47 protein-coding genes and 1 tRNA gene (1 of these 48 running past the window's edge) are annotated in these 57,671 nt (G+C 61.4%); 24 read left to right on the top strand and 24 right to left on the bottom strand.

Annotation, left to right across the window (positions count from 1 at the left end; all coding sequences use genetic code 11):
• Nucleotides 1–11, bottom strand: the 5' portion of a protein-coding gene (ubiG, locus tag WDN02_RS04270) for a bifunctional 2-polyprenyl-6-hydroxyphenol methylase/3-demethylubiquinol 3-O-methyltransferase UbiG (RefSeq protein ID WP_337292321.1). It extends 757 nt beyond the left edge of the window; the window shows 11 of its 768 coding nt (coding positions 1–11); the start codon lies at nucleotides 9–11; its stop codon lies off the left edge, out of view.
• A 144-nt stretch (nucleotides 12–155) separates the two neighbouring features.
• Between ubiG and WDN02_RS04265 the strand changes: the two genes are divergently transcribed.
• The 3 genes from WDN02_RS04265 to prfA all read left to right on the top strand — a co-directional run bounded on the left by WDN02_RS04265 (nucleotide 156) and on the right by prfA (nucleotide 5,058).
• The gene (locus WDN02_RS04265; protein ID WP_337292320.1) at nucleotides 156–1,391 is read left to right on the top strand and encodes an aspartate kinase; all 1,236 of its coding nucleotides are present in this window, start codon (nucleotides 156–158) and stop codon (nucleotides 1,389–1,391) included.
• 223 nt (nucleotides 1,392–1,614) lie between these two features.
• Nucleotides 1,615–3,918 carry a phosphoenolpyruvate--protein phosphotransferase gene (ptsP, locus tag WDN02_RS04260; protein ID WP_337292319.1) on the top strand — a complete coding sequence of 768 codons (2,304 nt, stop codon included), beginning with the start codon at nucleotides 1,615–1,617 and terminating at the stop codon, nucleotides 3,916–3,918.
• Nucleotides 3,919–3,987: 69 nt separating this feature from the next.
• A complete protein-coding gene (prfA, locus tag WDN02_RS04255) occupies nucleotides 3,988–5,058 on the top strand; it encodes a peptide chain release factor 1 (RefSeq protein ID WP_337292318.1) in 1,071 nt (356 codons plus the stop codon).
• 26 nt (nucleotides 5,059–5,084) lie between these two features.
• Here prfA and WDN02_RS04250 read toward each other — a convergent pair whose 3' ends face one another.
• Nucleotides 5,085–6,797 carry a hypothetical protein gene (locus WDN02_RS04250; RefSeq protein WP_337292317.1) on the bottom strand — a complete coding sequence of 571 codons (1,713 nt, stop codon included), beginning with the start codon at nucleotides 6,795–6,797 and terminating at the stop codon, nucleotides 5,085–5,087.
• 144 nt (nucleotides 6,798–6,941) lie between these two features.
• On the opposite strand from WDN02_RS04250, the gene WDN02_RS04245 reads away from it, so the two are divergent.
• Nucleotides 6,942–7,286, top strand: a complete 345-nt coding sequence (locus WDN02_RS04245; RefSeq protein WP_337292316.1) for a DUF6460 domain-containing protein — start codon at nucleotides 6,942–6,944, stop codon at nucleotides 7,284–7,286.
• Nucleotides 7,287–7,300: 14 nt separating this feature from the next.
• On the opposite strand, the gene WDN02_RS04240 is transcribed toward WDN02_RS04245, so the two are convergent.
• From WDN02_RS04240 to panB, 3 genes are read right to left on the bottom strand one after another with little or no spacing between them, the layout of a single operon-like run.
• The gene (locus WDN02_RS04240; RefSeq protein ID WP_337292315.1) at nucleotides 7,301–8,413 is read right to left on the bottom strand and encodes a quinone-dependent dihydroorotate dehydrogenase; all 1,113 of its coding nucleotides are present in this window, start codon (nucleotides 8,411–8,413) and stop codon (nucleotides 7,301–7,303) included.
• Nucleotides 8,410–8,754, bottom strand: a complete 345-nt coding sequence (locus WDN02_RS04235; protein ID WP_337292314.1) for a DUF952 domain-containing protein — start codon at nucleotides 8,752–8,754, stop codon at nucleotides 8,410–8,412. The genes WDN02_RS04240 and WDN02_RS04235 overlap by 4 nt, the downstream gene beginning before the upstream one ends.
• Nucleotides 8,755–8,813: 59 nt before the next feature.
• Nucleotides 8,814–9,626, bottom strand: coding sequence for a 3-methyl-2-oxobutanoate hydroxymethyltransferase (panB, locus tag WDN02_RS04230; protein WP_337292313.1), 813 nt, complete (start codon nucleotides 9,624–9,626; stop codon nucleotides 8,814–8,816).
• A gap of 100 nt (nucleotides 9,627–9,726) precedes the next feature.
• Here panB and dnaG point away from each other — a divergent pair, with 100 nt between their 5' ends.
• The 6 genes from dnaG (at nucleotide 9,727) to WDN02_RS04200 (ending at nucleotide 20,377) form a co-directional block, all read left to right on the top strand.
• Nucleotides 9,727–11,679 (top strand): DNA primase, encoded by a 1,953-nt coding sequence (gene dnaG / locus WDN02_RS04225; protein ID WP_337292312.1) that lies wholly within the window; start codon nucleotides 9,727–9,729, stop codon nucleotides 11,677–11,679.
• Nucleotides 11,680–12,013: 334 nt separating this feature from the next.
• Entirely contained in the window at nucleotides 12,014–14,062 is a 2,049-nt protein-coding gene (gene rpoD / locus WDN02_RS04220; protein WP_337292311.1) for an RNA polymerase sigma factor RpoD, read from the top strand.
• 168 nt (nucleotides 14,063–14,230) lie between these two features.
• The gene (locus tag WDN02_RS04215) at nucleotides 14,231–15,721 is read left to right on the top strand and encodes an NAD(P)/FAD-dependent oxidoreductase (RefSeq protein ID WP_337292310.1); all 1,491 of its coding nucleotides are present in this window, start codon (nucleotides 14,231–14,233) and stop codon (nucleotides 15,719–15,721) included.
• 2 nt (nucleotides 15,722–15,723) lie between these two features.
• On the top strand, nucleotides 15,724–16,188 hold the full coding sequence (locus WDN02_RS04210; RefSeq protein ID WP_337292309.1) for a GtrA family protein: 465 nt from the start codon (nucleotides 15,724–15,726) through the stop codon (nucleotides 16,186–16,188).
• Entirely contained in the window at nucleotides 16,185–18,173 is a 1,989-nt protein-coding gene (locus WDN02_RS04205; RefSeq protein ID WP_337292308.1) for a hypothetical protein, read from the top strand. Before WDN02_RS04210 ends, WDN02_RS04205 begins: the two co-directional genes overlap by 4 nt.
• Before the next feature lie 110 nt (nucleotides 18,174–18,283).
• A complete protein-coding gene (locus WDN02_RS04200; protein ID WP_337292307.1) occupies nucleotides 18,284–20,377 on the top strand; it encodes a hypothetical protein in 2,094 nt (697 codons plus the stop codon).
• Here the strand turns inward: WDN02_RS04200 and WDN02_RS04195 are convergent.
• A complete protein-coding gene (locus tag WDN02_RS04195; protein WP_337292306.1) occupies nucleotides 20,374–21,345 on the bottom strand; it encodes an inorganic phosphate transporter in 972 nt (323 codons plus the stop codon). The two genes, WDN02_RS04200 and WDN02_RS04195, sit on opposite strands and share 4 nt — an antisense overlap.
• 120 nt (nucleotides 21,346–21,465) lie before the next feature.
• Between WDN02_RS04195 and WDN02_RS04190 the strand changes: the two genes are divergently transcribed.
• Nucleotides 21,466–22,914, top strand: coding sequence for a hypothetical protein (locus WDN02_RS04190; RefSeq protein WP_337292305.1), 1,449 nt, complete (start codon nucleotides 21,466–21,468; stop codon nucleotides 22,912–22,914).
• Nucleotide 22,915: 1 nt separating this feature from the next.
• Here WDN02_RS04190 and cbbX read toward each other — a convergent pair whose 3' ends face one another.
• The 6 genes from cbbX to WDN02_RS04160 form a co-directional block, all read right to left on the bottom strand.
• A complete protein-coding gene (gene cbbX / locus WDN02_RS04185) occupies nucleotides 22,916–23,824 on the bottom strand; it encodes a CbbX protein (protein WP_337292304.1) in 909 nt (302 codons plus the stop codon).
• Nucleotides 23,825–23,833: 9 nt separating this feature from the next.
• Nucleotides 23,834–24,238 (bottom strand): ribulose bisphosphate carboxylase small subunit, encoded by a 405-nt coding sequence (locus tag WDN02_RS04180; RefSeq protein ID WP_337292303.1) that lies wholly within the window; start codon nucleotides 24,236–24,238, stop codon nucleotides 23,834–23,836.
• Between the two features lie 66 nt (nucleotides 24,239–24,304).
• The gene (locus WDN02_RS04175) at nucleotides 24,305–25,765 is read right to left on the bottom strand and encodes a form I ribulose bisphosphate carboxylase large subunit (RefSeq protein ID WP_337292302.1); all 1,461 of its coding nucleotides are present in this window, start codon (nucleotides 25,763–25,765) and stop codon (nucleotides 24,305–24,307) included.
• 47 nt (nucleotides 25,766–25,812) lie between these two features.
• Nucleotides 25,813–27,819 (bottom strand): transketolase, encoded by a 2,007-nt coding sequence (gene tkt, locus WDN02_RS04170; RefSeq protein WP_337292301.1) that lies wholly within the window; start codon nucleotides 27,817–27,819, stop codon nucleotides 25,813–25,815.
• An 11-nt stretch (nucleotides 27,820–27,830) separates the two neighbouring features.
• Nucleotides 27,831–28,706 carry a phosphoribulokinase gene (locus WDN02_RS04165; protein WP_337292300.1) on the bottom strand — a complete coding sequence of 292 codons (876 nt, stop codon included), beginning with the start codon at nucleotides 28,704–28,706 and terminating at the stop codon, nucleotides 27,831–27,833.
• Between the two features lie 10 nt (nucleotides 28,707–28,716).
• Complete coding sequence (locus tag WDN02_RS04160) at nucleotides 28,717–29,772, bottom strand: class 1 fructose-bisphosphatase (protein WP_337292299.1); 1,056 nt, start codon at nucleotides 29,770–29,772, stop codon at nucleotides 28,717–28,719.
• A gap of 112 nt (nucleotides 29,773–29,884) precedes the next feature.
• Between WDN02_RS04160 and WDN02_RS04155 the strand changes: the two genes are divergently transcribed.
• The gene (locus WDN02_RS04155; RefSeq protein ID WP_337292298.1) at nucleotides 29,885–30,805 is read left to right on the top strand and encodes a LysR family transcriptional regulator; all 921 of its coding nucleotides are present in this window, start codon (nucleotides 29,885–29,887) and stop codon (nucleotides 30,803–30,805) included.
• A 14-nt stretch (nucleotides 30,806–30,819) separates the two neighbouring features.
• On the opposite strand, the gene WDN02_RS04150 is transcribed toward WDN02_RS04155, so the two are convergent.
• On the bottom strand, nucleotides 30,820–31,581 hold the full coding sequence (locus tag WDN02_RS04150; protein WP_337292297.1) for a hypothetical protein: 762 nt from the start codon (nucleotides 31,579–31,581) through the stop codon (nucleotides 30,820–30,822).
• Between the two features lie 130 nt (nucleotides 31,582–31,711).
• Nucleotides 31,712–32,962: a cyclopropane-fatty-acyl-phospholipid synthase family protein gene (locus WDN02_RS04145; RefSeq protein ID WP_337292296.1), complete on the bottom strand. Its 1,251-nt coding sequence runs from the start codon at nucleotides 32,960–32,962 to the stop codon at nucleotides 31,712–31,714.
• A 215-nt stretch (nucleotides 32,963–33,177) separates the two neighbouring features.
• Between WDN02_RS04145 and WDN02_RS04140 the strand changes: the two genes are divergently transcribed.
• On the top strand, nucleotides 33,178–33,747 hold the full coding sequence (locus WDN02_RS04140; protein ID WP_337292295.1) for a hypothetical protein: 570 nt from the start codon (nucleotides 33,178–33,180) through the stop codon (nucleotides 33,745–33,747).
• A 35-nt stretch (nucleotides 33,748–33,782) separates the two neighbouring features.
• Here WDN02_RS04140 and WDN02_RS04135 read toward each other — a convergent pair whose 3' ends face one another.
• Complete coding sequence (locus tag WDN02_RS04135) at nucleotides 33,783–34,790, bottom strand: NAD-dependent epimerase/dehydratase family protein (protein WP_337292294.1); 1,008 nt, start codon at nucleotides 34,788–34,790, stop codon at nucleotides 33,783–33,785.
• Between the two features lie 156 nt (nucleotides 34,791–34,946).
• On the opposite strand from WDN02_RS04135, the gene WDN02_RS04130 reads away from it, so the two are divergent.
• The gene (locus WDN02_RS04130) at nucleotides 34,947–35,405 is read left to right on the top strand and encodes a hypothetical protein (protein WP_337292293.1); all 459 of its coding nucleotides are present in this window, start codon (nucleotides 34,947–34,949) and stop codon (nucleotides 35,403–35,405) included.
• 251 nt (nucleotides 35,406–35,656) lie between these two features.
• Entirely contained in the window at nucleotides 35,657–36,961 is a 1,305-nt protein-coding gene (hemA, locus tag WDN02_RS04125; protein WP_337292292.1) for a 5-aminolevulinate synthase, read from the top strand.
• A 7-nt stretch (nucleotides 36,962–36,968) separates the two neighbouring features.
• Here the strand turns inward: hemA and WDN02_RS04120 are convergent, their stop codons facing one another.
• Complete coding sequence (locus WDN02_RS04120) at nucleotides 36,969–37,880, bottom strand: LysR substrate-binding domain-containing protein (protein ID WP_337292291.1); 912 nt, start codon at nucleotides 37,878–37,880, stop codon at nucleotides 36,969–36,971.
• A 255-nt stretch (nucleotides 37,881–38,135) separates the two neighbouring features.
• Here WDN02_RS04120 and WDN02_RS04115 point away from each other — a divergent pair, with 255 nt between their 5' ends.
• Together WDN02_RS04115 and WDN02_RS04110 are read left to right on the top strand one after the other, a co-directional pair.
• The gene (locus tag WDN02_RS04115; protein WP_337292290.1) at nucleotides 38,136–38,690 is read left to right on the top strand and encodes a peroxiredoxin; all 555 of its coding nucleotides are present in this window, start codon (nucleotides 38,136–38,138) and stop codon (nucleotides 38,688–38,690) included.
• Nucleotides 38,691–38,837: 147 nt separating this feature from the next.
• On the top strand, nucleotides 38,838–39,356 hold the full coding sequence (locus tag WDN02_RS04110) for a carboxymuconolactone decarboxylase family protein (protein WP_337292289.1): 519 nt from the start codon (nucleotides 38,838–38,840) through the stop codon (nucleotides 39,354–39,356).
• 67 nt (nucleotides 39,357–39,423) lie between these two features.
• Here the strand turns inward: WDN02_RS04110 and pnp are convergent, their stop codons facing one another.
• The 4 genes from pnp to WDN02_RS04090 all read right to left on the bottom strand — a co-directional run bounded on the left by pnp (nucleotide 39,424) and on the right by WDN02_RS04090 (nucleotide 45,070).
• Complete coding sequence (gene pnp / locus WDN02_RS04105; RefSeq protein ID WP_337292288.1) at nucleotides 39,424–41,565, bottom strand: polyribonucleotide nucleotidyltransferase; 2,142 nt, start codon at nucleotides 41,563–41,565, stop codon at nucleotides 39,424–39,426.
• 332 nt (nucleotides 41,566–41,897) lie between these two features.
• Nucleotides 41,898–42,167, bottom strand: coding sequence for a 30S ribosomal protein S15 (rpsO, locus tag WDN02_RS04100; protein WP_337292287.1), 270 nt, complete (start codon nucleotides 42,165–42,167; stop codon nucleotides 41,898–41,900).
• 139 nt (nucleotides 42,168–42,306) lie between these two features.
• Nucleotides 42,307–43,230, bottom strand: a complete 924-nt coding sequence (locus tag WDN02_RS04095) for a bestrophin family ion channel (RefSeq protein ID WP_337292286.1) — start codon at nucleotides 43,228–43,230, stop codon at nucleotides 42,307–42,309.
• Nucleotide 43,231: 1 nt separating this feature from the next.
• Nucleotides 43,232–45,070: a glucan ABC transporter ATP-binding protein/ permease gene (locus tag WDN02_RS04090; RefSeq protein ID WP_337292285.1), complete on the bottom strand. Its 1,839-nt coding sequence runs from the start codon at nucleotides 45,068–45,070 to the stop codon at nucleotides 43,232–43,234.
• A gap of 97 nt (nucleotides 45,071–45,167) precedes the next feature.
• On the opposite strand from WDN02_RS04090, the gene WDN02_RS04085 reads away from it, so the two are divergent.
• The 4 genes from WDN02_RS04085 to WDN02_RS04070 all read left to right on the top strand — a co-directional run bounded on the left by WDN02_RS04085 (nucleotide 45,168) and on the right by WDN02_RS04070 (nucleotide 48,474).
• Nucleotides 45,168–46,208, top strand: a complete 1,041-nt coding sequence (locus WDN02_RS04085; protein WP_337294860.1) for an RluA family pseudouridine synthase — start codon at nucleotides 45,168–45,170, stop codon at nucleotides 46,206–46,208.
• A gap of 180 nt (nucleotides 46,209–46,388) precedes the next feature.
• Nucleotides 46,389–47,309, top strand: a complete 921-nt coding sequence (rpoH, locus tag WDN02_RS04080; protein WP_337292284.1) for an RNA polymerase sigma factor RpoH — start codon at nucleotides 46,389–46,391, stop codon at nucleotides 47,307–47,309.
• Nucleotides 47,310–47,407: 98 nt separating this feature from the next.
• A tRNA-Pro gene (locus WDN02_RS04075) sits at nucleotides 47,408–47,484 on the top strand.
• Nucleotides 47,485–47,538: 54 nt separating this feature from the next.
• The gene (locus WDN02_RS04070; RefSeq protein WP_337292283.1) at nucleotides 47,539–48,474 is read left to right on the top strand and encodes a glycosyltransferase; all 936 of its coding nucleotides are present in this window, start codon (nucleotides 47,539–47,541) and stop codon (nucleotides 48,472–48,474) included.
• Here WDN02_RS04070 and WDN02_RS04065 read toward each other — a convergent pair.
• Complete coding sequence (locus tag WDN02_RS04065; RefSeq protein ID WP_337292282.1) at nucleotides 48,410–49,459, bottom strand: AraC family transcriptional regulator; 1,050 nt, start codon at nucleotides 49,457–49,459, stop codon at nucleotides 48,410–48,412. The two genes, WDN02_RS04070 and WDN02_RS04065, sit on opposite strands and share 65 nt — an antisense overlap.
• 181 nt (nucleotides 49,460–49,640) lie before the next feature.
• Here WDN02_RS04065 and WDN02_RS04060 point away from each other — a divergent pair, with 181 nt between their 5' ends.
• From WDN02_RS04060 to eutC, 3 genes are all read left to right on the top strand, one after another.
• A complete protein-coding gene (locus WDN02_RS04060) occupies nucleotides 49,641–51,206 on the top strand; it encodes an amino acid permease (protein WP_337292281.1) in 1,566 nt (521 codons plus the stop codon).
• A gap of 78 nt (nucleotides 51,207–51,284) precedes the next feature.
• On the top strand, nucleotides 51,285–52,664 hold the full coding sequence (locus WDN02_RS04055; protein WP_337292280.1) for an ethanolamine ammonia-lyase subunit EutB: 1,380 nt from the start codon (nucleotides 51,285–51,287) through the stop codon (nucleotides 52,662–52,664).
• A 2-nt stretch (nucleotides 52,665–52,666) separates the two neighbouring features.
• A complete protein-coding gene (gene eutC / locus WDN02_RS04050; RefSeq protein WP_337292279.1) occupies nucleotides 52,667–53,446 on the top strand; it encodes an ethanolamine ammonia-lyase subunit EutC in 780 nt (259 codons plus the stop codon).
• Here eutC and truB read toward each other — a convergent pair.
• From truB to infB, 3 genes are all read right to left on the bottom strand, one after another.
• Nucleotides 53,443–54,342: a tRNA pseudouridine(55) synthase TruB gene (gene truB, locus WDN02_RS04045; RefSeq protein ID WP_337292278.1), complete on the bottom strand. Its 900-nt coding sequence runs from the start codon at nucleotides 54,340–54,342 to the stop codon at nucleotides 53,443–53,445. The two genes, eutC and truB, sit on opposite strands and share 4 nt — an antisense overlap.
• Nucleotides 54,342–54,746: a 30S ribosome-binding factor RbfA gene (gene rbfA / locus WDN02_RS04040; protein ID WP_337292277.1), complete on the bottom strand. Its 405-nt coding sequence runs from the start codon at nucleotides 54,744–54,746 to the stop codon at nucleotides 54,342–54,344. Before rbfA ends, truB begins: the two co-directional genes overlap by 1 nt.
• A gap of 102 nt (nucleotides 54,747–54,848) precedes the next feature.
• Complete coding sequence (gene infB, locus WDN02_RS04035) at nucleotides 54,849–57,485, bottom strand: translation initiation factor IF-2 (protein ID WP_337292276.1); 2,637 nt, start codon at nucleotides 57,483–57,485, stop codon at nucleotides 54,849–54,851.
• Nucleotides 57,486–57,671: the final 186 nt, after the last annotated feature.

Here is a 57,671-nt window from a genome sequence, read left to right as displayed (position 1 = left end):
TCCCCCGTCATTTTAACCCTCCTGTTGGCCGCATGCGCTGTTCATTGACTTCGCCGCCGGGGTCGTGGTGTAAACGCGCCGCATTGCCGCGGCCGGCCCGGCCGCCGCGGTGAACCATTTTTAGAGCCCGAATCAAGAAAGCGCTGCCGGATCCGATGGGCCGCCTTGTGATGAAATTCGGCGGAACCTCCGTCGCAGGCGTCGACCGTATCCGCAATGTGGCGCGCCATGTCCAACGCGAAGTTGCGGCCGGCCACGAAGTTGCGGTCGTCGTCTCGGCAATGGCCGGCAAGACCGATGAGCTCGTCGCGCTCTGCAAAGACGCCTCCCGTCGCTACGACCCGCGCGAATATGATGCCGTTGTCGCTTCGGGCGAGCAGGTGACCGCCGGTCTGCTCGCAATCGTTCTCAACGATATGGGCATCCCGGCGCGGTCCTGGCAAGGCTGGCAGGTGCCGATTCTCACGACGGAGGCAGCCAGCGCCGCGCGTATCTCGGCGGTGAACGGCGAACACATTCTCGCGGGTTTTCTCGCCAAGGAAGTTGCCGTCGTCGCTGGCTTCCAGGGCATGAGCGCCGCCACGGGCCGTATCGCGACGCTCGGCCGGGGCGGCTCCGACACGAGCGCCGTCGCGATCGCCGCGGCGATCAAGGCGGAACGCTGCGATATCTACACGGATGTGGACGGCATATATACGACCGATCCGCGCGTTGTGCCGAAAGCGCGGCGGCTTGACCGTATCGCCTTCGAAGAAATCTTGGAAATGGCCTCGCTCGGCGCCAAGGTGATGCAGGTGCGCTCAGTCGAACTTGCGATGATGAAACGCGTCAAGACCTATGTGCGGTCTTCATTTGACGATCCCGACAGTCCGAGCCCTGGCACTTTGATTTGCGATGAGGAGGATATCGTGGAGCAGCAGGTCGTGACCGGCATCGCCTTTTCACGCAACGAGGCGCAAATCACCTTGCGCCGCGTCGCCGACCGGCCGGGCGTGGCCGCGGCGATTTTCATGCCGCTCGCGGACGCGCATATCAACGTCGATATGATCGTCCAGGTCGCGTCCGACGACACTGTGACGACCGATATGACGTTCACGGTTGCCGCCAACGATTACGACCGCGCCCGCGCGATTTTGGAAAAAGCACGTGCCACGATCGGCTATGCTGCATTGCAGGGTGCCGTTGATGTTGCCAAGGTTTCGGCGATCGGTATCGGCATGCGCAGCCACGCCGGCGTCGCGGCGCTGGCGTTCAAATCGCTGTCGGAAAAGGGCATTAACATTCGCGCGATCACGACGTCTGAAATCAAATTTTCAATATTGATTGACGCCGCCTATACGGAACTCGCGGTCCGCACGTTGCACACGCTTTATGGTCTTGATCAGGTCTAAATCCGCGTAACTTTTTCGCGGCCTGTCGTTTGAACGCTTGCGGTCTGATCTTTGCATTCGCTATAGGAAGGTGTCGCGTTTCGCTGGCACCGGCTCTTAACTATGGCGGAGTTCTTTGCGGACCCGTCTGATCGCCGCGGCGCCATCGTTGGAGGAGCGTGCGGCGGGCGTTCCTCCTGATCGATCGCTTTCAGTCCCCCTGTGGATAAGCTTGTGCCGACCTATGAATCCCAGGCCGAAGGGCCGGAACAAGACAAGGCAGTGCGCACGGTACCGGGGGGGCCCGCGTCAATTGCTGCGGCGCCTACGCGAGGTCGTGGCCGAGCCGATCAGCCCGCAAGATCGCCTCGATAAGATCGTCATCCTCATCGCCGCAAATATGGTGGCGGAGGTTTGCTCGGTTTACGTTCTGCGCGCCGACGGCCGACTTGAACTTTTCGCCACGGAAGGTTTGAATCGCGAGGCCGTCCATCTCACTTCGATGCGGAAAGGCGAGGGCCTTGTCGGCCTGATCGCCGAATCGGCCGAGGCGTTGGCGCTCGCCGATGCACAACACCATCCTTCGTTTTCCTATCGGCCGGAGACGGGCGAAGAAATTTATTCCTCGTTCCTCGGCGTGCCGATCCTGCGCGGCGGCAACACGCTGGGCGTCCTCGTCGTGCAGAATCGTGCGCGCCGCGTCTATCTCGAAGAGGAGATGGAGGCGCTACAGACGACGGCGATGCTGCTCGCCGAAATGGTCGCTTCGGGCGAACTGCAGTCGATCGGTCTGCTCGATACCGAGATCGCGCTCAACCGGCCGGTGACGCTGAAAGGCGTGCCGCTCGCGGATGGTGTCGGGCTTGGCTACGTCGTGCTGCACGAGCCGCGCGTCATCGTAAAACAACTTGTTGCCGAAGACGTCAAAGCCGAGACGGACCGGCTCGAAACCGCGATCACCGGCGTACGCGAATCGATCGACAAATTGATTGAGCGCGGCGACCTTGGTCATGGCGAGCATCGCGAGGTGCTCGAAGCCTTCCGCATGTTCGCTTACGATCGTGGCTGGATGCGTCGGCTGCGCGAGGCGGTCGCGACGGGTCTCACGGCTGAGGCTGCGGTCGAGCGCGTGCAAAACGATGCGCGTGCCCGGCTGCAGCGCCAGACCGACCCTTATCTGCGCGAACGCCTGCACGATCTCGACGACCTTGCCAACCGGCTGCTTTATCAGCTCGCTGGCCGCGATTTCGTAACCGCGCAATCAGAACTGCCCGACAACGCCATCATCGTCGCGCGTACGATGGGACCGGCGGCGCTGCTTGATTATGATCGCACCAAATTGCGCGGCATCGTGCTGGAGGATGCGGGCCTTTCGAGCCATGTCGCGATCGTCGCCCGGGCGCTCGGCATTCCCTCGGTCGGCGAAGTCTCGAACATTCTCTCTTTCGTCGAGCCCGGCGATGCCTTGATTGTCGATGGTTCGACCGGCGATGTACAGGTGCGCCCGCCGGGCGATGTCCAGAACGCTTATGCGGAAAAGGCCAGACTGCGCGCGCGGCGGCAGGAGCAATATCACAAGCTGCGCGACGTTCCTTCCGTCACCAAGGATGGCACTGCGTTCGAATTGCATATGAACGCCGGCCTTCTTGTCGATCTTCAGCATGTGGAAGAAACCGGCGCGACCTCGATCGGCCTGTTCCGTACCGAATTGCAATTCATGATCGTTTCGCAATTCCCGCGGATCGAACAGCAATATGATTTCTATACGGCCGCTTTCGCGTCTGCCGGGGATCGGCCGATCACTTTCCGCACGCTGGATATCGGCTCGGACAAAGTGCTGCCCTATATGACGCAGGCCGAGGAAGAAAATCCTGCGCTCGGCTGGCGCGCGATCCGTATTTCGCTCGATCGTCCGGCGTTGCTGCGGATGCAATTGCGCGCGCTGCTGCGGGCCGGTGCCGGTCGCGATTTGCGGATCATGTTTCCAATGGTCGCCGTCGTTGACGAATTCGCCAGGGCGAAAGTTTTAGTCCAGCGGGAAATCGCTTTTCTGAAGCGCCATAATTACGGCGTGCCGCGCGAAGTGCAGCTCGGCGCAATGGTCGAGGTGCCGTCGTTGCTCTGGCAACTCGACGAAATTTGCGCCCAGGCCGATTTTCTGTCGGTCGGTACGAATGACTTGATTCAATACATGTTCGCCGCCGATCGTGAGAACAAGCATGTGTCGAGCCGGTTCGATCCTTTATCGGCGCCGCTGTTGCGGGCCTTGCGCGGAATCGTCGAAGCCGCTTCGCGCAACAAGACGCCTGTGACGCTCTGCGGCGAGATGGGCGGCCAGCCGCTGGAAGCGCTCGCATTGATGGCGATCGGCTTCCGCAAATTGTCGATGTCCGCGTCCTCGATCGGCCCGGTCAAGGCGGCGTTGCTTGCCACAGACCTCGCGGCGGTGAGCAAATTGGTCGGCGGTCTGATCGATGCCAAAGACGGCGCACGTTCCATCCGTGAGCCGCTCAACGCATTCGCGATCGCGCAGGACATTCCCCTCTAGACCACCACTCCAGGCCTGCGCTCTAGCCGCGGCATTGACGGGGTCGCCGCGATAAGCTCTTAGAAAGTCATGCTGCCGCAAGACAAGCTCGATCTCATTCTGCGCCGTCATACCGAAATTTCGGATCGTCTCGCCTCGGGTCCCGATTCGACAACCTTCGTTGCGCTTTCGCGCGAATTGGCGGAACTCGACGACGTCGTCACCGCGATCCGCGCTTATCGCAGCGAAGTCGGCGAGATCGCGGGACTCGATTCGCTCCTCAACGATCCGAAGCTCGACGCCGAGATGCGCAGCCTCGCGGAGAGCGAACGCACGGAGGCGCGCGACCGGCTCGCGGTGCTCGAACAAAAGCTGCGCATCTCCTTATTGCCAAAGGATGCCGCGGACGAGAAAAGCGCCATCCTCGAAATTCGCGCCGGCACGGGCGGCGACGAAGCGGCACTTTTTGCGGGCGATCTCTTCCGCATGTATCAGCGCTATGCGGAGACCAAGGGCTGGCGCGTTGAGATCGTCTCGGCGAGCGAAGGCGCGCTTGGCGGCTTTAAGGAGATCATTGCCGAAATCGAGGGCCGTGGCGTGTTCGCCCGGCTCAAATTCGAATCCGGCGTGCATCGGGTGCAACGTGTCCCGGAGACCGAAACGCAGGGCCGCGTGCATACGTCGGCGGCGACGGTCGCCGTTTTGCCGGAAGCGCAGGATGTCGACATCGACATCAATGAGAAGGATCTGAAGATCGATCTCATGCGCGCGCAAGGCGCTGGCGGCCAGCACGTCAACAAGACGGAATCGGCGATCCGCATCACGCATCTGCCGACGAATACGATCGTCTTCGTGCAGGACGAGCGCTCGCAGCACAAGAACCGGGCGCGGGCGATGGCGCTCCTGCGCGCGCGGCTTTACGACACGCAGCGCCAGAAGCTCGATGCCGAACGCGCGGCGGACCGGCGTTCGCAGGTCGGTTCAGGCGATCGCTCTGAGCGCATCCGCACGTATAATTTTCCGCAAGGCCGCGTCACCGATCATCGTATCAATCTGACGCTTTATAAGCTCGACAAAGTGATCACCGGAGAGGCGCTCGATGAAATCATCGACGCCCTGATCACCGAGCATCAGGCGACGCTGCTGGCGAGCGAGAAGTAAACCTCTCACCACTTCGATCCGATGCTTCAATCCGGTCCGACAAGCTGGCCCGGCGGTGGCAACGCCGGTCCGCTGGGTATTGTTTGATGGCCGTGCAACAGGCTTGCGAAAACGCCCGCGAAGGTCGCATCGAGCCCAGCGAAAATCGTATTGTTGGCGAGCGCGGCAATGGGCCAGCCCTGCTGATGGGTGAAGAAAAAATGTGCCATGAGCGCGACCGCAATTACCAGCGCCGCGCCCGCGTCGAGGGCATTGGCGCGCTTCAACAAGGTTAGAGCCAGGACCGGTGCAATCAGGCTTGCCGAAAAAACGGCTGCGAGAAGCACGAGCGTGCGCGGATCAGCGCGATGATGCGCAAAGAAATACCCCGCAAGAACGACAAGCAGAATTGTCAAAGCCCGCGCGATCGCCAGACGGCGGCTCACGGGCCCAAACCGGCGGCGATTTGGGTGATAGATGTCGTGGCCGAGGCTCGTCGTGAAAGATTGAATGCCGGAGGCCGCAACGGCGATGCCGAGCGTCATCGCAAAGACCGACGCCAGGCCGCCGAGGACCGCGCCCAGGTGCGCCAGATCGGGCAGGTTTTCGAGAAGATAGGCGGCGCTCGCGCCGATGTCTCGCGGCCGCAAGCCTGCCGTTAAGCCAGGCAGTGCGCCGCAGGCGACACCGATAGCGATCGGATCGTTGGTGGCCGTGCCGCAGAGTGTCAGTCCGCTCGCGCCGCCTGTCAGCACTTGCGCGGAGACCTTAACCGGGTCTTGTCCGATAAGGACGTCGTCAAGCGCATAGGATGCGCGCGACAGGCTGGTGATAGAAAGAAGCGCCAGCACGCCGATGAAAAACACAGCCAGCGGTCCGGCCCTTAGCGCCGTAATTCGCCCGTCGCTCGCGACCGATGGCCCAAACAACGGCGTCAAGGCCGCAAGCCCGAGCCCCAACGCGACGGCAATTGCGGGATTGAAGGCGGGCGCAGGCTCCATCGCGGCGAGTTGCACGAAGCGTGTCATGCCAAACCCAAGCGGCGATTGGTGCAGCAGGGCGAGTATCGCGGGCAAGCCGAGCGCGGCCAGAGTCACGATCGTTCCGCCGGCCGCAAGCCAGATGACGCCGGAAAGGCCCCCGGGCACGATCAAAAGAATGAGCAGGAAGCCGACAACGAAAATGCCGAGGCCGCGGCTCGCCCCTGTCGTCGCGATAAAGGCGCGCAGCGCGATGTCATAACCTGCCAGCGCGATGAAAACGGCGCAGCCGGCGGCAATGCCGGCAACGACGCACCGCACCAGCGGATGCGGGAAGCGCATCCCGACGAGATCGGCAATCGAGAAAGCGGCGCTGCGGCGCAGGTAAGGCCCAGTGATGCAGAGCGCAGCAGCGAGCCCCAACGCGAAACCCATGGCGAGCGAAGAAAAGCTGACATCCGGCAGGAGGGGCGGCAAAAACGGCAGAAACAATCCCGCCGCGAGGCCGGCATAGGCAAGCGCCGTATAAGCCGGCGGCAGATTGCGGCCGCCGGCGTAAAATTCCGCCGGTCGCATTGTGCGCAAGCGTGTCGCGATGACGACGAGCCCAGCGAAGATCAGAGCCCAGACACAAAAGCGCAGGGCAATATCGGGTAGACCGATGCGCGCCAGCACCGCCAGCAAACCGAGTCCGACGACGAAGGCCGCAAGAGCGAAGCTGAAGCCGGCATCAATCGAAGCGCGCCCGAGATTGGCGTCGGAATTGTGCTTTTGCGTCATTGGGAACCTGGGACAAGCGGGCGAAGCACATCATAAAGCCATCGCAATCGTTGGGAAACATAGCTACCGGCACTGTGAGGCGGCGCACTTGGTCTTGGCCGGGGCGCGCCTACATAAGCCTCGCATTTTGCCAGAGAGGCCATCATGGTCGAGGATATCAAGACAGCACCGCCCCCTGCCGGCGCTTGGGCACCGGCCGAAGTTTCGGACTGGAGACCGCAGCCGAGGACGCCGCTGGCGCGCTTTCTCGGCGGCTCGCCGGTGCATGTGTTTCTGCGGCTGCTTGTATTGTCGCTGCTTGTTGGTGCCCTGCTGATGTGGCTCGACATTCGGCCTTATGACATCATTGAGGGCGTCGTGCGCTTTGCGCATAGGATATGGGCGCTCGGCTTCGGCGCCATCCGTCAGGTTGGTGATTATATCCTGGCAGGCGCCATTATCGTGGTGCCGGTCTGGTTCATCTCGCGGCTTTTGTCGTCGCGGTCCTAATCGAACTTATTTGGTCAGATTTCCGCATGTAATTGGGCATTGGACATTCGGCCCGCTGCCCATTCCTGCGCATGCCGGCCGCGAAGCGCCGCGAGATTATCGACGCCCGCGTTTGTAAGCCGCGCCAGCAATCCGCGCTTGATGTCCGCCGCGATGCCGATGCCTTTGTAGATGAAAGCCGAATAGAGCTCGACGAGATCGGCGCCCGCTTCGATCTTGGCGAGCGCGGTGGCGGCATTCTCGACGCCGCCGATTCCGATCAGCGGAAACGCGCCTTCCACGCGCAAAAATGCGTGCGCGAGCAGCCAGGTCGAAAGATGAAACAGCGGCCGGCCGGACAGGCCGCCTTGCTGGGCTGCGATTTGATAATCGGCGAGATTTTCCGGCCGCGACAAAGTCGTGTTCGAAATCGCCAGGCCATCGACACGGCAGCTTTTGCAAACCTCGACGATCCCGTCGAGTTCATCGAGCGTCAGGTCCGGCGCGATCTTGACGACAATGGGCACACGCCGCGGTGCCATCTCGCGTGCGGCGAACACGTTCGCCAGCAGGACATTTAACGCGCTCTGATTTTGAAGATCGCGTAAGCCCGGCGTGTTCGGTGAGGAAATGTTGATGACGAAAAAATCCGCCACGTCAGCGAAGGCTTTGACGCCTTCGACGTAATCCATCACGCGATCCCCGGACTCTTTGTTGGCCCCGAGGTTCACGGCGACGAGACCGCCGCGGCCGCGCCGGGCCGCAAGCTGCTCATGCGCAAAGGCGTGCCCGAGGCTGTTGAAGCCGAGCCGATTGATGATGGCGCTGTCGCGCGGCAACCGAAAAATGCGTGGCCGCGAATTGCCGGGCTGTGGCAGCGGTGTGACCGTGCCCGCTTCGACGAAGCCGAAGCCGAGCCGCAGGATCGCATCGACTGCCTCGCCGTTTTTGTCAAACCCTGCCGCCAGCCCGAGCGGATTGGGGAAATCAAGCCCGAACGCTTTCACTGCGAGGCGAGGATCATCCGGCGCCGCTAGGGGCACCGGGAGCAGCCCCAGCCCGCGGACCGCCAGGCGATGCGCGGTTTCCGGCGGTAAGCGCAAAGCAATCGCATGTGCCGCGCTCGTCAGCGGGTGCGGCCGGCTCATGGAAACTTTTCGTCCAATTGATGCGAGCCGTCGGGTCCGAGCGGCAAAGTCGCAACCGAGACGACGGCATCCAGCTTCAGGGGCGCGTAGAGATGGGGAAACAGCGCCCCGCCGCTTGCGGGTTCGTAACGCAATTTGGGGCCGAGACGCTTGGGATCGAGGCCGACGAGCATCAGGTTGTCCTGGCCGGCGAAATGCCGCGCTGCTGTGCCGCGGACCTGCGCCGAGGTCGAGAGATGAATAAAACCGTCCGCCTCATCGGCAGGCGAGCCGCTGAAAACGCCCTTCAACTCAGCCTGATGCCAAAGCTCCGCCGGTGCAATTTTGTAGATGAGTTCCATCCCGCTAGCGCTCTCCCAAAGCGCAAGGCTTCGCGCGTTCTCTGATCGGACGCAAGAGCCTATCCGCCGCCGTTTTCGAAGGCGAGCAGCGCTTCTTCCGGCATGGCGAACGTGTTGGCTTCGGTCGGAAAGGCATGGTCGCGGACGTCGCGGACATAGGAGGTCATCGCCGTTGCGATCACCGGGCCGAGCTCGGCATAGCGCCGGTTGTGGCGGAAGCTTGCGCCGGTCAATCCGAGCAGATCGGTGATCACAAGAACCTGGCCATCGGTGTAGCGCCCGGCGCCGATGCCGATCGTCGGCGCGCTAATCGCTTGCGTCACACGCGCGGCGACAACTTCGGGGATCAATTCCAGCACCAGCAGGGCGATGCCGGCCTTGTCGAGAGCGATCGCGTCACGCACCAATTGATTTGCCTCGGCCGCCGAACGTCCACGCAATTTCTTGTCGAGATGCGTTTGCGGCTCAAGGCCAAGGTGCCCGCAGACGGGAATACCTGCGTCAATGATGGCGGCGGCGATCTCGGGATGTGCGCCTTCCAATTTCACGATGTCCGCCCCGGCATCGCGCAAAGTGCGAGCGCTGGCAGCCGCCATCTCCGGTGTCTCGTAAGTGCGATAGGGCAGATCGGCGAGAATCGGTGTCGAAGGTGCGCCGCGACGAACCGCCCGGACGTGGTGCGCGATATCGGCCAGTTGCACCTCCTGCTCGCTGGCATAGCCGAGCAAATTGGTGCCGACGCTATCGCCGACGAGGATAAGATCAACGCCAGCTTCAGCCTCGGCCTTGGCTGTTGGGAAGTCATAGCCCGTGAGCACCGCAATCGGCCGGGCCTGCCGCTTCATCTCGAAAAAACGCGCTTTGATGTCCATAAATGCCCAAGCCTCAGCAGCCGCTGTGTATAGCGGGAATAAGTTTGGTCCCCGCCGCGGGCCTTATCTATAGTGCGAAAGGCCAAATCAGAAGGCGCCGATGCGTTTCCCCGCCTCATTCCTTGATGATCTCAAAGCCCGCCTGCCGGTGTCGGAGGTGGTGCGCCGCCGTGTCAAGCTGACGAAGGCGGGGCGCGAATGGCGTGGGCTTTCGCCCTTCAATTCGGAGCGCACGCCATCCTTCTACGTCAACGACCAGAAGATGGCGTGGTTTGATCATTCGGCGAATAAGAACGGCAACATTTTCGATTTCCTGATGGAGACGGAAGGGCTCTCGTTTCCCGAAGCGGTCGAGCGGCTGGCGCAGGACGCCGGGCTGCCCTTGCCGCGCGCGACGCCAGAGGCGGAGGCTCAGGAAAAGCAGCGCGCGAGCCTGCATGATGTTCTGGAAATCGCCACCGCGTTTTTCGTCGCCACGCTGGCCAGTGGGGCCGGCGGCAAGGCGCGTGATTATCTCGCCGGGCGCGGCCTCACACCGGCGTTGCAAAGCGAATTCCGGATTGGCTATGCGCCGCCTGACAAATTTGCCATGCGCGATTATCTCGCCGGTAAGGGCATCCAGGCCGAGGCGATGATCGAGGCTGGGCTCCTTGTCCACGGCGACGAGATCGCCGTGCCTTACGACCGTTTCCGCGATCGCGTGATCTTTCCGATCGCTGACCGCAACGGCCGCGTCATCGCATTTGGCGGCCGGGCGCTGAGCAAGGACGTTCAGGCGAAATATCTCAATTCGCCCGAGACGGTGCTCTTTCACAAAGGTGCGGTGCTCTACAATCATCACCGCGCCCGCAAGGCCGCACACGACAATAATAACGGCTTGGGCAGCGTGATCGCGGTCGAAGGCTATGTCGACGTCATCGCAATGTCGGCGGCAGGCTTTCCGCAATCCGTCGCGGCTTGCGGCACCGCGCTCACCACCGACCAATGCGAATTGCTCTGGAAAATGGCGGAAGAGCCGATCCTCTGCTTCGACGGCGATCGTGCCGGGCGCAAGGCCGCCTTCCGCGCCATCGATCTGGCGCTGCCGCTGATCGGCGTCGGCCGTTCATTGCGCTTTGCGCTGCTGCCAGAAGGCCAGGATCCGGACGATCTGGCACGCAGCGGCGGGTCGGCCGCGATCGGTAGCGTGATCGAAGCGGCGCTGCCGCTCGTCGATCTGATCTGGCAGAGGGAAACGGAAGCCGATGTGCTGGCGACGCCCGAGCGCCGTGCCGCGCTGGAGCATCGCCTGTTGGCGCTGTGCGGCGAAATCCGCGACGAGACATTGCGGCGGCATTATCAGGCCGAATTCCGCGAACGGCTTGGCGGCCTCTTTCAACGCCGTCGTCCCGATAATGCGCCGGGATTTGGAGGCCGCAATCGCCAGCCGCAAACGGAGCGCCGCGAATTTCGCCGCGGCCGGTTCGCGCCGGCTGAACCGCAGGCCTATACCTCGCTACCGCTCTCCGTCGGTGCAGATCTTGCGCGCTCGCCGTTCCTCCGGTCGAGAGCGGCTGATTTATCCGCCCGGGAATCTTTGATTTTTTTGATCCTGCTCAATCATCCGGGGCTTCTCGATCCTTACGGCGACGCTTTCGCTGAGCTTGACCTCGGTGCCAACGAAGCCCTCGCCCTGCGCAATAGGATGCTTGATCTTTGGGCGCATGGGTCGCTGCCCGCGGACGAATTGCGGGCAGGGCTGGCCGCTGCTGGTTTTGACGCCTTTTTGCGCCGTCTCGATGCCAGCGCGCATGCGATTCTCTGGATTGTTTCGCCCCAAGCCGCTGATTCGGACGCAGAAGAGGCTTTGAAACAGGCGTTGGCCTTGCATCATAAGATGCGGGCGCTAAATAGCGAATTGCATTCGGCGCAGATCGCCTTGGCGCAGGACGCCAGCGAGGTGAATTTGGCCCGATTGCTGGATATTCGCGAGCAATTATCGGCCCTTACGGGAACCGAAGCAATGATCGAAGGCTTTGGTGCGGCCTCCGGCCGGCAGAGCGGAATGGCATAATGGATTAAGCGTGAGCGCCTAAGGTCTTCACTTGAAGGGATTTTCGCCTGACGCTACAAGGTCCGGTCCAGTCGTTCGGCATGAAATTCGTAAGCGAATTCGCTTGGCGCGCAACCAGATTTTAAGCCTCTGTCGGCCATCGCAACAATGCGACGGCGACAGAATTGGCGTGATTGGGCTTCGCGTGTTCAGACACGGCCTATCGACGCGAATAGGGAATTGAGTTCGATCGGGAGCGCACTCCCGCAGGAATGAAATGGGCGGGACGCCGCCCGGCGCCAGGGACGTGGCGCATCGGCACGGTAGCTTGGCTACCGCGATCAAAGAGGATTCGATGGCGAAGAAAGACAACGAGAAAACCGAAGCCGAAGGCACTGCCGCCGTCGAGACCTCCGATAGCCCGCTGCTGGATATGTCGGATGCCGCTGTCAAGCGGATGATCAAGCTCGCCAAGAAGCGTGGCTTTGTCACTTATCGCGAATTGAACGCGGTGCTGCCGTCCGAGGAAGTCAATTCCGAACAGATCGAAGACATTCTCGCGATGCTCAATGAAATGGGCATCAATGTCATCGAGGCTGAAGAGGCCGAAGAAGCCGAGGCTGAGGAGGAAGAGGAAGAAGCCGAGGGCGGCGAACTCGTCGAGATGACGCAGTCGAAGGCACTCGCAACCCAAAAATCCGAACCGGCCGATCGCACCGATGATCCGGTCCGCATGTATCTGCGCGAGATGGGCTCGGTCGAGCTGTTGTCGCGCGAGGGCGAAATCGCCATTGCCAAACGTATCGAGGCCGGTCGCGAGGCGATGATCGCGGGCCTCTGCGAAAGCCCGCTGACCTTCCAGGCCATCATCATCTGGCGCGACGAGTTGAACGAGGGCAAGGTTCTCCTGCGCGACATCATCGACCTGGAAGCGACCTATGCGGGGCCGGACGGCAAGAACACGCCGAAGATCGACATGACGGCGCCTGGTGCGCAAGAGGCGCTTGCCGCGCAGCGTGCCCCGGCGACGGCGCCGATCAATCCGCCCGCGGGCCTGCGCCCCGCTGGTGATGGCGACGAGGAAGCCGAGCCGCCGATCTCTGAAAACTTCGACGAAGAGGACGATATGGAAAATTCCGTATCGCTCTCCGCGATGGAATCCGAGTTGAAGCCGAAGGTGCTCGAAACCTTCGACCGCATCGCCGATGCCTACAAGAAGCTCAACAAGCTTCAGGTGCAGAATGTCGAGAGCAAGCTCAAGAACGAGACGCTGACGCCGGCGCAGGAGCGCCGCTATAAGACGCTCAAGAAAGAGATCGTCGTCGACGTCAAATCGCTGTCGCTCAATCAGAACCGCATCGATGCACTGGTCGAGCAGCTTTACGACATCAACCGGAAGCTCATCGGCCTCGAGACGAAGCTGCTGCGTCGGGCGGAAGAATCCGGCGTATCGCGCGAAGACTTTCTCAAGAATTATCATAATTCCGAGCTCGATCCGAAATGGCTGTTGCGGGTCTCGAAGCTCGGCGGTCGCGGCTGGAAGGATTTCACCGCGCGCGGCAAGGATCATATCCGCGAAATTCGCACGGACATCCACGATCTCTCCAAGGAAACCGGTGTCGAGACGCAGGAATTCCGCAAGATCGTTCAGGTCGTGCAGAAGGGTGAGCGCGAGGCGCGTCAGGCCAAGAAGGAAATGGTCGAGGCGAATCTGCGGCTCGTCATCTCCATCGCCAAGAAATACACCAATCGCGGCCTGCAATTCCTCGATCTGATCCAGGAAGGCAATATCGGCCTGATGAAAGCGGTCGATAAGTTCGAATATCGGCGCGGCTACAAGTTCTCGACCTATGCAACGTGGTGGATTCGTCAGGCGATCACACGCTCGATTGCGGACCAGGCCCGCACCATCCGCATCCCGGTGCATATGATCGAGACGATTAACAAGATCGTCCGCACCTCGCGCCAGATGCTGCATGAGATCGGTCGCGAGCCGACGCCGGAGGAGCTGGCCGAGAAGCTCGCCATGCCGCTCGAAAAAGTGCGCAAGGTCTTGAAGATCGCCAAGGAGCCGATCTCGCTCGAAACGCCGATCGGCGACGAGGAGGATTCGCATCTCGGCGATTTCATCGAGGACAAGAACGCCATCCTGCCGATCGACGCGGCGATTCAGAGCAATCTGCGCGAGACGACGACGCGGGTGCTCGCCTCGCTCACCCCGCGCGAGGAGCGCGTGCTGCGCATGCGCTTCGGCATCGGCATGAACACGGACCATACGCTGGAAGAAGTCGGCCAGCAGTTCTCGGTGACGCGCGAACGAATCCGCCAGATCGAGGCGAAGGCGCTGCGTAAGCTCAAGCACCCGAGCCGGAGCCGGAAGCTGCGGAGCTTCCTGGATAATTGATCCTCTCGTCCGGCCGGGGCTCGTTCCCGGCCAGAGTTACCAAAGCCTTGTGATCGTTCGGCGCTTTCGCCGATCCGTCTAAGCCCGCCTTAACTTATTAATGGTCTTCTCTCCCCGCTGAGCATCGGCCCTGCCCCCGACGCTCCAAGATGCGCGCGGGAGAAGCCTTTGAAAAAGCTCGATGCCCTGGTCATTGGGGCCGGCCCGGCCGGATTGACGACCGCCTATAGTCTCGTCAAGGCGGGCAAGTCGGTCCTCGTCATCGAGCAGGACCCGGACTATGTCGGCGGCATTAGCCGCACCGCGCATTACAAGAATTATCTCTTCGATATCGGCGGCCATCGCTTCTTCTCGAAGTCAAAAGAGGTGGTCGATCTCTGGAATGAGATCCTGCCCGACGATTTCATCGAGCGGCCGCGCCTGTCGCGCATCTATTATCGCGATAAATTCTATTCCTATCCGCTGAAGGCGTTCGAGGCGCTGAGCAATCTCGGGATTTTCACCAGCGCCTTGTGTGTCGGCTCCTATGCCTACGCCAAGCTGAACCCGGTGAAGGACCCGAAGACCTTTCACGAATGGGTGCGCAATCAATTCGGCGAGCGGCTCTTCTCGATCTTCTTCAAGACCTATACGGAAAAGGTGTGGGGCATGAGCTGCGACGAGATTTCCGCCGAATGGGCGGCGCAGCGCATCAAGGGGCTGAGCCTCGGCGCCGCAATTGCCGACGGCCTACGCCGTTCGCTCGGCCGCAAGAAGTCGGGCGCCGTTGCCAAGACGCTGATCGAATCGTTCCGTTATCCGCGCCGCGGCCCCGGCATGATGTGGGAAGCCTGCGCCAGCAAGGTGAAAGCGCTTGGCGGCGAGATCGTCATGGACCGCAAGCTGCGCTCGCTCAACTATGACAAGCGCACGGGCAATTGGTCTGTCGCCGTGGAAAGCAGCAACGGGCAGGTTGAGCATTATACCGCGTCGCATGTCGTCTCTTCGGCGCCGGTGCGCGAATTAGTCTCCGCGCTGAAGCCGACGGCGCTGACGCTGCTTCACGCGCGCGAACTTAAGTATCGCGATTTCCTCACCGTCGTGCTGATCGGCGAAACCAAGAACGAGTTGCCCGATAATTGGATCTATATCCACGATCCGAAGGTGAAGGTCGGCCGCGTGCAGAACTTCCGCTCCTGGTCACCGGAAATGTTGCCGGATGAAACTTCGACTTGTCTCGGTCTCGAATATTTCTGCTTCGAGGGCGACGGCCTGTGGAATTCGACCGATGCGGACCTGATCGCCCGCGCCAAAGGCGAGATCGGCGAGATTGGCCTGATGGACCCAGCGGATGTTCGCGACGCCTGCGTCGTGCGGCAGAAGAAGGCCTATCCCGTCTACGACGAGACCTATGCCGACCATATGAAGGAAATCCGACGCGAGTTGCGGCTTTCCTGCCCCAATCTGCATCTCGTCGGCCGCAACGGCATGCACAAATATAACAATCAGGACCATGCGATGATGACCGGCATGCTCACTGCCGCCAACATCATTGCCGGCGAAGAGCTGTACGACGTCTGGCAGGTGAACGAGGATGCCGAATATGGTGAGGCCGGCGCCTCCGGCGCGCAGGAGGCGTTGAAGAGCCTCCGTCTCGTGCCGAAGCGCGTGGCGGCCTGAGCATGAGTGCTGTCGATTCTGTATCGCACGTTGAGCGCGGCACGCCATTGGCGCCGAGCAAGTCGCTGCGTGTGCTCATTTCCGATCTTTTCGGTTATGGCCTCGTCAGCGCCGCAGCGCTGGGTCTTGATTGGGGACTCCTGATTGCCTTCGTCAAAGCTGGCTTGAATTATCAAGTCGCGTCGACGATCAGTTTCACACTCGGCATGTTGCTGGCCTATGCCGGCAGCGTACTGCTGATCTTTCGCGGCCGCCGCCAACGTACTATCGGGGCGGAGGCCGTCGGCTTTTTCGCCATCGGCTTTCTCGGCCTCGCCCTGAACCAGGCGCTGCTGTTCGCCTTCGTGCATTTCGCTGGCCTCGGCGTCGGTCTCGCCAAGGCGCCGACGGCGGGCTTCGTCTTCACGTTCAATTTCTTTGCCCGCCGTACGCTGCTGTTCGTGTCTGAGGCGACCGCCGCGAAATGAAGGCGCGCGCTGCCCTTTCGTTCGATGCCGCACCCAAGGCATCGGCGCGGGTCCATGTTGAAACGCATCAATCGATGTTTGCCATGGCGCTGCATGAGGGCGGTATCGGGCTTTGCCTTATCGCCATCGCGCTTTGGACTCTGACGCATCCGTTTCAAGGCATCGCCGGCGACACGAACGTCTACATCGGCCGCGTGCTCGCCGATCTCAACCCGACGGGCATTGGCCGCGACATGATGTTCGTCGATGACGGACAATCGCGGTTTAGTCTGTTTCCGTTTCTGCTTGATCATCTCGTCGGGGCGTTGGAAACGCAGACGACGGTGATGCTGCTAGCGATCCTCGCGATGGCGGCCTGGATGTCGGCGCTCGCGCTCTTTGCGCGCCATTATGTCGCCAGGCGGTTGGTTCCTGTCGTTTTGATCTTCGTCGCCGTGCTGCCGACCTTCTATGGATCGATCTGGCATTTCGGTTATTCCGAAATTCAATGCGTGCCGCGACCCTTCGCCGAAGCCTTTGTGCTCGGCGCATTGGCAGCGCTAGCGGTGCGTCGCACGCTTTTAAGCGCTGCTTTGCTTGTGCCGGCGACGCTTCTTCATCCGATCATGGCGCTCGCGGGATGGGCGGTGTTGGCGATCGTTCTCTGCGTCGAAGACCGGCGCTGGCTGGTTGCCGTGGGATTGGCCGTCGTTGCCGCGATCATCGCCGGTGTTTTGGGCCTGCCGCCCTTCGACCGGCTCGTGCGGCTCATGGACCCGGATTTGAAGGCGCTGGCGCAAAGCCGCAGTGGCCTTCTCTTTCCGACGCATTGGTCGCTCGCCTCTTACGCACCGATTGTGTTGCAATCCGCAACCATCGCGGTCGCCGCGAGCTTCTTCGAGGGGCGGCGAAAACACATCTTGCTCGCGGTCATTCTTGCCGGCATTGGCGGCATTGCGGCGCAATCCCTGTTCGGCGATGTGCTGTCTGTGGAACTCGTCATCCAGGCGCAGCTTTGGCGCGTGACGTGGCTGCTGGCCGCGATTGGCGCCGTCGCCATGGCCATCTGCGCGCTCAAGCTTATTCAAAACGGGCGGGTCGGCTATTTGGTTCTCGCGCTGCTGACCGCGGCGTGGCTCTGCTATGCGGACTTTGTCACAGTGAGCGCGCTCTGCGCAGCGGCGCTCATCGTCCAGTTCAACGCCGCCCGGTTGGCGAGCGTCGTGACGCGGCGTGTCGTGATCGTCGCGTGGGTCTGCGTAGCGGCTTATGGGCTGCTGCTGAACGTACTTTACCTCGAGCAATTTGGACGCTTTTTCGCGAGCCTTCCGGTGGCAGGGCCGGGCGGTGTCACCTATTTCTGGAACAATTGGCGCTATATCGCTTTTCCAATTGCCGCCGCGGCGCTTGCATTGGCGTTGGCGCCGCGCGCCTGCGTGACATGGGCGATCGAGGGACTGGTAGCGCTCACTCTCGCGATCCTTGTCTGGCACCTCTGGGACGACAGGTCGGCATTTCAGAAGCTCGTCGACCGCAATCGACACCCCGCGGCGCTCGAACAATTGCTCGCGGCAAAGAATGGCGAAATCCTCTGGCTTGGTGGCCAGACCGAAGCTTGGTTCCTGACCGGACGGCCGCAATGGGCCTCGCCGCAGCAGGGCGTCGGGACGATCTTCTCGCCGAAGCTCGCGCGCGAATGGCGTGCGCGCACGCAATTTCTCATCGACAATGGATTGGTCGAGAAAGAAGCTCTTGCCGTCACTCACAATGTTTCGAGCGCCGAGCTGCCCGTCGTGACGCTGCCTGCGGTCAGCCATCTCTGTGCCCGTGCGGATGCGCCCGCCTGGATCGTCGCCCCCGTTTACGAGGGCACGACATTGCCGACCGCGCTGAAGGCGCAATATTGGACTCCACCTGTGCCCAATTTTCGCATGACAGAAGAGCCGGACGGATATGTGTGGCACCGCATTTCGACCTATGCGGTTCTCCCCTGCGCTGGGAGCTGATCATTGTTCAGACGCGTTTTCTTCACGCGAACCGGTGCCACTTCGCTCGAAAACGCTTTTGGCCTAAAAAGCCTTGAAAAAGCCAGCCGGGTGCGGCTCTCTGCGGCTGAATGAACGCCTTTTCCATCGCTTTCACGCCGCTGTTGCCGCCCGCGCTTCTTTGGGGCTTTGCAGCCTTGGCGCTTCTGGTCACCGCCTTGTCGCTGCTTCGCCGCCGGCGTGGCGCGCTTTTGCGTGCGCTTGGCCTCGGCCTCGTGCTGCTCGCGCTGACCGATCCGTCGCTGGTGCGGGAAAACCGCAAGCCGCTGAAAGACGTCGTCGCCATCGTGGTCGATCAAAGCGGCAGCCAGACCATCGGCGACCGCATGGCGCAGACGGAGAAAGCAACCGCCGATCTGAAGCGGCGGCTTGAGGCGCTTGGCAATATCGATGTGCGGATCATCGAGAGCGGCCGCAACGACACCGAGAACAATGGCACGCGGCTCTTCTCCGCGCTCAACGAGGGGCTCGCGGATGTTCCGGCGGAGCGGATCGGCGCCGTCTTCATGATCACCGATGGCGTCGTACATGACATTCCGTCAAGCACCGCCGCGCTCGGCTTCAAGGCGCCGCTGCATGCGTTCATCACCGGGCATGAGGGTGAGCGCGACCGGCGCATCGAGCTCTTGACCGCGCCGCGTTTCGGTATCGTCGGCAAGGACGTGACGCTGGAATTGCGCGTCGACGATACGGCGAACGGCACGGAACCAGTCGTCCTTCATGTCCGCCGCGACGGGAATCCGATCGCCGATGTCACCGCCGCAATCGGCGAGACCATTAGCGTGCCCGTGAAGATCGAGCACGGTGGGCCCAACGTCGTCGAGCTCGAAGTCGAGGCGCTCCCCGGCGAATTGACTGCGCTCAACAACAAGGCCGTGCTGACGATCGACGGCGTGCGGGACAAGCTGAAAGTTCTGCTCGTTTCCGGCGAGCCGAACCAGGGCGAGCGGATGTGGCGCAATCTCTTGAAGTCCGACGCCAATGTCGATCTCGTCCATTTCACGATTCTGCGGCCGCCGGAGAAGCAGGATGGCACGCCGATCAACGAATTGGCGCTGATCGCTTTTCCGACCGCGGATCTCTTCGGCCGCAAGATCACCGATTTCGATCTCATCATCTTCGACCGCTATTCCAATCAGGCGATCCTGCCTGCGGTCTATCTCGACAATATCGTGCGCTATGTGCACGACGGCGGCGCGCTGATGATCGCGGCGGGGCCGGATTTTGCGTCGTCGGACGGCATCTATTATTCGCCGCTGGGCGCGCTATCACCGGCCGAGCCGACGGGAGATGTGATCCAGCAGGCGTTCCAGCCGGCGATTACGGCTGTCGGCGCAAAGCATCCCGTGACGCGAGGCCTGCCAGGCGCGGACGAAACGCCGCCGGCCTGGAGCCGCTGGTTCCGTCAGGTCGATGCGACCGTCAACCGCGGCACCAATGTCCTGTCCGGCGCCGACAACAAGCCGCTGCTCGTGCTCTCACGTGAGGACAAAGGCCGCGTCGCACTGCTTCTGTCGGATCAGATGTGGCTCTGGGCGCGCGGCTTTCAGGGTGGTGGCCCGCATCTCGCGCTGCTGCGGCGCCTCGCGCACTGGCTGATGAAGGAGCCGGAGCTTGAAGAGGAGGCCTTGCGCGCCACGGCGCAGGGCGACCAACTTTCTGTCGAACGCCAAAGCCTGAAGGATCAGATTCCGCCCGTGCGTGTTTTCGCGCCATCCGGCAAGGAAATCACGGCGACGCTGAAACCGGCTGAGCCGGGCCTGTCGCGTGCGGACGTTAAAGTCTCGGAACTCGGACTCTATCGCGTGACCGACGGCGGCCTGACCACGCTCGTCAATGTGGGGCCGGAGAATCCGCGCGAATTCCAGGAGGTCGTCTCGACGACCGAGAAACTGCGGCCACTCGCGGAGGCGACCGGCGGCACGGTACGCCGCATCGGTGCAGCGCATGGCAGCGATGTCTCCTTGCCGCGGATCGTCGCGATGCACAACAGCCCGGTTTATGGCGGCTCGGATTACGCGGCGATCAAGCGGACCGATTCCGCGCAAGTTACAGGCATCGGCATTGCGCCGCTTGCTATCGGCTTTCTCGGCCTGCTGTTCCTGCTGGCGAGCGCCATTGCAACCTGGCTTTACGAAGGACGTAGCCGTGGCGTGCGGGCTTAGCGGACGCCGAGCGCACGTGACGCCAAAATGTAAAGCAGGAACGAGGCGGCGCCGGCGAGGATCGGCGTAAAGAACCAGGAAAAGACAATCTCCGTCAGGGCGCGCCGATTTAATGTGTTACGGCCCCTCGCGCGGCCGGCGCCGGCGAGGCCGCCAATGAGCGCCTGATTCATCGATGTCGGATAGCCGCAGATCGCCGCGGTATGCGCAGTCAAGCTCTGCGCGAGCTTGGCGCCGACGCCCATATTTAGGTCAAGCTCAGCGATGCCTTTGCCCATTTTTTCGAGGATCGGCCGCCCCCAGGTCAAAGCTCCGAGTGCCATGACGAGACCCCCGGCAAAACCGGCCTTCATCGGTGTCGCGAGCTTCAGCCCATAGAAGACGCCGACGGCATTGCCGGTATTGTTCGCGCCAAGGGTATAAGCGGCATAGCAACAGCCCGCGAGCAAAGCCCAGCGCAACATACGCGTCTTGAGCCCAGAGTGCTGCCGCATCGCGAGATCGATGAGGCGCGTGAGAACGAAACCGAGCAGCGCGCTGACAAGCGGTGTGCCGATCCAAGTCACGAACAACAGGATCACTGTGCTCGACCAATTGACCGGCGCCCCCATACCGAGACCGGCGCCAACGACAGAAAAGCAGGCGAGCTGTGAGGTCGAGACCGGCCATTTCATGTAGGTATTGGCTGCCGTCACGAACGCCGCGGTCAGCATCATCACCATGCCGCCGAGGGGGGTCATGAATCGGGCGGGGATGATGCCGGAGCCGATGGTCTCGACCACATGGCTGCTCGCGAAGGTCGCGCCAAGCAGGACGAAGGTCGCGATGAGAGCCAAGGCCGTCATGGGATTTTTGATAATTCCGGCGCCATAGGCCATGCCCATCGTCGCGCCGGTGTAATGCGAGCCGATCGTCCAGCCGAAGAATAGGCCGGAGAGCACCAAGCCGGCTGTCAAAAAAGTTTCCATCCCCGTCCCTTAGGGCTTCCGGCGCGAATTGCTTCGCAAGCCAGGCTTTAAGGATTTAATCCATTATAGGCGCTTTATAGGAGAGCTGATCGTCAGCATCGCTCGGGGCGGCCGTTCGTCATGCCAAAACGTAAAGAATCTCACGGCCCGCTCACACGCCACGCGATAGATCTCCTATTTCTCGGCGCTCTATTTGCGTTTCTGTATCTGTTTCATGAAATCTATGTCGACGACGCGTTCATAAACCTGGCTTACGCGCGAACGTTCGGTGAAAGCGGTGTTTGGGGAATGCACTTTCCCTATGTCTCCAATGCCGCGACATCGCCGCTCAACGTTCTGCTGCCCAGCGCACTGATCAGGGCCGGGCTCTCCGGGCTCTGGGCCGTCTACGCGCTGGAATGCCTTCTGGCTGCCGTCATCTTCTTCGCTCTCAAATTCACGGCGCGCTGCATATATTTTCCGCCCTTCTGGGCTTATGTCGCGACGCTTGCGCTGTTCACGAATCCGCTGCTCGTTTCGACCTCTGGCCTCGAAACCTATCTCTTCATCGCCATCCTGCTCGGCTGTTGCATCGCTTATGTTCTGGAGCGCTATCTGCCGCTTGGCCTTGCGGCGGGACTTCTGGTTCTCGCGCGGCCTGACGGTGTTTTGCTGCTCGCTCCGCTTTTCATCCTGATGGTCGCAGCGCGACAAGTGCCGCAATTCGGCAAGGTCATGATCGGCTTTGTCCTGATAGTCGGCGCCTGGAGCGTATTTTCCTGGTTCGATCTCGGCTCGATGATTCCGGACACTTATTTTATCAAACGTAAGGAAGCCGCCTGGCACGGCTTTTCGTTCGCGAACGGACTGGCGCTCTACTATCATAAATATCCCGTCGCGACCTTCCTCTCGCTCATCCTCGCTGTCTTCGTTCCTTTCGGCCTGGCGCTTGCAAAAGGCAATTGGCTCTGGCGCGCCTTCGTCGTGCTCGTCGGCGGGTTGGCGCTCGTACAATATATCGCCTACGGCCTGCTCAATCTGCCGCCTTATCATTGGTATTATGGAATTCTTATCGGCGCCGTGGTGCTGATCGGCTCCGCAGGCCTCGTTGCAATGGCGGAACGTGTCTCGCGTCGCGTCGCGCTGGGACTTGCGGCCGCGATCATTTTTGCTGGCGCGGCAACATGCGCCGAAGCCGCGATAGTGCGCAGGCAAATGCCGATCACCACCAATCTCGGCACGATCGCACAATATCGTGCCATCGCCGATTGGATGAACGCGCATATTCCGATTGACGAGTTCAAGATAGCCGGTGAACTCGGCGTCATCCAATATTACGGCCGTGCCGATGCGGTTAACAACTTTTCGGATCGGCGAATTTTGCTCGATCTGTTGCATCGCTTGCGCCATGGCTCTCCCGGCAAATGGCTGGCGGACATGAACTTCGCACATCTTGCGATGCGGCCGCACGTCGCGTCAGACTATTTGCTTGAAGAAAATTGCAAGACGAGCGCGGATGCGATCAAGACCTGGACAACGTCGTCGAGCTGGAACGATTCCATCACCTGGTGCCTGAGGCACGAAAAATAAATCAACTCTGTGGCGGGGCCTGGCTGAACACGCGACTCGCACGTACATCCTGCGCAGAGATCGTCGTCAGATCGTCGAGCGTCACAAGGCCGGGGCGCTCGAATTGGCGGTTGGCTTGGCGTAACCGCATCCGGTCGAGCGCATTGCGGATCGAACGGGCGTTGGCGAAATGCGGCTGTTTGCGCCGCGCGGCGATGTAATCTCGGAAGGTCGCCGCGCCTTCGGCATCGAAATGATAGCTGAGCGACGTCAGCATCATCTCGGCAATGCTCATCAGCTCCTCGTCGCTATAATCCGGAAAGTCGATGTGATGCGCGATGCGCGAGCGGAAGCCTGGATTGGCGCGGAAGAATTTATCCATCCTTTCAGCATAGCCGGCAAAGATGACGACCAGATCGTCGCGCTGGTTCTCCATCACTTGCAGCAGGATTTCGATCGCTTCCTGCCCGTAATCGCGCTCGTTCTCCGGCCGGTAGAGATAATAGGCTTCATCGATAAACAGCACGCCGCCCATTGCCTTCTTCAGGACTTCCTTCGTCTTCGGCGCGGTGTGGCCGATATATTGGCCGACGAGATCGTCGCGCGTAACCGAGACGAGATGGCCGCGGCGGATGTAGCCGAGCTTGTGGAGAATCTCGGCCATTCTGAGCGCTACGGTGGTTTTGCCTGTGCCGGGATTACCAGTGAAGCTCATGTGCAGCGTCGGCGTTTCCGTCACAAGGCCCATGCGTTTGCGGACGCGATCGACGACCAACAAAGCGGCGATCTGGCGGATACGCGTTTTTACTGGCACGAGGCCGATGAGTTCGCGGTCAAGCTCGTCGAGGATTTCGCCGACCTGCGTTTCAGCCAGCTCCTTGTGCAGGTCGATCGCGATCGGCGAGGTTTCAGTTGCCAGTGGCTCTGTCATGCCACAACCTCAGACGTTCGCCAGCGGGCGCGCCTGCAATGTGTATTGAATCGCCTGGCTGCCAAGCTCGTTGCGCGTCAGAATGAAGCCAGGCTCTTCTGCGGGCCGGCCGACGATGAAGGAGATGCGCACACTCTCCCAGCCATGCGAAGAGTCGAAGCCGGAGAGGCGGATGTATCTGCGTCCCGCATGCACCTTGCGACAGGCGTTGAGTTCAAGCATCACCGCCGCCGCATCCTTGATGTCGAACATCGGCAGGCCCCACATCTCCCAATAAGTGTTCCGCGGGTGTGGATCATCGGTGAATTCGATGTTCACCGCCCAGCCTCTGTCGATGCAATATTGGACTTGCGCGCGGATGTCCGCATCGCTCAATTCCGGCAGGTACGAAAAGCAGCCTTGGGTCACGCGCATTTTCGTTCTCCTATTCATGTCAGCGCAGGATCTTGTCCGAAAGTCTGCAACTTTTCGGAATCATGCTTACTGCGCCGCGGTGGCGGTCGGTACGAAATCCGGCGTGTCGGTCGAGGAATAATTGAAGGTCACGTCCTTCCACGTCTCGAGCGCCTGGCGCAGCGGCAGACAGGTCTTCGCCGCCTGTTCGAGGATCTCCTGACCTTCGTTCAGCAAATCGCGTCCAGCGTTGCGGGCGAAGATCATCGCTTCGAGCGCCACGCGGTTGGCCGTCGCGCCGGCTTCGATTCCCATCGGATGGCCGATCGTACCGCCGCCGAATTGCAGCACGCAATCTTCGCCGAGCAAGTCGATGAGCTGGTGCATCTGTCCAGCGTGAATGCCGCCGGAGGCAACGGGCATGAGCTTGTTGAGCGACGCCCAGTGCTGATCGAAGAAGATGCCGTGTTCGAGCGCAACCGGATTATAGTCCTCGCGGCAGATGTCGTAATAGCCGCGCACGTTATTGGGGTCGCCTTCGAGTTTGCCGACGACCGTGCCGGCATGAATGTGATCGACGCCGGCGAGGCGCATCCATTTCGCGATGACGCGGAACGACACGCCATGCGACTTCTGCCGCGTATAAGTCGAATGGCCGGCGCGATGCAGATGCAAGACGATATTATTCCGGCGCGCCCATTTGGCCATTGACTGGATCGCCGTATAGCCGACGACAAGATCGATCATGACGATGACGGAGCCGAGTTGCTTGGCGAAATCGGCGCGCTCGTACATGTCCTCCATCGTCGCGGCGGTGACGTTGAGATAGGTGCCCTTGATTTCGCCGGTTAAAGCCTCGGCCTTCGCCACGGCTTCCATGCAATAGAGAAAACGCTCGCGCCAATGCATGAAGGGTTGTGAATTGATGTTCTCGTCGTCCTTGGTGAAGTCGAGCCCACCCTTCAGCGCCTCGTAGACCACGCGGCCGTAATTGCGGCCAGAAAGGCCGAGCTTCGGTTTCACAGTCGCGCCGAGCAGCGGCCGGCCAAATTTATCGAGGCGCTCGCGCTCGACGACAATGCCGGTCGCCGGGCCCTGGAAGGTCTTCACATAGGCGACGGGGAAGCGCATGTCTTCGAGCCGCAGGCCTTTCAGCGGTTTGAAGCCGAAAACATTGCCGATGATCGAAGCGGACAAATTGGCGATCGAGCCCGGCTCGAAGAGATCGAGATCATAGGCGATGAAGGCGAAATAGGAGCCGGGCGCATTTGGCACCGGGTCGACGCGATAGCATTTGGCGCGATATTTCTCGCTGGCGGTGAGTCGATCCGTCCAGACAACGGTCCAGGTCGCGGTTGAAGATTCGCCGGCAACGGCGGCAGCCGCCTCAATCGGATCGACGCCATCCTGCGGCGTGACGCGAAAGACCGCGAGGATGTCGGTGTCCTTCGGCTCGTAATCGGGCTGCCAATAGCCCATATCGCGATATTCCATCACACCCGCCGAATAGCGGCTGCGCTTCTCGGCGGGCGATTTCTTGTCGAGCATGTCGCGACTCCTTAAAGGTCGTTGGCGCCCCCGCGAAAGCGATACCGTCAGCTTACAGTTCCATGGCCGGCCGCGGCACGTGCCGCATTCACGATGGCCTCAATTGTGATGCCGAAATGTTTGTAGAGATCACCGGCAGGCGCGCTGGCGCCGAAATCCTTCATGCCGATGAAATAGTCCTCAGGCGCCAGAACTGCGCCCCATCCCTGGCGCAATGCAGCCTCTATGCCGATCCGCGGTGCCTGACCGAGAACGGCGGCGCGATAGCCAGGTTCCTGCGCGGCGAAAAGTTCAAAACACGGCAGCGAGATGACCGCGGCCTTGACACTATCTTTTGCGAGTTCGTCCGCTGCAGCGACCGCGAGCGAGACCTCGGAGCCAGTGGCGATGAGCGTGACATCGCGTTCGCCAGCCACTTCGCGCAGCACATAGGCGCCCTTCGCGGAAAGGTTTTCGTTGGTATGCGTGCGGCGCAGAACCGGCAAATTTTGCCGCGACAGGGCCAGCACAGACGGCGCCTCGGAAAGCTGCAAAGCAAGCTCCCAAGCCTCCGCCGTCTCGATCGCATCGGCTGGACGGAAGACATTTAGATGCGGAATCACCCGCAACGAGGCGAGCGTCTCGACTGGCTGATGCGTCGGCCCATCTTCGCCGAGACCGATGGAATCATGCGTCAACACATAGACGACGTGTTGGCGCATGAGGGCGGAAAGGCGGATCGCCGGGCGCGCATAATCGGCAAACACCAGAAACGTGCCGCCGTACGGAATGAAGCCGCCGTGCAATGCGAGGCCGTTCAGGGCCGCGGCCATGCCGAATTCGCGGATGCCGTAATGAAGATAGCGGCCGGAGAAATCCCCCGGCGTCACCGCTTTCATATCGGCGGCCTTGGTATTGTTCGAGCCGGTCAGATCGGCCGAGCCGCCAAGCAGATTGCCCTGGATTTTTGCCAGCTCATCAAGCGTTTTTTGCGAGGAGACGCGCGTCGCCTGTGGTGCATTGGCGTCGCTCGCTTTGCGTTTGAATGCGTTGATCGTTTCGGCGAGCGCCGGGCTCAGCGTGCTTGCAATGTCGCGATCGAAACCGGCAGCATCGCCGCTCGCGTGCCGTGCAGTCCATGCTTCGTGCGCGGCCTTGCCGCGCACGTCCGTGCCGCGCCAGGCTGAGAGAATTGCGTCTGGAATTTCGAAGGGCGGCGCGCTCCAGCCGAGCTTCTCGCGCGTGGCCGCGATCTCTGCGGCGCCGAGTGCCGAGCCATGGACGCCATGCGTGCCGGCCTTCGTGGGCGCGCCGAAACCGATTGTCGTCTTGCAGCCGATGAACACCGGCCTGTCGGACGTCTGCGCCTCGCTCAATGCCTCTGCGATGGCTTTGGGATCGTGCCCATCGATATGCCACGCGTCCCAGCCAGCGGCTTTGAAACGCGCGATCTGATCGGTCGAATCGGCGAGGTTCACCGCGCCGTCGATGGTGATCTTGTTGTCATCCCAGAGCACGACGAGTTTCGAGAGCTTCAGATGGCCGGCGAGCGTGATTGCCTCCTGGCTGACGCCCTCCATCAGGCAGCCATCGCCGGCGATCACATAGGTGCGGTGATCGACAAGGCCGTCGCCGTAACGCGCGGCGAGAAGCTTTTCACCAATCGCCATGCCGACCGCCATGGCAAGACCCTGGCCGAGCGGGCCGGTCGTCGTCTCGACGCCCGGCGTATGGCCATATTCGGGATGACCCGGTGTCTTCGAACCGAACTGGCGGAAATTCTTGATCTCCTCGATCGTCATCTCCGGATAGCCGGTGAGATAGAGAAGCGCATAAAGCAGCATCGAGCCGTGACCGGCCGACAGCACGAAGCGGTCGCGGTCCGGCCATGCGGGATCGGCCGGATCGAATTTCAAAAATTGTGTGAAGAGGATCGTCGCGACATCGGCCATGCCCATCGGCATGCCGGGATGGCCGGAATTGGCTTTTTCCACCGCATCGACGGCAAGAAAGCGGATCGCATTGGCAAGCTCGTCGTGTGTGACGGCAGCTTCAGCCTTGGCGAACACGTTCATTGAATTCTCCTTTACAGCGCGCGCCGCGCGCGTTCGACCAATTGCAGAATGATCGGCGTCAGGATGAGCTGCATGGCAAGGTCGAGTTTGCCGCCGCCAACGACGATCGAATTGGCCCGCGACATGAAACTATCGTGAAGCATCGACAGTAAGTACGAGAAGTCGATGCCGCGGGGATCCTTGAAGCGGATGATGACCATCGATTCATCCGAGGTCGGAATCCAGCGCGCCGCGAACGGATTAGACGTATCGACCGTCGGCACGCGTTGGAAATTGATGTCGGTTTCGGTGAATTGCGGACAGATGTAATTCACATAGTCCGGCATCCGCCGCAAAATCGTGTCGGTGACGGCCTCTTTCGAATAGCCGCGTGCTGCCTTGTCGCGATGGATCTTCTGAACCCATTCGAGATTGATGACCGGCACGACGCCGATCTTGAGGTCGGCATAACGCGCGACATTCACCTTGTCGGTTACGATCGCGCCGTGCAGCCCTTCATAGAAAAGCACCTCGGATTGCGCGGGCAGCGGCCCCCAATCCGTGAACTGGCCCGGCGTTCCGCGATAGAGGTCCGCTTCTATTGCATCGTGAACGTAGTGGCGCGTCTTGGCCTGACCCGTCTCGGCATAGGTACGAAACACCGATTCGAGTTCTTCGAGAAGATTGGCCGTGGGCCCGAAATGGCTGAAATGATTATTACCGCGTTGCTCTTCTTCGTTCATGACGCGACGCATCTCGTCGCGGTCGAAGCGATGAAACGCGTCCCCCTCGATGAAGGCGGCGCCGATCTCCTCGCGCCGGAAAATGTGCTCGAAGGTCCGCCGCACGGAGGTCGTACCGGCGCCGGAAGAACCTGTAACAGAGATGATGGGGTGTTTTGCCGACATCGCGTCCCCGTCAGAACCGCATCAGACCGCGGCGGCCGAAAAGCGGCGAATGTTCCGCCGAAAACTGCGGATCGGTATGATAGCGCGTGATCAGACGCACGACCTCATCCGAGCCGAAGACGAAAGGTGTACGCGCGTGAATGTCGGTCGGCTGAATGTCGAGAATGCGACGGGCGCAATCGGTCGCCGTGCCGCCCGCGTTTTCGATGATCAGACTGATCGGATTTGCCTCATAGATAAGCCGCAGCCGACCCGCGCTATAACCTTGGCGCATATCGCCTGGATAAAGGAACACGCCGCCGCGCGCCAGGATGCGATAGGCTTCCGCGACGAGCGACGCGATCCAACGCATGTTCTGTTCCTGCCCGAGGGGGCCTTCCGTGCCCTTGATGCAATCGTCGACGAACGTGCGTACCGATGGGGCCCAGTGCCGGTAGTTCGAAGCGTTGATCGCATATTCCTTCGACTTGCGCGGAATATTGATGCCGTCATGCGTCCGCACAAAGGCGCCAATGCGCCGGTCGAGAATGAAAATCTGCGTCGTTCCCGCTGCCCCGAGAACGAGTCCCGTTTGCGGCCCGTAGATGACGAACCCCCCGGCCAATTGGTTACGGCCCGGCTGCAGAAAATGCGCTCTGGGGTCGCTGGCGCCCGGCACGACGGGCAGTATCGAGAAGATCGTCCCGATCGAAACATTGGCATTGATGTTGGACGATCCATCAACCGGATCCATCGCGACGGCAAGCGTCGCCTGCGGGTCGAGAACCAGCGGCTCGTCCAACTCTTCCGACAGGACAGCGGCGACAGGCGCGCGGCGGAGCGCGTTGACAAAGAGGTCATTGCCGAACACGTCGAGATGCTTCTGCACATCGCCGCCAGCGTTGACGTCGCCGACGGCAGCGGCACCGTCACCGCCAAGCAGGCCGAGCGAAATCAGATCCGCCATTTCGAAGGCGGCGCGGGCGATCTCGTGGACAAGCGCGGCGACGGGCGCAAACGAGGCATCCTGCGCGGTCAAGTCCTGCAAGACGTCTTCGAGATGATGGCTCTGCGCGACTTTGAGCATGTCCCACCCTGCGCTTGTTATGTTGAGTCTTATGGCCTGAAGTCAGCCCGCGTGGGCCCAAAGAAAAGTGAATTGCGTTGAGATAGCATCAAAAAAAATCTAATAATAGAGGATGAAGCGCGCCACCATCAAACAACTCGAAAGTGTTCGTTCCGTTGCCGAAGCCGGGACGATTGTGAAAGCAGCAGAACAACTTAACGTCACGCCTGCGGCGCTGACCTCACGAATTCAATTGCTTGAACAAGACGCGGGCGTTGCTTTATTCGATCGCACCGGCGGGCGCCTGCGGCTGACTGTCGCCGGGGAAGAGGTTGTGAGCGCGGCGCACCGCATCGAGCGCGTTTTGACCGATCTCGATGTGACGATCGCGTCGCTGCGCGGCACGCATAGCGGCCGCATCGCCGTCGGCATTGTCTCGACCGCGAAATATATCGCGCCGCGGCTCGTTGCGGCGTTCGCGCGGCAAAATCCTCGCATCGAGGTGACGATCACAGTCGGCAACCGGATGGAGATGGTCAGTCAATTGCGCGACTATAAAATCGACGTTTGCCTGATGGGCCGGCCGCCGAGCGACTTTCCAGTCGAGAGCGTGGCCATTGGCGAGCATCCGCAGGTTATTGTCGCCGCCCCTGACCACCCGCTTGCAAACTGCCGCCGCATCGCGAAGGCCGATCTGGCCAAAGAGAATTTCATCATTCGCGAAACCGGCTCCGGCACGCGGGCGGTGTTCGATTATTTTTTCTCCGACGTGCCGGTGCGGCTTCCGACGGTCAATATCGAGATCGGCTCCAACGAGACGATCAAGCAAGCGGTGATGGCCGGGCTCGGCTTGGCGCTGCTGTCGGCCCATACGATCGAAGCGGAGATTGCGAGCCGCCGCTTGGCGATCCTCGATGTCGTTGGCCTGCCGCTGCTACGGCAATGGTTTGTCGTGCGCCGCGCCGATCGCGCGCCGACGGCGATTGCACAGGCTATGTGGGATTTCGCCGTCGCTGAGGCGCCGAAGCTTCTGCCGAACGGGATCGCGGCTTAGCGGCCGCGGACGCTCTAGCTGGCCGCTTGCAGCGCCGTCGTCTGAAAACGCATCTGTGGCTGGCCGACGAAATTATAGGCGCCGATATGGGTGAGTTTGCCCTCGGTATCGAGCCAGATCTTGCCGCCGGTGTCGCGCCATTTCTGGCAGAAGCCGAAATCCTCGCTGATGTAGGTCTTCGTCTCGGGATCGATCGAGCATTCGAAGAGCGCGTAACTTTCACCGCCCTTGGCGTTGCTGTAGGCGTGAACGCCCGCGTAGCGTGACTCGGGATAGGCCGCGATCATTTTCTCGATCGCCTGGCGCTTGAGCATCATGAAGCCGCCGCCGGAATAAATGCCCGAGACAAACCGGCCCTTCCGTTCGGCATCGCTGCCGGTACACGGCGTGCCAACGTAAAGCAGCGGCGCGCTTTGAAACGATTCCCCCGTGGTTAGGCGCTTCATTGCGGGCGCGCCCCAGTCGATAACCTTCAACGGATACATGCCGGCGACGAATTCCTCATCGAACGCGAGCATGTCGTAAACCTGCTGCGGATCGAAGGAAATGTCGGCGTCGATGAACAGCATGTGCGTCGCCGGCGTGCTGAGAAATTGCGTCACCAGCGTGTTGCGGCTGCGGGTGATGAGCGAATCGTGGCCAAGCATCGCCAGCATCGCATCGAAGCCGGACTGTCCGGCGAACTGGATGAGGCTGATCACCGACTGCATATAATGCTGCGAGACGAGACCACCGAAACATGGCGTCGCGATAAACAGCAGCGGTCTTTGTGTCATGGCGGCCCCAAGTGCGATCTGAGCAAGAGCGATCTGAGCGAGAATCGCCTCGCATCCTGCGGGGGAGCCCTGTGAAAGGCAATGCCGCGCGCCCGCGTATGGAAAGCCTCAGGTCAGCTTTGCGTACCGTTTAGCCAGCGATTCGAAGCCCTGAGCCAGCGCTATCGCGACGCCGCAATTCCGCTTCGGCACGCAACATATAATCTCGCGTCAGCGGAACGGCGTCGACCTTTTTGGCGAGCTGGATTTGAAACACGACTTCGCCGGTGTAGCGGAAGGCAGCTTCCGATGCGGCGAGATAATATTCCCACATCCGGCAGAAACGCTCATCGTAGAGCGCCGCGGCGTCGGCGCGATGCGCGAGGAAGCGTGCGCGCCACGCTCTCAGCGTCTCGGCATAATGCAGCCGCAAAACCTCAACGTCGGTCACGTAAAGGCCGGCCCGCTCGATCGCCGGCATGATTGTCGAGAGGGCGGGGATATAACCGCCCGGGAAAATGTATTTGTTGATCCACGGATCCGGCTCGTATTGGGCACGCGACGAACCGATCGTGTGGATCAGCGCCATACCGCCGGGCTGGAGAAGCTTGGCGACCTGTTGGAAATAGGTCGAATAAAATTCCGGGCCGACATGTTCGAACATGCCGACCGAAACGATCTTGTCGAAACGCTCGTCGATCTCGCGATAGTCTTGCAGCCGGAATTCGATGGCGCTCGTTTGATCCGCTTCGCCGGCGCGTTCGCGTGCGAAGGCGAGTTGCTCGCGCGATAATGTGATGCCGGTGACTTTGGCGCCGCAGATACGGGCGAGATAAAGCGCGAGGCCGCCCCAGCCGCAGCCGATATCAAGGATGCGGTCACCTTTTTCGATCATCAGTTTCGCAGCGATATGGCGCTTCTTCGCCAGCTGCGCGTCATCGAGAGTCGCGGCGCCATTCTCGAAATAGGCGCAGGAATATTGCATGTCATCGTCGAGAAAGAGTTTGTAGAGCCGCCGATCGAGGTCGTAGTGATGCGCGACGTTGCGGCGCGCGCGCACCGAAGAGTTGGCTTTGAAAATATGCTGCAAACGGCCTCGTGTGGTCGTCAACGCTTGCAGCCACCAGATCCGTTCGAGATGGTCGATGTTCTGGCAAATGACGGCGAGCGCATCGTAAATCGTGCCCTCGTCGACCGCGACCCGGCCATCCATATAGAGCTCGCCGAATCGCAGCGTGGGATTGAGCAAGACTGCCGTTTGTGCGGCTTTATCGGCGAAGCGCAAACGTACATTTTTGCCGCTGCCGTCACCGAATTTGTATCTCGCTCCTGACGCAGTTTCGACTTCGAGCGATCCCGTCTTGATAAGGGCGGCGATGAACCGCCGGAACATCTTCTCCATCTCACACCTCGTCGCCGAGGCTCATTGCGCAGCACCGACCCGTTCGACGGCTCCACCGTGTGCAAACGCACAGCCCGGATATTGACCTTGTGTTCGCCTCGCGACGGCGCTTGACGCCTCTTTTAACTCCCGACTTCACGCCTATGTTTGACGTTCGTCAATGTATGGATGCAACCGAAGCCGCATCTGAACATTTAAGAACTGGAGTTTCAAAGATGCAAGTGTCTCATGTTTTGCGTGCTTCGGCTTTCATCGCAGCGGTAGCATTCGCCGTTCCTGCGCTTGCATTTGGCGGCGGCCACGGCGGTGGCGGTGGTCATGGTGGTGGTTTCGGCGGTGGCGGATTCCACGGTGGCGGCGGCTTTCATGGCGGTGGCTTTGGCGGCGGCGGTTTTCACGGTGGCGGGTGGCATGGCGGTGGCGGCTGGCACGGTGGTGGTTGGCGCGGCGGCTACGGCGGATGGGGTTATCCTGGCTACGGTTACGGCTATGGATATCCCTACGGGTACGATGACGGTTATTCAGATTGGGGTTACGATTATGGCGATCCTGGTTACGATTATGGTTATGATAATGGGTATGGCTATGGTCCGGGCGTCTACGGACAACAAGGCTATGGTCAAAATCCCGGTGCTTACACCGCGCCGCCACAGGCAAATGGCCAACTCGGCCAATATTGCCGAACCCAGGTGAAAGTCTGCCAGCTCTATCATGCTTCGAATGTCGGCGCGGGATGCTCTTGCCGTAACGGCACATCGCGCGCCTATGGTCAGGTCACGCCCTAGTACTCGGTGGCTGGACGAAGCAGCGTGGCTTTCTACTAGGCGTGATAATGCGCGCGATACCAATCGACGAAGTGCGGCACGCCGACATCAATCGGCGTTGAGGGGCGATAGCCCGTCAACGCCTTGAGCAGATCGGTGTTGGCGAAGGTCGCCGGGACATCTCCGATCTGCATCGGGAGCAGTTTGCGCTTGGCCGTTTGCCCGAGGGCATGTTCGACGGACGCGACGAAATCCTCGAGTTCTACTGGCTGGCCAGCCCCGATATTGACGACGCGCCACGGCGCAACCGGCGACAGGCTGTCGCCTGCAATCGGCCCGTGCGTGCTTCCCGGCGCTGGCGGCGCATTATGCAACAAGTGCAGCATCGCCTCGACCAGATCGGCGACATAGGTAAAGTCGCGCCGCATCTTGCCGTGATTATAGAGATCGATCGGCTCGCCGCGTAAAATCGCTTCGACGAACTTGAACAGCGCCATGTCGGGCCGGCCCCAGGGTCCATAGACCGTGAAGAAGCGCAGCATCGTCGTCGGGATGGCGAAAAGGTGCGCGTAAGAATGCGCCATTTCCTCGTTCGCTTTCTTGCTGGCCGCGTAAAGCGTCAGCGGATGGTCGGCAGAATCGGTCTCAAAGAACGGGATTTTCGCGTTGGCGCCGTAGACAGATGACGTCGAGGCGAGAAGCGCGTGGCGTGGCGGCTTCGCCCGCAGCAATTCCAGCAGATTGAAAGTGCCGACGAGATTGGCGTCGGTATAGGCGCGCGGATTTTCGAGGCTGTAGCGCACGCCGGCCTGGGCGGCGAAATGATAGACGATGTCGAAGCCGTCGCCATAAGCGCGCTCAAGGGCGGGGGCATCTTCGAGCATCAGCCGGTGGCCGGTGTAAAGCCCGTGCTGGTCGAGAATTTCCTGACGCGCATGTTTCAATGCCACATTGTAATAGGGCGTAAACCCGTCGATGCCGACGACCTCGTCGCCGCGCTCGAGAAGGCGACGCGCCATATGAAAACCGATGAAGCCAGCGGCGCCGGTGACGAGAATACGCATCCCAACGACTCCAATTTAGCCGAACGCGGAAACCGCACTTTGACCTAGCTCATAAAAGCTTGGCCGGCGCAGCGGTAAATATACTTGGCTTAGCTCATGCACAGTTTAACAAGTCTGCTGCGGCCTTGTGCCCGGGATTCAATGAGGAGGACTTCGATGCATCGCATGATGAAGGGGCTGGCGGCGGCGGCTCTCGCGCTCGGCCTGGTGGGCGCGCAGAGCGCTCATGCCTTTGGAGGCCATGGCGGTGGCGGCGGTTTCCACGGGGGTGGTGGTGGCTTTCATGGCGGCGGCGGTTTTCATGGTGGCGGCGGATGGCACGGCGGCGGCTGGGGCGGTGGAGGTTGGCGCGGCGGCGGCTGGTACGGCGGTGGATGGGGTTGGGGCGGCTGGGGTTACCCCTATTGGGGTTGGGACTACGGTTGGGGCTCGCCCTATCTTTATGGCACGCCTTATAGCTACGGTTATGCTTACGAACCTCCGCCGCAGCCTGAGGGCGGCCTATATTGCGTAACAAGGGCGCATATGTGCGGTCTTGATGCGGCACGGGCGCCGGGGTCGCGCTGTTCATGCAGCGGCGGCCGCGGCCGGGTCACGGTTCTGCAAGGTCAATAAAGAGCAAGCAGAAACAGGCGCTGGCGAGGCTTCGCCAGCGCATTTCCTTAAGATTTGACTGCCTTGATTAGGATCAAGAATTTCGCATTTTTAGCTGGGACTCTTCGTCCACTTGCGCCGTATTTAGAATTAGGCGAAAACCAATCTTGGGGAAGCGACGAGCCAGTTCAGGCAGGTCCGCGGTGCAGACCGGGAGAGCCCAGAAGGCGCAAAAGTTGGCTATAGGCGCCTTATAAGGACCGGGTTCGTCTATGGAATATAAGGCATTTTTCGAAGACGCTTTGGGCCGTCTCAAAGCCGAGAAGCGTTACCGCGTTTTCGTTGATCTCGAACGCGACGCCGCGCATTTTCCTTATGCCCGCTGGCACCGCGATGCCGACACCACCGAAGACGTCATCATGTGGTGTTCGAACGATTACCTCGGCATGGGTCTTGATCCGCAGGTGATCGAGGCGATGTGTACCGCCGCGTGCCGCCACGGCGTCGGTGCGGGCGGGACGCGCAATATTGCCGGTACCAATCATCCTCTGGTCGCGCTCGAGGCCGAACTCGCCGATCTGCATGGAAAGCCGGGCAGCCTCGTCTTCACGTCAGGCTGGATTTCCAATCTCGCGGCGCTGTCCGCGATCGCCTCGCTGCTACCGGACTGTCTGATCCTCTCCGACGCCTATAATCACAATTCCATGATCGAGGGCATCAAGCGCTCCGGCGCCGAGCGGCAGATTTTCCGCCACAACGATCTCGACCATCTCGAAGACCTGCTGAAGGCGGCCGGCCGCGAACGGCCGAAGCTGATCGCCTTCGAGAGCCTTTATTCGATGGATGGCGATATCGCGCAGATCGGCAAGATCGCTGACCTCGCCGAGCGCTACAATGCGATGACCTATCTCGATGAGGTTCACGCCGTTGGCCTCTATGGCCGGCGTGGCGGTGGCATTGCCGACCGCGACAACGAGATGGATCGCATCGACGTCATTGAGGGCACGCTCGCCAAGGGCTTTGGCACTTTGGGCGGCTATATCGCGGCGGATCTGCCGATTGTCGATGCCGTGCGCTCCTACGCGGCCTCGTTCATCTTCACGACCGCTCTGTCGCCGGCGCTTGCCGCCGCGGCGCAAAAGGCGGTGCAATTGCTGAAGAGCGAATCGGGTGCTGAATTGCGCACCCGGCACCAGCGCCAGGCAATGCTGACGAAACATGCGTTGTCCGCCGCCGGCCTGCCGGTGATGCCCAATCAATCGCATATCGTACCGGTCTTCGTCGGCGATGCCGAGCGCTGCAAGGCTGCTTCCGACATGCTGCTCCAACGCCACAGCATTTATATCCAGCCGATCAATTATCCGACTGTCGCACGTGGCACGGAGCGCCTGCGCATTACACCGTCGCCGGCGCATTCCGACGGCCATATTGCCCATCTCGTCGAGGCTTTGGTCGATGTCTGGCAGGCGCTGAAACTGCCGTTCACCGAAACGACGGGCAACGTCGTAGCGTTCCGCCGCGAGGCGGATGACGCGCACTGCACCTTCCCCGAGCTGGTCAAGAAGGCGGCGGAATAGCCGCCTCTCAGGCCTCCGTCAAAACTGGCAGGCAATGCGCGCGGATATGCGCCGCGAGCAGCCGATAATCGTCGGCGCGCACCGCGCCTTTGCGCCAGACGAGCACCAACGTCCGTTCTGCCTTCGGCGCGGCATAGGGGATGAGCTGGACCCGCGTGCCCCCGACGGCTTCATGCGCGATCTTCGGCAGCAGCGTGATGCCCATGCCGGCCTCGACGAGTTGCACTAGGGTCAGCAGCGATGAGGCGCGCACGTCGTTTTCTTCGGCGATGGCGTCGCGGCCCAGTGCTTCCATCGCGTGCTCGCGCAGACAATGGCCCTGGTCGAGCAGGAGCAACGGCTCGTGCGCAAGCTGCGCCATCGTCACCTCCTTGAGGCGGGTGAGCGGATGGCCGGCTTTGACCGCGAGATAGAAGGGGTCTTTGGCAAGTTCGATCATCTCGATGCCATCGAGCGCCGGGACATGCGCGATGAAGGCGGCGTCGAGCCGGCCGCTTGAGAGTTCGGTGAGCAGGGACTGGGTCATCCCTTCGCGGACGCGAAGATGAAGTTGCGGATAGCTCTGGCTGAGGCTCGATAGCAGCCTCGGCAGCACGAACGGCGCGACCGAGGGGATGACACCTAGCCGCAGCCGTGTGCCCAATGGCAAGATTTCGCGGGCGGCATATTCCGGCAATTCCTGGATTTCCGCGAGGATATGCCGAGCGCGGCGCACCATCGCCTCGCCGAACGGCAGGAGCTGCATCCGCCGCCCGGACCGGTCGATGAGCGGATGCCCGAACTCGGCCTCAAGTCCTTGAATTGCAGCGCTTAACGTCGATTGGGTGATAGCTGCCGCCTTGGCTGCCGCGGCAAAGGTGCTGCTCTCGGACAGCGTCACCAGATAGCGCAGATGGCGCAGGTTCACATTGACGTTCATGGCAGCCTTATATCGGAAAAAACGAACGCAGATACAAAAACATTCGGCTTGATCGAAATTTCTAAACCTCGCACAGTGCGATGCAGCATCACCCTGCGCGCTTTCCGACCAGATGAAATCATCTGGTCGATCGGAAATCGCGCCAACCGGAAGGGAGCATGTTCTTATCGAAAAAATCTGCAATTTTTCGGAACATGCTCTGGGTGCCGGCGGATGCCTCCTCCCACAATCACACGCTCGCAAAGGAATATTGGAATGGCTGGAATCGGAGATAAACTGCCCTCGTTCTCGGTGACGGGCGTGAAGCCTGGCTTCAACAATCACGAGGAAAACGGCGTCTCGGCGTTCGAGCCGCTGACGCAAGAGAGCTTCCCCGGCAAGTGGAAGATCATTTTCTTCTACCCGAAGGATTTCACCTTCGTCTGCCCGACCGAGATCGCGGAATTCGCCAAGCTCGGCAAGGAATTCGAGGATCGCGACGCCGTCGTCCTCGGCGGCTCGACCGACAATGAATTCGTCAAGCTCGCCTGGCGCCGCAGCCACAAGGATCTCGACAAGCTGCCGATCTGGTCGTTCGCCGACACAAATGGTTCGCTGACTGACGGCCTTGGCGTCCGCTCGCCCGACGGCGTTGCCTATCGCTACACGTTCATTGTCGATCCGGACAATGTCATCCAGCACGTCTATGCGACGAACCTGAATGTCGGCCGTGCCCCGAAGGACACGCTGCGCGTGCTCGACGCGTTGCAGACTGACGAACTTTGCCCGTGCAACCGGGAAGTCGGCGGCGAGACGCTGAAGGCCGCGTAAGCCTTACGCAAATTTCGCAACGATACGGCGGGGCCAAAAGCTCCGCCGTTTCGTTTCGTGCCCCCTCTTGTGTTTTGACGCAATTCCGTACGCAAAACCGCACCACGCTTTTGCTGGAATTGCTTGGATGAAGGAACAGATTTCGAAATGTCGCTCGACGCATTGAAAAACCAAATCGCCGATTTCGCCAAGGACGTGCGGCTCAATCTCTCGTCGATGGCGAGCGACGAGACGCTGACGCCCTTGCAGAAATACGGCATCTTTGCCGCCTGCGGCATCGCTTCGCGCAATCCGCAGGTGCGCCAGGCGCTTGTCGCCGAGGCTGCGCAGCATCTCGACGAGACGTCGCTCAACGCCGCCAAATCTGCCGCGGCGATCATGGGCATGAACAATGTCTATTACCGCTTCCTGCATCTCGCCTCGAACGAGGAGTTTCGCACCATGCCGGCGAAGCTGCGCATGAATGTCATCGCCAATCCGGGCGTGCCGAAGCAGGATTTCGAGCTCTGGTCGCTGGCGGTCTCGGCTATCAATGGCTGCGGCATGTGCATCGATGCGCATGAGGCCGAATTGCGCAAGGCCGGCGTCAGTTCGCAGAGCATTCAGGCGGCGGTGCGTTTTGCTGCGATCATCCAGTCGGCGGCGATCGCGGTCGAAGCGGCCTGAAAATGAATCATGCGCGGATTGCTCCGCGCATGATCTTTATCTGTAAGAAACTTATCGTGCGAAAAGCTTATTCCGCGGCGCCGGCGTCTTCAGCCTTTTCCTTGGCTTCGAGGTCTTCGCCCGTCTGCTGATCGACGGCGCGCATCGAGAGCCGCACCTTGCCGCGGTCGTCGAAGCCCAGCAGCTTTACTTTCACCTTGTCGCCTTCCTTGACGACATCGGTCGTCTTGGCGACGCGGCCCTTGGCAAGCTGCGAGATGTGGACAAGGCCATCCTTCGAGCCGAAGAAGTTCACGAAGGCGCCAAACTCGACGGCCTTCACGACCGTGCCGTCATAGATATGGCCGATCTCCGGGTCCATCGCGATCGACTTGATCCAGGCGACGGCCGCCTTGATCGAATTGGCGTCGCTCGAAGCGACCTTCACCGTGCCGTCGTCCTCGATGTTGATCTTGGCGCCGGTCTTTTCGACGATCTCGCGGATCACCTTGCCGCCCGTGCCGATGACTTCGCGGATCTTGTCGGTCGCGATCTTGAAGCTCTCGATACGCGGCGCGAATTCGCCGAGTTCGGCGCGGGCGCCGGTCAGCGCCTTCGCCATCTCGCCGAGGATGTGCAAGCGGCCGTCTTTCGCCTGGCCGAGCGCGACACGCATGATCTCCTCGGTGATGCCGGCGATCTTGATGTCCATCTGCAGCGAGGTGATGCCGGATTCGGTGCCCGCGACCTTGAAATCCATGTCGCCGAGATGGTCTTCATCGCCGAGAATGTCGGAGAGCACGGCAAAGCGCTCGCCTTCGAGGATGAGGCCCATGGCAATGCCAGCCGTCGGCGCCTTGAGCGGCACACCGGCGTCCATCAGCGCGAGCGACGAGCCGCAGACCGTCGCCATCGATGACGAGCCGTTCGACTCGGTGATCTCGGAAACGACGCGGATCGTGTAGGGGAATTCTGCCGCCGTCGGCAGCATCGGGCGGATCGCGCGCCAGGCCAGTTTGCCATGGCCGATTTCGCGCCGGCCGGGCGAACCCATGCGGCCCGTCTCGCCAACCGAATAGGGCGGGAAGTTATAATGAAGCAGGAAGCGCTCTTTGTAGGTGCCTTCAAGCGAGTCGATGTATTGCTCATCCTCGCCGGTGCCGAGGGTCGCGACGACAAGCGCCTGCGTCTCGCCGCGGGTGAAGAGCGCCGAACCATGCGTGCGCGGCAGAATGCCGACCTGCGCCAGGATCGGGCGCACGGTCTTCACGTCGCGCCCGTCGATACGGATACCGTTGTCGAGAATGTTCCAGCGCACGACCTTCGCCTGGAGATCGTGGAAGGCTTCGCCGACCTGCTCCTTGGTGAACTTGGCGCCTTCGGCGGGCAACAGCGCCGCCGTGACCTTCGCCTTCACCACGTCGACGGCGGCGTAGCGCACGGCCTTGGCGGTGATCTTGTAGGCTTCGCGCAGTTCTGTCTCGGCCACGCCGCGAACGGCGGTCTCGACCTCGGTTTTGTCGACGGTGGTGAGATCGCGCGGCTCCTTTGCCGCCTTCTCCGCGAGGCGGATGATCGCTTCAATGACGGGCTGGAAGCCGCGATGCCCGGTCATGACGGCTTCGAGCATCGTCGCTTCGGACAGCTCCTGGGCTTCCGATTCGACCATCAGCACCGCATCGCCCGTTCCGGCGACGACGAGATCGAGGGTCGAGGTCTTCATCTCCTCGATCGTCGGGTTCACCTTCAACTGGCCGTTGATGTAGCCGACGCGCGCACCGCCAACTGGGCCCATGAACGGGATGCCGGACAGGGTCAACGCGGCCGAGGCTGCGACCAGAGACAGAATGTCCGGGTCATTTTCGAGATCGTGCGAGAGCACGGTGACGACCACCTGCGTGTCGTTGCGGTAGCCGTCCGGGAACAGCGGGCGGATCGGCCGGTCGATCAGGCGGGAGACCAGTGTCTCCTTTTCGGAGGGGCGGCCTTCGCGCTTGAAATAACCGCCGGGGATGCGGCCGGCGGCGAATGCCTTTTCCTGGTAATTGACGGTGAGCGGGAAGAAATCCTGCCCCGGCTTCGGCGCCTTGGCGCCAACGACAGTGGCGAGCACGGTGGTCTCGCCATAGGTCGCGAGCACGGCGCCATCCGCCTGACGGGCGATGCGCCCGGTTTCGAGCACGAGCTTGTGCCCGGCCCAGTCCAGTTCTTCACGATGGATTTCGAACATTGGTCATTCTCTTTGCGTGAGGGCAAAGACCCAAGGCCATGTGCAGAATGGCAAGAGGCTTCTCGCTTCCGAGAAGCGCCTGGCGATCCTGCCATGGCTCCGGTCTTTCACCGACAGCGGCGGCCCCATGCCGCCCTGCCGTCTTCTCGATGGAGCGGGGGCCCGCTCCGCCCGGTGCGCAATGCACCAGCCGAGTTTAGAACATTTTCGCGAGCCGGAAACCTGCGGCGTCGCCACTTTTCTCCGCCGCCCGCGGGCGGCGGCTTTCAAGCTTGGTCATAGGTGGAGCGGCGATTTTCGGCGCTCCGCCATGAAGCACGAGCCAAACAGCCTTACCGGCGGATGCCGAGCCGCTCGATCAGCGTCTTGTAGCGCGATTCATCCTTGCGCTTCACGTAGTCGAGAAGCTGGCGGCGCAGCGAGACGAGCTTGAGCAGCCCGCGACGCGAATGATTATCCTTGATATGGGTCTTGAAATGGCCGGTGAGATTGCTGATCCGCTCGGTGAGGATCGCGACCTGCACCTCAGGCGAGCCAGTGTCGCCGGATTTTGTCGCATATTCTTTAATGAGCGCGTCCTTGCGCTCTGCCGTGATCGACATCGTAAATCCTTTCGATTTTTGAAAATGCCTCCGCCGCGGCCAGGCCGGGATGTCGTCCAGCAAGGTTTTGGAGGAGCGCGCCAGCCAAAGGGCCAGCGACCCGGGCTTTATACAGGAAATCGCGAGGGATGGAAGGCGCTCAGTCGAGAATGAAATTCTTCGGCTTCAGCGGTTCCGGCAGGGCCGTATCGCCTAAAGCTTCGCCGACAGCGATCTCGATATTTCGGACCAGGGCGTCGAGCGGCAGGGCATTCTGCGTGCCGCCGAACGGCTCTTCCAGCTCCTCACCCAGGGCATCGAGGCCGAAGAAGGAATAGGCGAGGATCGCGGTCAGAACCGGCGTCGCTAGGCCGACCGTTCCGACGAGGCCGAACGGCAGGAGAAGGCAGAACAGCCACGCCGTCCGATGAAGCAGCAGAGTGTAGGTGAAGGGCGTCGGCGTCGTATGCAGCCGTTCGCAGGCGGTCTGGACCTCGGTCAGAGCTTGGAGATGGCGCGACAGGATCGAATAGGGGATGTCGGCAAGCTTCCCGACCTGCCGAAGCGCCGCAAGTTCCATCGCCTGCGCGCGCTGGATGGCGTCCGGCTGACACATGCTCCCTGCCACGATCGGCGCTTCGTCTGTCGGCAGCCAATGCGGTGTCTTGCCGTCATCGCCGTTCAATTGGCCGGCGCGCAATTGATTGCGGAGCGCATGGGCAAAGGCGACGAGCCGATGCGCGCAGCGCCGCTGCAATGTGGCGTCGTCGGGCAGCAGGACCAGAAATTCGCGGGTCAGGTTGCGCGCCTCGGCGGCGAGCTGCCCCCATTGCTTGCGACCCTCCCACCAGCGCTCGTAGCAGGCGTTGTTGCGAAAGCCGAGGAAGATCGAAAGCGCCAAGCCGAGCAATGTGAAGGGGGCTGCCGAGACATTGTTGAAGGACGCTGGCGAAAAATGATGCCAGACGACGACGGCGGCCGAAACGGCCAGCACGCAAAGAACTCGTGGCGCGATCATGGGCAGAATGGAGCCGCGCATGATGAAGAGCAGGCTGAATGCGTTGGGGCGGGGACGGACGATCAATTCAAACCTCTTCCGGGCGTGCGCCGTGGCTGGAAACCGCTTCGAAATCCGATTCTGGCGTCTGCAGCACGTTTTGCGCATTGGCGAGTTTGGCGAAGCGGCCGCCAAGCGCGAGAAGCTCTTCGTAGCTGCCGCGTTCGACAATCCTGCCCCGGTCGAAGACGAAGATGCGGTCGGCGTTGCGCACGGTGGCGAGCCGATGCGCGATAATGAAGGTCGTGCGCCCCTTGGTTGCCCGCGCCATGGCGATTTGCAATTGCCGCTCGGTTTCGACATCGAGCGCCGAGGTCGCTTCGTCGAAGATCATGATCGGCGGGTTCTTCAAGAGCGCCCGGGCGATTGAAAGGCGCTGGCGTTCGCCGCCGGACAGTGAGCGGCCGCGCTCGCCGACAATTGTCGCGAGACCGTCGGTTTGGCGTGCGACGAATTCGTCCGCCTGGGCAAGGTCCAGCGCCTCGTCGAGTTCGGCCTGGGTGGCGTCGAGATTGCCGATCTTGACGTTTTCCTCGATCGAACGGGCAAAGAGCATGGGCTCCTGGAAGACGACGCCAATATTGCGGCGCAGGCCCGCGAGCGTCATGTCGCGAATGTCGATGCCGTCGATCGAGATCGCTCCGGATTGCGGATCGAACACCCGGTGCAGCAGGCTGAGCGTCGTCGATTTGCCTGAACCGGTTGCGCCGACGAGCGCGATCGTCTCACCCGCCGAAACATCGAAGCTGACATTTTCGATCGCGACCTTGCCGTCTACGTAAGCGAAGGTGACGTGATCGAAGACGACGTGGCCCTTGAGCTTGCCGGGATCCTTGGCGCCGGGCCGGTCGGCGACGCCGGGTGAGGTGTCAAGGACATTGAAGAATTCGGACAGTTTCGGGGCCTGCAAAAACAGCCCATTGATGAAATTGACGATCTCGACCAGCTTGCCGATCAGCATCGTGGCGAGCGCCATGAAGGTCACGAGCTGGCCGATCGTCGCCAGATTTCGCTGATGCAGCCAGACGCCGACGATGAAGATTGTCAACAGCGTCAGCGTCGAAGCGGCACGGGCCGCGACAACCGCGACTGCCCACCACGAGAGCACCGGCATCTGCGCGTTGAGCACCGCCTGAATCAGCTGATTCATTGCCGAGGCTTCGCTCTGAATGCGGGTGAAGCTCTGGATGACGGCGATATTGCCGAGCACGTCCGAGGCGCGCTCGGACAGATTGGCGTTGAAACCCTCGACCTGCGTTTGCAGCGTATGCGTGCGGCGGACGACGAAGATGATGATGATACCGAAGATCACGACGAGGATGATCAACGGCAATCCGAGCCGCCAGTTGATGAAGAGCGCCAGCGGCAGCAGCACGGTCAGCGCGACGAAATCGGCACATTTTTCGCGGAAGAACGAGAGCCAGAGCCAGAAGAGCGCCGAGGCGCCTTCCAGCATCCCCTTCAGCAACCGCCCGGAATGGATCGAGGCATGAAACGAGAGCGGCAGGTTGAGAACATGCTCGAAGAAAATGCCCATTGCGGCCAGCCGGCGCCGATGCGCCATCCGATCGGCGCGCAGGCCGACAAAGACCGCGCCGATGATCGAGAACAGCGCAAAGCCGATCCATAGGCCGATCAGCGGCGCCAGCGCGTGGAGGCCGGGACTTTGATGTTGCGCCTCGCCAATGTTCATCCGGTCGATGATGCGGCCGAAGAGAACCGGCTCGGCGAATTGCGCCGCGGCGAGCGCGAAATTGGCAAAGGCGAGAAAGATCGCCACATGCGTCTCGGTGCCGAGAAGGCCCAGGGCGCGGAAATAAAGCCGCGACAGCGAGAGGTCGTTGGTGTGGTGCTTGGGGTCAGACATGCGCTAGAGATCGATCGGAGAGGTGCCGCGACGTGGGCATTTTTTGACATCGTTCAAATGAGGTCATGCCCCAGTGGCGAAGCAAACAGCAATTGAAATGAACACCGGCTTGACGGAATTCGACGAAATTGTCGCGGAGCGATTTGCCTTCGCCGTCGAGCCAGAGACGGCCGGCCGGCGGCTCGACGCGCTGCTTGCGGCACGCCCCGAGGCGCTGGAAGCTTCGCTGTCGCGCACGCGGCTGAAAGCCTTGATCGAAGCTGGCGCGGTCGAGATCGACGGCGTGCCGGCTCTTGATGCGGGACAAAAGGTCAAAGCCGGGCAGAATATCGAAGTCGCTGTACCGCCCGCCGAAGATGCGGTGCCACAGGGGGAGGCGATCCCGCTCTCGATCGCCTATGAGGATGCGCATCTCGTCGTCGTGGATAAGCCGGCCGGGCTTGTCGTCCATCCGGCGCCGGGCCATCCGACCGGTACGCTGGTCAACGCGCTGATCGCCCATTGCGGCGACAGCCTCTCCGGCATCGGCGGGGTGAGGCGTCCGGGCATCGTCCACCGGCTCGACAAAGACACGTCGGGGCTGCTTGTCGTGGCCAAGACCGATGTCGTGCATAAACGGCTCGCGAAGCTCTTCGCCGATCACAGCCGGGATGATTTGACGCGCGAATATCTCGCCTTCGTCTGGGGCGTGCCGGATCGGTCGGCGGGAATCATCGACCTCCCTCTCGGCCGCCACAAGATCGAGCGTGAGAAAATGTCCGTGGTCCGGGAGGGTGACGGCCGTGAGGCGGTGACGCATTGGGAGATCGTCGAAACCTATGACGGGGCCGACGGCAGACCGGTTGCGAGCCTGCTGCGCTGTGCCCTTGAGACGGGCCGGACGCATCAGATCAGGGTGCATCTGGCGCATGCCGGCCATCCGCTTTTAGGGGATGCGGTCTACGGTCGCGGCTTTAAAACCAAAGCGTCGCGGCTAGGACCCGAAGCTCAGGCGGCGCTCGAAGGGCTTGGTCGCCAAGCGCTTCATGCCGCCACGCTGGGGTTTATACATCCTGTTTCCTCTGAGGAATTCGCGTTCGAGAGTCCGCTGCCGAATGACTTGCAGACGCTCCAGCGGGCGCTGGCGGCCGCGGCCTGAGCGGCTGCGGCGCAAGGCCTTTATGGCAAATCGCTGTGTCTTGCTTACCCAATTGTAATCTCTGATCCGCGAACCACCCTTTCAGGCGGAGGTTAGGGCTCATATATTGGGGTGTACGGCGGGCTTCGGTCGCCGTTTTGGGCTTGCCTTTTTGGGAGCCTGACAGGAGGGATTTTCAAAATGGCTTCATCAGCCGCACTCCCCATGATCTCTGGGGAAAATGGTCTATCGCGTTATCTCCGCGAAATTCGCCGGTTCCCCATGCTGGAGCCGCAGGAAGAATATATGCTCGCCAAGAGCTGGCGCGAGCATGAAGATCGTGACGCCGCGCATAAGCTCGTGACGTCGCATCTGCGGCTCGTCGCCAAAATCGCCATGGGCTATCGCGGCTATGGCTTGCCGATCGGCGAGGTCATCTCGGAAGGCAACGTCGGTCTCATGCAGGCCGTCAAGCGTTTCGAGCCCGAACGTGGCTTCCGCCTTGCCACTTATGCCATGTGGTGGATCCGCGCCTCGATTCAAGAATATATCCTACGCTCGTGGTCGCTCGTGAAAATGGGTACGACCGCCAGCCAGAAGAAACTGTTCTTCAACCTGCGCAAGGCCAAGAGCCAGATTTCGGCGCTCGAAGACGGTGACATGCATCCCGATCAGGTGGCGACGATCGCGACGCGCCTCGGCGTCTCGAAGCAAGACGTGATCGATATGAATCGCCGCATGTCGGGCGACGCTTCGCTCAACGCGCCGTTGCGCGAGGAGGGCGAAGGCGAATGGCAGGATTGGCTCGTCGACGACAGCGCAAGCCAGGAAAACCTGCTCGCGACGCGCGAAGAGACGGACAACCGGCTCGATGCGCTGCATAGCGCGCTCGGGGTTCTTTCCGATCGCGAGCGGCGCATCTTCGAGGCGCGTCGTCTCGCCGAGGACCCGATCACGCTCGAGCAATTGTCGGACGAGTTCCACATTTCGCGCGAGCGTGTCCGTCAGATCGAGGTCCGCGCCTTTGAGAAGGTGCAGGAAGCCGTCAAGGCTGGCGTCGCCAGGCTCGAAGCGACGCCGGCGTTGCCCCCCACTGGGCCACGCCACGCGCCGGCCGTTTAACTTCACGCTATTACGGTCTCGCGCCCTTGTCGGGCGCGGGCGGTATGGCTATAAGGCACAGGCCGCAGGCCTTCTCGCCCTGCAAAATCGGCAAAAATCGGAGTGTAGCGCAGCCTGGTAGCGCACCTCGTTCGGGACGAGGGGGCCGGAGGTTCGAATCCTCTCACTCCGACCATTTCGTTTCCACCCTGGCTCTGACGCCGCTGGCGTCCCGATGAGTCGGTGACCGATGCAGATCGATTCGATCTTTCAAATCCTGATCCAGCATGACGGCCAATGCCCGGACGTGCTGCCCGAGCGGATCGCGGAAAATGTCGCCAGCATCCGCCGGCTTTACCCCAACGCGAATCACCATCTTTTTGGCGGCGATGAATTGCGCGCCTTCCTCAAAGACAATTTCGACGCGCGCGTCCTCGCCGCCTACGACACGCTCTTGCCCTATGCGTTCAAGGCTGATCTCGCGCGGCTGTGCCTGCTCCATAAATTCGGCGGCCTTTATGTCGATCTCGGCGTCCGGATGGTGGAAGCGCCCCAAATTCCGGCCGATAAAGCGATCGTCGTTTTCCGCGATCAATATGTTCCGGGCGGCGCGGCCTGGGCAGTCTCGAACGGGTTGATCTATGCGGCGCCCGGGCGCGCGGAACTTAAACTGGCGATCGACCTCATCGTCGAGAATGTCGAGACGCGCAATTACGGCGCCGATGTCCAGACCATCAGCGGGCCGGCGCTGTTCGGGCGCGTCTTCGCGATGGCAAACGACCTCGCGCATTACTGGAGCGGAGATTCGCGCCTAGTGACATTCGAGGGCGAGGATGTCCCACGCATGTCGTTCATTGCGCCGGATGGGCGGTTGATCGCCTGGCGGGCGAAATCGGTCAACGCCGATCTGACGCATCTCGGTCTCGCGCAAACCAACAATTATTCGCAGATCTACGATTCACATATGGCTTTCGGCGAAACGACGCCGGCCTATGCGCCGCTATTCGCGAAACTGCCGTGGCGCATCGAACTTGAGATAGCAAAACTGCTCTGCACCCTCGGCCTCAAGAAAGACGGGACCCATCTCTGGGGCCGTGCGCTGACGCGTAAAAATCGTGCGGCTAAAGAGCCTGCGTCTGCGCCGTCGCGCGGTACTGATTGGGCGAAACGCCCTCCCAGCGTTTGAACGCCCGCGAAAAAGCGCTGATTTCCGAATAGCCGAGCAACAGCGCGATCTCGCTCACCGCAATATGGCGTTGCGCGAGATAAGCGCGCGCCTGTTCGCGCCGCACCTGTTCGACAAGCCGGGCGAAGCCGATGTTTTCGTCTTCGAGATGCCGCAACAGCGCCGATTGCGACATTTTCAGCGCCGCGGCAATGTCGGCAAACTTCACGTCGCCAATAGCAAGATGGGCGCGGATTTCGCCGGTCAGCCGGTCCTTGAAGGCAAGCTGCGTTGTCTGTGCGACGCGCGTCAGGCTCGCGCGCAGAAGCGAGAGCAATTGCGGATCGGCGCCCGGCATCGGCCGGTCGAGCTGATCGTCGCGGAACACCAGCCGATTGCTACCACGGCCGAAAAAGACCGGCGCATGAAACGCATGTTCGTGCGCGTCCGGCGCCTGCGGTGCAGCATGTTCCAAATGCACTTCTTCCGGCGCCCAGCCGCGGCCGAGACAATGGCGGAAGACGTTGGTGAACATGCCCATCGTCAATTCGGCATCCTGACGCCGATGTGCGATCCGTCCATCGACGATTTGGTATTCGAGATGTAGCAGGCCGTCGTGCGCGAACAGCCGCGTGCGCGTGCCGGATTGATGCAGGGGAAAGTAATGGGCGAGATTCTTGACCGCTTCGCCCAAAGTCGGCGACGCGAGTGCGATGAAGCCGATGAGGCCGAGCATATGCGGCTCGAATTGCTGGCCGTACCAAAGCCCGAAATTGTCTTCCTTCGTCTGGCGCGCCGCCTCTTCAAAGAGGCCGCAATAGCCATGCAGATCGATCGGATCGGTGGGCGTTTCCAGTCGCCGCAAATCGAGGCCTGCGACCGCCGCGACGCGCTCCGGATCACCGCCGCGCGCGGTGATGAAGTCGACAGCACCATGTGCAGCCGCGGCCAGCACCACTGAACTGCCAGCGCTGGTGTCCTGAAGGGCATGCTGCGGGACCGGCACGTCAATTCTCCGGCTAAGGACGGACGAAGGTCAAATCTCAGGGGGAAAATGTCAAGAACATATCTTTCGGCGCAGTTCAGACTGCGCTGCGATATTGCCGAGGCTCGGCACACAAATCGCATCGCTCGCCTCGTCCAGTTGAAGCCATAGGCTCCGCAAGAGAGCCCCGAGGAGACGTTTCATGTCAGCCACACCCGAATCCGCCGACCAATCCGTACTCGCCGAAGACGTACATGTGCTGCACCAGATGGGCTACGCGCAGGAGCTTGCGCGCGGCATGAAGACCTTTTCGAATTTCGCGATTTCGTTTTCGATCATCTGCATTCTTGCTGGTGGCATCACCAGTTTTCAGACCGGCTTTTCAACGACTGGCGGGTTCGGCATCGGTGTCGGCTGGCTTGTCGGCGGTGTGTTCTCGCTGATCGTCGGCCTGTCGATGGCGCAGATCGGCTCGGCCTATCCGACGGCCGGCGGCCTGTATCATTGGTCATCGTTGCTTGGCGGCCGCGGCTGGGGTTGGGCCACAGCGTGGATGAACCTGCTCGGGCTCATCTTCGTCACGGCCGCGGTCACGGTTGGCGCCTATACTTTGTTCACCAGCCTGATCCTCACCAATATTTTTCATATCGATATTTCGAAATGGGGCTATTGGCAGCAATTGGCCGGTGTCTCGATCATCGCCATCGCGCAGGGCTTGTGTAATCATTTCGGCATCAAACTGACGAGCAAGCTCACTGATTTTTCCGGCTATCTGATCTTTGCCGTCGCGCTCCTCCTCACCGCGACGATGCTGTTCAGCGTCCACCATTTCGACTTTTCGCGGCTGTTCCATATCGTCAACAACACCGGCGATGCGGGCGGCGGTGTCGTGCCGCACACGAACAATCTGGTCTATGCCTTCCTGCTCGGTCTTCTGCTGCCGCTCTACACGATCACCGGCTTTGATGCGTCGGCGCATACGGCGGAAGAGACGTTGAACGCGCGTGTCGCGGTGCCGAAGGGGATCATCAACTCGATCCTTTATTCGGTGCTCTTCGGCTACATCATGGTCTGCTCGTTCGTGCTGGCGATGGGCGATCCCGTTGCCGCCGCGAAGGACGGCGGCAACGTGTTCTTCAATCTCCTGGCCGGCTTACCCGTTCCCCTGCTGCTGAAGAATGCGCTCTACGTCCTGATTGTCATCGCCAATTATCTCTGTTCGCTGGCGTGCGTCACCTCTACGTCGCGGATGATCTTCGCCTTTTCGCGCGATGGCGGCGTGCCGTTCATTTCACCACTGTTGCGCAAGGTGAGCCCAACTTATCGCACGCCGATCGGCGGCATCTGGGCAACGGTCATCCTTGCCATCGCCGCGACTCTCTATTCCTCGGCCTATAATGCTTTGGCGGCGGGCTCGGCGGTCTTCCTCTACATCTCCTATGCAATGCCGGTCGGGGCAGGCCTTTATGCCGAATCGAAAGGCTGGCTGCCCTCCGGTCCGTTCAAGCTCGGTCTTTGGTCGAAGCCGCTCGCCGTCATCACCTGTCTCGGCGTTGTGGTCGTCACCTGGATCGGTCTGCAACCGCCAAACGATATCGTGATCAATTACGCGATCGGCATTCTCGTACTGCTTCTCGTCGGCTGGTTCGCGCTTGAGCGCAAGCGCTTCCCGGGACCGCCGATCAGCGCCGCGGAGATCGCCAAACGTCACGATGAGATTCTTGCGGAAGAGCAGGCCGTCGGCGAAACAGTACACGCGGGGCTTTGAAAGAACGGGGCGCGGGAAATCCGCGTCCCTACGCCGGGGGCTTTATTATCGCGCGGCGCGAAGCTTCTGGAGGTAAGTATGGGTTATCATTATGCGACAGGCACGACGCGCTGGGCGTTCGGGTCGCTGGCCGATCTCATGGCCAAGGCGACGCCGCCGCGTTCGGGTGACATGCTGGCCGGAATCGCCGCGAGCTGCGCCGAAGAAAATGTCGCGGCCAAGCTCTGCCTCGCCGATATGCCACTGAAGCGCTTCCTCGAAGAAACGCTCGTGCCTTACGAGAGCGATGAGATCACGCGGCTCATTCTCGATACGCATGACAGAGAGGCCTTCGCGCCGATCTCGCATCTCACTGTCGGCGAATTCCGCAATTTCCTGCTCTCGGATGAAACTACGTCCGCCGCGCTTGCCGCGCTCGCACCCGGCATCACGCCGGAAATGGCGGCGGCTGTCAGCAAGCTCATGCGCAATCAGGATCTGATCCTGGTGGCGAAGAAATGCCGCGTTGTGACGAAATTTCGCGACACCATCGGGCTGCCCGGCACGATGGCGGTGCGGCTGCAACCCAATCATCCGACTGACAGCCGCGCCGGTGTTGCTGCCTCGATCATCGACGGGTTGATGTATGGCAGCGGCGATGCCGTGATCGGCCTCAATCCCGCCTCGGACAGTCTGCCGGTGCTTGGCGATCTCCTGCAATTGATCGACGGCGTCATCGCGCGGTTCGAGATCCCGACGCAGGCCTGCATTCTGACGCATGTGACGAGTTCGATCGAACTCATCAATCGCGGCCTGCCGGTTGACCTCGTTTTCCAGTCGGTCGCGGGCACAGAAGCCGCCAACCGCTCGTTCGGCATCGATCTCGCCGTGCTGAAAGAAGGTCGCGAGGCGGCGCTGTCGCTCAATCGCGGGACCATCGGCGACAATGTGATGTATTTCGAAACCGGGCAGGGCAGCGCGCTGTCTGCCAATGCACATCATAGTGTCGATCAGCAGACGCTCGAGGCGCGCGCCTATGCGACGTGCCGGCCGTTCAAGCCGTTGCTCGTCAACACAGTCGTCGGGTTCATCGGGCCGGAATATCTTTATGATGGCAAGCAGATCATCCGCGCCGGGCTCGAAGATCATTTCTGCGGCAAGCTGATGGGCCTGCCGCTCGGCTGTGACGTTTGCTATACAAACCACGCCGAGGCCGACCAGGACGACATGGATAATCTGATGACGCTGCTCGCGGCGGCGGGAATTACTTATATCATGGGCATCCCTGGCGCTGACGACGTCATGCTGAATTATCAATCGACCTCATTCCACGATGCGCTCTATTTGCGCGAGGTCTTCGGTCTCAGGCGGGCGCCGGAGTTCGAAGCATGGCTGCAACGCATGCAGATCGCCGATGGCGCGGGGCGCCTTGTGCGGCAGGAAGCGGCGCATCCCTTGCTCGCCTGGCACGAAAGCTGAATATGCGTCCGCCGGTCGTTGAGGATTTCTGGAAGAGGCTCGCTTCGACAACGCAGGCGCGTATCGCGCTGGGCCGCGCCGGCGTCTCATTGCCGACACAAGAGGTCCTGAATTTTTCGCTGGCGCATGCCCGCGCCCGCGATGCCGTTCATACGCCTCTCGATCACGATAAACTCGCCGCCGAAATCGCCGATCTCGGGTTTGCGACGATCTGCGTCGAGAGCGAGGCGCCGGATCGCGCCGCTTATCTTCGCCGGCCGGACTGGGGCCGTACCCTCAGCGAGAAAAGCCGGGCTTTGCTCGCGGATCGTCAAAACAAGACTTGCGACATCGCGATCGTTGTCGCGGATGGCCTCTCGGCAACGGCGGTTCACAGTCAAGTCGTGCCGCTGCTCGCCGCCTTCAAACCCTATCTCATTCGCGCCGAATGGCGCGTCGCGCCTGTCGTGATCGCGAGTCAGGCACGCGTCGCCTTGGGCGATGAGATCGGCGCGCTGTTCAATGCCCGCGTTTTGGTCCTGCTCGTCGGCGAGCGGCCGGGTCTCTCGTCACCCGACTCGCTTGGCATCTATCTGACTTACGATCCGAAGCCCGGCCGCAATGATGGTGAGCGCAATTGCATTTCCAACGTCCGTAATGAAGGGTTGAGCCATGAACTTGCGGCGTTCAAGCTCGCGTGGCTCGTCGATGAGGCGTTGAAACGCAAGCTCACCGGCGTCGCGCTGAAGGACGAATCCGATCTTTTGCTGTTGGCAGACGGGCGGCCCGCAGCTCTCCCCTAAAACGGCAGGTTGAATACGCGTCCCGGCACGAGTTCGCCGCGCTCGATCGCGCCGATGGCGACCACTACGCCGCCGCAGCAGGCATAGGCCGCGCCCTCGCCGGGCGCGTCGCGGCCGCGCAGCAAAATCGATTGGCCGCGCCGCAACCGCGCTGCGGAATCCCGATCGACCACGACTTGCGGCAATTCCAGAAGCCCGGCTTCGACCCGCCGCATCGCATCGGGCACTGTGGCATCTTCGATCTGAGCCAGAGGCACGGCATCTGTCTCGCTGAATGGCCCGACGCGCGTGCGGCGCAAGGCCGAGACGTGGCCGAGACAGCCGAGAACCCGACCAAGATCGCGGGCGATCGCGCGCACATAGGTGCCCTTGCCGCAACGCGCCTCGAAGGTCGCGTCATCGGCGCTCGATTCCGTCATGACCAGTTCGTGGATCGTCACGGGCCGCGGCGAAAGTTCGGGTGTTTCGCCGTCGCGCGCGATGTCATAGGCGCGTTCGCCATTGATTTTGATCGCCGAATAGGCCGGCGGCGTTTGCAGGATTGTGCCGATGAAGTGCGGCAGCGCGGCGAGAATCGCATTGATCTCCGGCCGCACGTCTGATCGCGCGACGATCTGGCCATCGGCGTCATCGGAATCGGTTTCCGCACCCCATTGAATGGTGAAGCGGTAAGCCTTCTCGCCATCTTGCACGAAAGGCACGGTCTTGGTCGCTTCGCCGAAAGCAACCGGGAGAACACCCGACGCCAGCGGATCGAGCGTTCCCGCATGGCCGGCTTTCTTGGCGTTGAACAGCCGCTTCAGCCGCGCGACGGCGTGGGTTGAGGTCATGCCGACAGGCTTATCGAGCACGACCCAGCCGTTGACCTCGGCGCGTTTGGAGCGGGGGGCGTTCATTAGGTCTCATTATCCTTGATAAGGTCGCGTTTCACTTGCGGCGAATCGAGGATCGCATCGATGCGCGCCCCGCAATCGAAGCTTTGGTCCGGCCTGAAACGAATGTCCGGCGCGAATTTTAGATTGATGCAATGGGCGATCTCGCCGCGCAGAAACTTCTTGTTGCGATCGAAGGCGGCGAGAACCTCGTTCATATCCTTGCCGCCGAGCGGCATGACATAGACCGTCGCGAGCTTGAGATCGGGACTCATGCGGACGTCGGGGATGGTGACGACATGACCATCCAGAACCGGATCGTTGATGGCGCCGCGGCTGAGAAGGCTGGAGACGGTATGGCGGATGACTTCGCCCACGCGCAACATGCGCTGCGACGGCTCACCGCCACTCTGATGTACTCTCGACATTTTCGGTAATGCCTCTATCCATGCGCGCCGCGAACGGCGCGCATCTCGTTTGGTTCGGGGAAATTATGGCGCGATCGTTTCAAGCCCCTCGGAGCGTGCGCCTCACAAGCTCCGCTTGATCTCCTGGACTGTGTAGCACTCGATCACATCGCCGACGCGCATGTCCTGGTAATTCTCGAAGGCCATGCCGCACTCCTGCCCGGCGACGACCTCTTTCACTTCATCTTTGAACCGCTTCAACGTCGACAGCTTGCCTTCGTGGACGACGACATTGTCGCGGATCAGGCGCACATTGGCGCCGCGCTGGACGTTGCCGTCCGTTACGCGGCAGCCCGCCACTTTGCCGACCTTGGAAATGTTGAACACTTCCAGGATGAGCGCATTGCCGAGCATGTCTTCGCGCAGCGTTGGCGGCAGGAGGCCGGACATCGCCGCTTTCACGTCATCCACGAGATTGTAGATGATGTTGTAGTAACGGATTTCGATGCCCGCCTGCTCAGCCAGGTTGCGCGCCTCTTTATGCGCGCGAACATTGAAGCCGATGATGATTGCGTTCGAGGCTTCCGCCAGGGTCACGTCGGATTCGGTGATGCCACCGACACCCGCGTGCAACACGCGCGCCGCGACTTCATCGGTATTGAGCTTCTCCAGCGTCGTAACGATCGCTTCGACTGAACCTTGAACATCGCCCTTGATGACGAGCGGGAATTCCTTACGGCCCGCCGTCTTCAACTGGCTCATCATGTCGACAAGCGAGCTGCGCGCACCAGCGCCGCGTGCCGCCGCCTTGTCGCGCTTCTCACGCTCGCGATATTCGGTGATCTCGCGCGCCCGCGCTTCCGTCTCGACGACGGCGACGCGATCGCCTGCTTCGGGCGAACCCGAGAATCCCAGAATTTCGACCGGAGTCGAGGGTCCGGCGCTGTCCCGCGTCACGCCCTGATCGTCGATCAGCGCACGCACGCGGCCCCATTGCGAGCCGCCGACGATAAGATCGCCGACATGCAACGTGCCGCGCTGGACGAGAACGGTCGCGACAGGTCCGCGGCCGCGGTCGAGCCGCGCCTCGATCACGGTTCCTTCGGCCGCCCGGTCGGGGTTCGCCTTAAGGTCCAGAACTTCGGCCTGCAGCGCGATCAGATCGAGCAGCTTGTCGAGATTGAGCTTTTGGGTCGCCGAAACCTCGACTTCGAGCGTCTCGCCGCCGAGCGATTCAACCTGCACTTCGTATTGCAGAAGCTCGCTGCGCACGCGTTCGGGCTTGGCGTCCGGCTTGTCGATCTTGTTGATCGCGACAATGATCGGCACACCCGCAGCGCGTGCGTGCATGATCGCCTCGGCCGTCTGCGGCATGACACCATCGTCCGCCGCGACGACCAGAATGACGATGTCCGTCACTTTGGCGCCGCGCGCGCGCATCGCCGTGAAGGCGGCGTGGCCGGGCGTATCGATGAAGGTGATGAGCCGTCCGTTCGGCGCCGTCACCTGATAGGCGCCGATATGTTGCGTGATGCCGCCGGCTTCGCCGGAGACAACATTCTTGTGCCGGATCGCGTCCAGCAGCGAGGTCTTGCCGTGGTCGACATGGCCCATGATGGTTACGACGGGTGGCCGCGGGACCAGATGCTCGTCAACGTCCGGCGTATCGAAGAGGCCTTCCTCGACATCGGATTCGGCGACACGCTTGACCGTGTGGCCCATTTCCTCGGCGATGAGCTCGGCGGTATCGGCGTCGATCACGTCGGTGATCTTGGCCATCTGGCCCTGGCGCATCAGCAGCTTGATGACATCGACGCCGCGTTCCGACATGCGGCTCGCGAGTTCCTGGATGGTAATCGTCTCAGGCAGAATGACTTCGCGCGATAGCTTGTCCTTCTGCTCGGCGACATGGCCTTTCAGGCGCTGGGTGCGGCGGCGGAACGAGGCCACCGACCGCGTACGCTCGTCCTGTTCGCCGGTGGCGCTGGCCACGGTGAGGCGGCCGCGATCCTTCTGCGGGCCAGTCCGGGTCGGACGCGGCGGCAATACGACCTTCGTCGGCATGCCGGGGCGGCGGATGATGCGCTTGGCTTCCTCTTCCTCGGCGGGTGTCGCCGCGCGGGCGGTCGCAGGCGCGGTCGCAGGTGTCGTGGTGCCGAGCGGACGGCGGGCACCGGGGGCCGCGGTCGCGGCAGGCGCCGGGGGCGGTCCACCAACTTCGAGGCGACGTTTAGCTTCCTGCTCGGAGCGGCGTTTGGTTTCGGCGTCATGGGCGCGGCGCGTGTCTTCCTCGCGCTTGCGCTCCTCGGCGGCAACGCGCTCCTCGTGTTCGCGCCCCTCGCGTTCTTCGCGTGCCTTGGCATCGATCAGAGCCTGACGACGCTCCTCTTCCTCACGCTCACGCGCGCCGGAGAGGGCGCGGGCACGCGCCTCTTGCTCTTCCTCGGTGAGGGTGCGCAGGACGACACCGCTGCCGCCGCTGCGCGGCGCGGGACGTTGCGGCTCGGGACGTACGCGTTCCGGAGCGCGCGCCTGCACGGGCGGCGCGGCAGGGGCCGGCGCCGGCGTCGCCTCGCGTGGCGGATGCGCCTCGCCTGGGCCTAGCGTCCGGCGCTTCACCTTCTCGACGACGACCGCTTTGGTGCGGCCGTGCGAGAAGCTCTGCCGCACAATCCCCGCTTCCACCGGCCGCTTCAGCGACAGTGTTTTCGACGGGGCGACGGTCAGTGTGCTGTCGCCGGAATTTTTCGAGTCAGTCATTCGTTCCCAATCCGGGCTTAAGCCCAATCAAAAGCTCCAGGCCTGTTCCGAAAAAGTTGTACGACTTTTTCGGAACAGGCCCCAACATCAAGGTCTGGCGCGATTTCCGATCGGCCAGATGTTTATCCGGCCGGAAAGCGCGCGGCGATCAAAACCAAAAGCCGGCGCAACGGCCGGCCCCGGCCC

This window comes from Methylovirgula sp., assembly GCF_037200945.1.
Classification (GTDB): domain Bacteria; phylum Pseudomonadota; class Alphaproteobacteria; order Rhizobiales; family Beijerinckiaceae; genus Methylovirgula.
This window is presented reverse-complemented; position numbering and strand designations above follow the sequence as displayed.

Coding starts and splice junctions, on each gene's coding strand:
- WDN02_RS04060 (WP_337292281.1), top strand. CDS start 49,641: ATGTCAGCCACACCCGAATCCGCCGACCAATCCGTACTCGCCGAAGAC.
- rbfA (WP_337292277.1), bottom strand. CDS start 54,746: ATGTCGAGAGTACATCAGAGTGGCGGTGAGCCGTCGCAGCGCATGTTG.
- WDN02_RS04085 (WP_337294860.1), top strand. CDS start 45,168: ATGAACACCGGCTTGACGGAATTCGACGAAATTGTCGCGGAGCGATTT.
- WDN02_RS04130 (WP_337292293.1), top strand. CDS start 34,947: ATGCATCGCATGATGAAGGGGCTGGCGGCGGCGGCTCTCGCGCTCGGC.
- tkt (WP_337292301.1), bottom strand. CDS start 27,819: ATGAACGTGTTCGCCAAGGCTGAAGCTGCCGTCACACACGACGAGCTT.
- WDN02_RS04115 (WP_337292290.1), top strand. CDS start 38,136: ATGGCTGGAATCGGAGATAAACTGCCCTCGTTCTCGGTGACGGGCGTG.
- WDN02_RS04200 (WP_337292307.1), top strand. CDS start 18,284: ATGAACGCCTTTTCCATCGCTTTCACGCCGCTGTTGCCGCCCGCGCTT.
- rpsO (WP_337292287.1), bottom strand. CDS start 42,167: ATGTCGATCACGGCAGAGCGCAAGGACGCGCTCATTAAAGAATATGCG.
- WDN02_RS04240 (WP_337292315.1), bottom strand. CDS start 8,413: ATGAGCCGGCCGCACCCGCTGACGAGCGCGGCACATGCGATTGCTTTG.
- WDN02_RS04155 (WP_337292298.1), top strand. CDS start 29,885: ATGAAGCGCGCCACCATCAAACAACTCGAAAGTGTTCGTTCCGTTGCC.
- dnaG (WP_337292312.1), top strand. CDS start 9,727: ATGCGTTTCCCCGCCTCATTCCTTGATGATCTCAAAGCCCGCCTGCCG.
- ptsP (WP_337292319.1), top strand. CDS start 1,615: ATGAATCCCAGGCCGAAGGGCCGGAACAAGACAAGGCAGTGCGCACGG.
- eutC (WP_337292279.1), top strand. CDS start 52,667: ATGCGTCCGCCGGTCGTTGAGGATTTCTGGAAGAGGCTCGCTTCGACA.
- WDN02_RS04070 (WP_337292283.1), top strand. CDS start 47,539: ATGCAGATCGATTCGATCTTTCAAATCCTGATCCAGCATGACGGCCAA.
- pnp (WP_337292288.1), bottom strand. CDS start 41,565: ATGTTCGAAATCCATCGTGAAGAACTGGACTGGGCCGGGCACAAGCTC.
- WDN02_RS04090 (WP_337292285.1), bottom strand. CDS start 45,070: ATGTCTGACCCCAAGCACCACACCAACGACCTCTCGCTGTCGCGGCTT.
- WDN02_RS04195 (WP_337292306.1), bottom strand. CDS start 21,345: ATGGAAACTTTTTTGACAGCCGGCTTGGTGCTCTCCGGCCTATTCTTC.
- WDN02_RS04245 (WP_337292316.1), top strand. CDS start 6,942: ATGGTCGAGGATATCAAGACAGCACCGCCCCCTGCCGGCGCTTGGGCA.
- WDN02_RS04160 (WP_337292299.1), bottom strand. CDS start 29,772: ATGCTCAAAGTCGCGCAGAGCCATCATCTCGAAGACGTCTTGCAGGAC.
- WDN02_RS04175 (WP_337292302.1), bottom strand. CDS start 25,765: ATGCTCGACAAGAAATCGCCCGCCGAGAAGCGCAGCCGCTATTCGGCG.
- WDN02_RS04145 (WP_337292296.1), bottom strand. CDS start 32,962: ATGGAGAAGATGTTCCGGCGGTTCATCGCCGCCCTTATCAAGACGGGA.
- cbbX (WP_337292304.1), bottom strand. CDS start 23,824: ATGACAGAGCCACTGGCAACTGAAACCTCGCCGATCGCGATCGACCTG.
- WDN02_RS04140 (WP_337292295.1), top strand. CDS start 33,178: ATGCAAGTGTCTCATGTTTTGCGTGCTTCGGCTTTCATCGCAGCGGTA.
- WDN02_RS04205 (WP_337292308.1), top strand. CDS start 16,185: ATGAAGGCGCGCGCTGCCCTTTCGTTCGATGCCGCACCCAAGGCATCG.
- infB (WP_337292276.1), bottom strand. CDS start 57,485: ATGACTGACTCGAAAAATTCCGGCGACAGCACACTGACCGTCGCCCCG.
- WDN02_RS04235 (WP_337292314.1), bottom strand. CDS start 8,754: ATGGAACTCATCTACAAAATTGCACCGGCGGAGCTTTGGCATCAGGCT.
- panB (WP_337292313.1), bottom strand. CDS start 9,626: ATGGACATCAAAGCGCGTTTTTTCGAGATGAAGCGGCAGGCCCGGCCG.
- truB (WP_337292278.1), bottom strand. CDS start 54,342: ATGAACGCCCCCCGCTCCAAACGCGCCGAGGTCAACGGCTGGGTCGTG.
- rpoD (WP_337292311.1), top strand. CDS start 12,014: ATGGCGAAGAAAGACAACGAGAAAACCGAAGCCGAAGGCACTGCCGCC.
- WDN02_RS04180 (WP_337292303.1), bottom strand. CDS start 24,238: ATGCGCGTGACCCAAGGCTGCTTTTCGTACCTGCCGGAATTGAGCGAT.
- WDN02_RS04190 (WP_337292305.1), top strand. CDS start 21,466: ATGCCAAAACGTAAAGAATCTCACGGCCCGCTCACACGCCACGCGATA.
- WDN02_RS04135 (WP_337292294.1), bottom strand. CDS start 34,790: ATGCGTATTCTCGTCACCGGCGCCGCTGGCTTCATCGGTTTTCATATG.
- WDN02_RS04165 (WP_337292300.1), bottom strand. CDS start 28,706: ATGTCGGCAAAACACCCCATCATCTCTGTTACAGGTTCTTCCGGCGCC.
- rpoH (WP_337292284.1), top strand. CDS start 46,389: ATGGCTTCATCAGCCGCACTCCCCATGATCTCTGGGGAAAATGGTCTA.
- WDN02_RS04265 (WP_337292320.1), top strand. CDS start 156: ATGGGCCGCCTTGTGATGAAATTCGGCGGAACCTCCGTCGCAGGCGTC.
- WDN02_RS04120 (WP_337292291.1), bottom strand. CDS start 37,880: ATGAACGTCAATGTGAACCTGCGCCATCTGCGCTATCTGGTGACGCTG.
- WDN02_RS04110 (WP_337292289.1), top strand. CDS start 38,838: ATGTCGCTCGACGCATTGAAAAACCAAATCGCCGATTTCGCCAAGGAC.
- prfA (WP_337292318.1), top strand. CDS start 3,988: ATGCTGCCGCAAGACAAGCTCGATCTCATTCTGCGCCGTCATACCGAA.
- hemA (WP_337292292.1), top strand. CDS start 35,657: ATGGAATATAAGGCATTTTTCGAAGACGCTTTGGGCCGTCTCAAAGCC.
- WDN02_RS04150 (WP_337292297.1), bottom strand. CDS start 31,581: ATGACACAAAGACCGCTGCTGTTTATCGCGACGCCATGTTTCGGTGGT.
- WDN02_RS04210 (WP_337292309.1), top strand. CDS start 15,724: ATGAGTGCTGTCGATTCTGTATCGCACGTTGAGCGCGGCACGCCATTG.
- WDN02_RS04250 (WP_337292317.1), bottom strand. CDS start 6,797: ATGACGCAAAAGCACAATTCCGACGCCAATCTCGGGCGCGCTTCGATT.
- WDN02_RS04055 (WP_337292280.1), top strand. CDS start 51,285: ATGGGTTATCATTATGCGACAGGCACGACGCGCTGGGCGTTCGGGTCG.